The sequence below is a fragment of the Halobacillus campisalis genome (genome assembly GCF_030345335.1).
GTDB classification, from domain to species: Bacteria; Bacillota; Bacilli; order Bacillales; family Halobacillaceae; genus Halobacillus_A; species Halobacillus_A campisalis.
Genome location: NZ_JAPVRC010000011.1, coordinates 1 through 57,671 on the forward strand (window position 1 = coordinate 1; position 57,671 = coordinate 57,671).

At 38.7% G+C, this 57,671-nt stretch carries 63 protein-coding genes and 2 pseudogenes (1 of these 65 running past the window's edge); 47 read left to right on the forward strand and 18 right to left on the reverse strand.

Annotation, left to right across the window (positions count from 1 at the left end):
* Window positions 1-264: 264 nt before the first annotated feature.
* From O2Q26_RS16875 to O2Q26_RS16900, 6 genes are all read left to right on the forward strand, one after another.
* Complete coding sequence (locus O2Q26_RS16875) at window positions 265-735, forward strand: VOC family protein (RefSeq protein ID WP_289217000.1); 471 nt, start codon at window positions 265-267, stop codon at window positions 733-735.
* 140 nt (window positions 736-875) lie between these two features.
* Complete coding sequence (locus O2Q26_RS16880; protein ID WP_289217001.1) at window positions 876-1,031, forward strand: hypothetical protein; 156 nt, start codon at window positions 876-878, stop codon at window positions 1,029-1,031.
* Window positions 1,032-1,115: 84 nt separating this feature from the next.
* On the forward strand, window positions 1,116-1,364 hold the full coding sequence (locus O2Q26_RS16885) for a hypothetical protein (RefSeq protein ID WP_289217002.1): 249 nt from the start codon (window positions 1,116-1,118) through the stop codon (window positions 1,362-1,364).
* Window positions 1,365-1,729: 365 nt separating this feature from the next.
* Complete coding sequence (locus O2Q26_RS16890) at window positions 1,730-1,885, forward strand: hypothetical protein (protein ID WP_289217001.1); 156 nt, start codon at window positions 1,730-1,732, stop codon at window positions 1,883-1,885.
* A 144-nt stretch (window positions 1,886-2,029) separates the two neighbouring features.
* Entirely contained in the window at window positions 2,030-2,383 is a 354-nt protein-coding gene (locus O2Q26_RS16895; protein WP_289217003.1) for a DUF4181 domain-containing protein, read from the forward strand.
* 506 nt (window positions 2,384-2,889) lie between these two features.
* Entirely contained in the window at window positions 2,890-3,309 is a 420-nt protein-coding gene (locus tag O2Q26_RS16900; RefSeq protein WP_289217004.1) for a cytidine deaminase, read from the forward strand.
* Between the two features lie 234 nt (window positions 3,310-3,543).
* Here the strand turns inward: O2Q26_RS16900 and O2Q26_RS16905 are convergent, their stop codons facing one another.
* Window positions 3,544-3,714, reverse strand: coding sequence for a hypothetical protein (locus O2Q26_RS16905; RefSeq protein WP_289217005.1), 171 nt, complete (start codon window positions 3,712-3,714; stop codon window positions 3,544-3,546).
* Between the two features lie 225 nt (window positions 3,715-3,939).
* Between O2Q26_RS16905 and O2Q26_RS16910 the strand changes: the two genes are divergently transcribed.
* Together O2Q26_RS16910 and O2Q26_RS16915 are read left to right on the forward strand one after the other, a co-directional pair.
* Entirely contained in the window at window positions 3,940-4,137 is a 198-nt protein-coding gene (locus O2Q26_RS16910; protein ID WP_289217006.1) for a hypothetical protein, read from the forward strand.
* Window positions 4,138-4,643: 506 nt separating this feature from the next.
* On the forward strand, window positions 4,644-5,177 hold the full coding sequence (locus O2Q26_RS16915) for a hypothetical protein (RefSeq protein ID WP_289217007.1): 534 nt from the start codon (window positions 4,644-4,646) through the stop codon (window positions 5,175-5,177).
* Between the two features lie 344 nt (window positions 5,178-5,521).
* Here the strand turns inward: O2Q26_RS16915 and O2Q26_RS16920 are convergent, their stop codons facing one another.
* From O2Q26_RS16920 to O2Q26_RS16930, 3 genes are all read right to left on the reverse strand, one after another.
* Window positions 5,522-6,049, reverse strand: coding sequence for a tubby C-terminal domain-like protein (locus O2Q26_RS16920; protein WP_289217008.1), 528 nt, complete (start codon window positions 6,047-6,049; stop codon window positions 5,522-5,524).
* A gap of 381 nt (window positions 6,050-6,430) precedes the next feature.
* A complete protein-coding gene (locus O2Q26_RS16925) occupies window positions 6,431-6,973 on the reverse strand; it encodes a tubby C-terminal domain-like protein (RefSeq protein ID WP_289217009.1) in 543 nt (180 codons plus the stop codon).
* A 43-nt stretch (window positions 6,974-7,016) separates the two neighbouring features.
* Window positions 7,017-7,271: a hypothetical protein gene (locus tag O2Q26_RS16930; RefSeq protein WP_289217010.1), complete on the reverse strand. Its 255-nt coding sequence runs from the start codon at window positions 7,269-7,271 to the stop codon at window positions 7,017-7,019.
* A 1,150-nt stretch (window positions 7,272-8,421) separates the two neighbouring features.
* Here O2Q26_RS16930 and O2Q26_RS16935 point away from each other — a divergent pair.
* From O2Q26_RS16935 to O2Q26_RS16980, 10 genes and pseudogenes are all read left to right on the forward strand, one after another.
* Window positions 8,422-8,865, forward strand: coding sequence for an NUDIX hydrolase (locus O2Q26_RS16935; RefSeq protein WP_289217087.1), 444 nt, complete (start codon window positions 8,422-8,424; stop codon window positions 8,863-8,865).
* Window positions 8,862-9,083, forward strand: a complete 222-nt coding sequence (locus O2Q26_RS16940; RefSeq protein ID WP_289217011.1) for a DUF3953 domain-containing protein — start codon at window positions 8,862-8,864, stop codon at window positions 9,081-9,083. Before O2Q26_RS16935 ends, O2Q26_RS16940 begins: the two co-directional genes overlap by 4 nt.
* A 67-nt stretch (window positions 9,084-9,150) precedes the next feature.
* Complete coding sequence (locus tag O2Q26_RS16945) at window positions 9,151-9,657, forward strand: DNA topology modulation protein (RefSeq protein ID WP_289217012.1); 507 nt, start codon at window positions 9,151-9,153, stop codon at window positions 9,655-9,657.
* Between the two features lie 254 nt (window positions 9,658-9,911).
* Window positions 9,912-10,112, forward strand: coding sequence for a hypothetical protein (locus O2Q26_RS16950; RefSeq protein ID WP_289217013.1), 201 nt, complete (start codon window positions 9,912-9,914; stop codon window positions 10,110-10,112).
* 461 nt (window positions 10,113-10,573) lie between these two features.
* A complete protein-coding gene (locus tag O2Q26_RS16955; protein ID WP_289217014.1) occupies window positions 10,574-10,813 on the forward strand; it encodes a hypothetical protein in 240 nt (79 codons plus the stop codon).
* Between the two features lie 944 nt (window positions 10,814-11,757).
* Complete coding sequence (locus tag O2Q26_RS16960) at window positions 11,758-12,093, forward strand: nucleoside triphosphate pyrophosphohydrolase (protein WP_289217015.1); 336 nt, start codon at window positions 11,758-11,760, stop codon at window positions 12,091-12,093.
* A 100-nt stretch (window positions 12,094-12,193) separates the two neighbouring features.
* Window positions 12,194-12,750, forward strand: a pseudogene (locus O2Q26_RS16965) (YdcF family protein).
* A 485-nt stretch (window positions 12,751-13,235) separates the two neighbouring features.
* Window positions 13,236-13,814 carry a rhomboid family intramembrane serine protease gene (locus O2Q26_RS16970; RefSeq protein ID WP_289217016.1) on the forward strand — a complete coding sequence of 193 codons (579 nt, stop codon included), beginning with the start codon at window positions 13,236-13,238 and terminating at the stop codon, window positions 13,812-13,814.
* A gap of 245 nt (window positions 13,815-14,059) precedes the next feature.
* The gene (locus O2Q26_RS16975; RefSeq protein ID WP_289217017.1) at window positions 14,060-14,776 is read left to right on the forward strand and encodes an alpha/beta fold hydrolase; all 717 of its coding nucleotides are present in this window, start codon (window positions 14,060-14,062) and stop codon (window positions 14,774-14,776) included.
* Between the two features lie 77 nt (window positions 14,777-14,853).
* Window positions 14,854-15,201 carry a hypothetical protein gene (locus O2Q26_RS16980; protein WP_289217018.1) on the forward strand — a complete coding sequence of 116 codons (348 nt, stop codon included), beginning with the start codon at window positions 14,854-14,856 and terminating at the stop codon, window positions 15,199-15,201.
* A 179-nt stretch (window positions 15,202-15,380) separates the two neighbouring features.
* On the opposite strand, the pseudogene O2Q26_RS16985 reads toward O2Q26_RS16980, so the two are convergent.
* Window positions 15,381-15,584 (reverse strand): annotated as a pseudogene (locus O2Q26_RS16985) (ATP-binding protein); the annotation flags it as partial.
* A 488-nt stretch (window positions 15,585-16,072) separates the two neighbouring features.
* Between O2Q26_RS16985 and O2Q26_RS16990 the strand changes: the two are divergent.
* From O2Q26_RS16990 to O2Q26_RS17015, 6 genes are all read left to right on the forward strand, one after another.
* Window positions 16,073-16,237 (forward strand): hypothetical protein, encoded by a 165-nt coding sequence (locus O2Q26_RS16990; RefSeq protein WP_008591718.1) that lies wholly within the window; start codon window positions 16,073-16,075, stop codon window positions 16,235-16,237.
* Between the two features lie 222 nt (window positions 16,238-16,459).
* The gene (locus O2Q26_RS16995; RefSeq protein WP_289217019.1) at window positions 16,460-16,759 is read left to right on the forward strand and encodes a TIGR04104 family putative zinc finger protein; all 300 of its coding nucleotides are present in this window, start codon (window positions 16,460-16,462) and stop codon (window positions 16,757-16,759) included.
* A 506-nt stretch (window positions 16,760-17,265) separates the two neighbouring features.
* Entirely contained in the window at window positions 17,266-17,550 is a 285-nt protein-coding gene (locus O2Q26_RS17000; protein WP_289217020.1) for a DNA-binding protein, read from the forward strand.
* Between the two features lie 70 nt (window positions 17,551-17,620).
* Complete coding sequence (locus O2Q26_RS17005) at window positions 17,621-18,148, forward strand: hypothetical protein (RefSeq protein WP_289217021.1); 528 nt, start codon at window positions 17,621-17,623, stop codon at window positions 18,146-18,148.
* 730 nt (window positions 18,149-18,878) lie between these two features.
* On the forward strand, window positions 18,879-19,130 hold the full coding sequence (locus O2Q26_RS17010) for a hypothetical protein (RefSeq protein WP_289217022.1): 252 nt from the start codon (window positions 18,879-18,881) through the stop codon (window positions 19,128-19,130).
* 664 nt (window positions 19,131-19,794) lie between these two features.
* Window positions 19,795-20,373, forward strand: coding sequence for a hypothetical protein (locus tag O2Q26_RS17015; protein ID WP_289217023.1), 579 nt, complete (start codon window positions 19,795-19,797; stop codon window positions 20,371-20,373).
* Window positions 20,374-20,405: 32 nt separating this feature from the next.
* Here the strand turns inward: O2Q26_RS17015 and O2Q26_RS17020 are convergent, their stop codons facing one another.
* A complete protein-coding gene (locus O2Q26_RS17020) occupies window positions 20,406-20,780 on the reverse strand; it encodes a hypothetical protein (protein WP_289217024.1) in 375 nt (124 codons plus the stop codon).
* Window positions 20,780-20,986, reverse strand: a complete 207-nt coding sequence (locus O2Q26_RS17025; protein WP_390216208.1) for a helix-turn-helix transcriptional regulator — start codon at window positions 20,984-20,986, stop codon at window positions 20,780-20,782. Before O2Q26_RS17025 ends, O2Q26_RS17020 begins: the two co-directional genes overlap by 1 nt.
* Window positions 20,987-21,279: 293 nt before the next feature.
* On the opposite strand from O2Q26_RS17025, the gene O2Q26_RS17030 reads away from it, so the two are divergent.
* From O2Q26_RS17030 to O2Q26_RS17050, 5 genes are all read left to right on the forward strand, one after another.
* Window positions 21,280-22,536, forward strand: a complete 1,257-nt coding sequence (locus O2Q26_RS17030) for a helix-turn-helix domain-containing protein (protein ID WP_289217025.1) — start codon at window positions 21,280-21,282, stop codon at window positions 22,534-22,536.
* Window positions 22,533-22,712: a hypothetical protein gene (locus O2Q26_RS17035; protein WP_289217026.1), complete on the forward strand. Its 180-nt coding sequence runs from the start codon at window positions 22,533-22,535 to the stop codon at window positions 22,710-22,712. The genes O2Q26_RS17030 and O2Q26_RS17035 overlap by 4 nt, the downstream gene beginning before the upstream one ends.
* Before the next feature lie 960 nt (window positions 22,713-23,672).
* Window positions 23,673-24,956, forward strand: a complete 1,284-nt coding sequence (locus O2Q26_RS17040) for a lipopolysaccharide biosynthesis protein (RefSeq protein WP_289217027.1) — start codon at window positions 23,673-23,675, stop codon at window positions 24,954-24,956.
* A gap of 16 nt (window positions 24,957-24,972) precedes the next feature.
* On the forward strand, window positions 24,973-26,115 hold the full coding sequence (locus tag O2Q26_RS17045) for a CapA family protein (protein ID WP_289217028.1): 1,143 nt from the start codon (window positions 24,973-24,975) through the stop codon (window positions 26,113-26,115).
* Between the two features lie 162 nt (window positions 26,116-26,277).
* Window positions 26,278-27,186 carry an alpha/beta fold hydrolase gene (locus O2Q26_RS17050; protein ID WP_289217029.1) on the forward strand — a complete coding sequence of 303 codons (909 nt, stop codon included), beginning with the start codon at window positions 26,278-26,280 and terminating at the stop codon, window positions 27,184-27,186.
* A 162-nt stretch (window positions 27,187-27,348) separates the two neighbouring features.
* Here O2Q26_RS17050 and O2Q26_RS17055 read toward each other — a convergent pair whose 3' ends face one another.
* Genes O2Q26_RS17055 through O2Q26_RS17070 form a run of 4 tightly spaced genes read right to left on the reverse strand, consistent with a single transcriptional unit; the run spans window position 27,349 to window position 31,501 of the window.
* The gene (locus O2Q26_RS17055) at window positions 27,349-28,104 is read right to left on the reverse strand and encodes a PHP domain-containing protein (protein WP_289217030.1); all 756 of its coding nucleotides are present in this window, start codon (window positions 28,102-28,104) and stop codon (window positions 27,349-27,351) included.
* A 16-nt stretch (window positions 28,105-28,120) separates the two neighbouring features.
* Window positions 28,121-28,945, reverse strand: a complete 825-nt coding sequence (locus O2Q26_RS17060; RefSeq protein ID WP_289217031.1) for an energy-coupling factor transporter transmembrane component T family protein — start codon at window positions 28,943-28,945, stop codon at window positions 28,121-28,123.
* Window positions 28,932-30,632 (reverse strand): ABC transporter ATP-binding protein, encoded by a 1,701-nt coding sequence (locus O2Q26_RS17065; protein ID WP_289217032.1) that lies wholly within the window; start codon window positions 30,630-30,632, stop codon window positions 28,932-28,934. Before O2Q26_RS17065 ends, O2Q26_RS17060 begins: the two co-directional genes overlap by 14 nt.
* The gene (locus O2Q26_RS17070; protein ID WP_289217033.1) at window positions 30,629-31,501 is read right to left on the reverse strand and encodes a DUF8171 family membrane protein; all 873 of its coding nucleotides are present in this window, start codon (window positions 31,499-31,501) and stop codon (window positions 30,629-30,631) included. Before O2Q26_RS17070 ends, O2Q26_RS17065 begins: the two co-directional genes overlap by 4 nt.
* 172 nt (window positions 31,502-31,673) lie before the next feature.
* On the opposite strand from O2Q26_RS17070, the gene O2Q26_RS17075 reads away from it, so the two are divergent.
* From O2Q26_RS17075 to O2Q26_RS17095, 5 genes are all read left to right on the forward strand, one after another.
* The gene (locus O2Q26_RS17075; RefSeq protein WP_289217034.1) at window positions 31,674-32,510 is read left to right on the forward strand and encodes a MurR/RpiR family transcriptional regulator; all 837 of its coding nucleotides are present in this window, start codon (window positions 31,674-31,676) and stop codon (window positions 32,508-32,510) included.
* 484 nt (window positions 32,511-32,994) lie between these two features.
* Complete coding sequence (locus tag O2Q26_RS17080; protein ID WP_289217089.1) at window positions 32,995-33,582, forward strand: zinc ribbon domain-containing protein; 588 nt, start codon at window positions 32,995-32,997, stop codon at window positions 33,580-33,582.
* Window positions 33,583-33,663: 81 nt separating this feature from the next.
* Window positions 33,664-35,154 carry a TcaA NTF2-like domain-containing protein gene (locus O2Q26_RS17085; RefSeq protein WP_289217035.1) on the forward strand — a complete coding sequence of 497 codons (1,491 nt, stop codon included), beginning with the start codon at window positions 33,664-33,666 and terminating at the stop codon, window positions 35,152-35,154.
* Window positions 35,155-35,596: 442 nt separating this feature from the next.
* Window positions 35,597-36,388, forward strand: coding sequence for a zinc ribbon domain-containing protein (locus O2Q26_RS17090; protein WP_289217036.1), 792 nt, complete (start codon window positions 35,597-35,599; stop codon window positions 36,386-36,388).
* Window positions 36,389-36,437: 49 nt separating this feature from the next.
* The gene (locus O2Q26_RS17095; protein ID WP_289217037.1) at window positions 36,438-37,853 is read left to right on the forward strand and encodes a TcaA NTF2-like domain-containing protein; all 1,416 of its coding nucleotides are present in this window, start codon (window positions 36,438-36,440) and stop codon (window positions 37,851-37,853) included.
* A gap of 299 nt (window positions 37,854-38,152) precedes the next feature.
* Here O2Q26_RS17095 and O2Q26_RS17100 read toward each other — a convergent pair whose 3' ends face one another.
* The 3 genes from O2Q26_RS17100 to O2Q26_RS17110 form a co-directional block, all read right to left on the reverse strand.
* Window positions 38,153-39,595 (reverse strand): carbon starvation CstA family protein, encoded by a 1,443-nt coding sequence (locus O2Q26_RS17100; protein ID WP_289217090.1) that lies wholly within the window; start codon window positions 39,593-39,595, stop codon window positions 38,153-38,155.
* Between the two features lie 393 nt (window positions 39,596-39,988).
* Window positions 39,989-40,711 (reverse strand): LytR/AlgR family response regulator transcription factor, encoded by a 723-nt coding sequence (locus O2Q26_RS17105; RefSeq protein ID WP_289217038.1) that lies wholly within the window; start codon window positions 40,709-40,711, stop codon window positions 39,989-39,991.
* Window positions 40,711-42,456: a sensor histidine kinase gene (locus O2Q26_RS17110; protein WP_289217039.1), complete on the reverse strand. Its 1,746-nt coding sequence runs from the start codon at window positions 42,454-42,456 to the stop codon at window positions 40,711-40,713. Before O2Q26_RS17110 ends, O2Q26_RS17105 begins: the two co-directional genes overlap by 1 nt.
* Before the next feature lie 346 nt (window positions 42,457-42,802).
* Between O2Q26_RS17110 and O2Q26_RS17115 the strand changes: the two genes are divergently transcribed.
* Together O2Q26_RS17115 and O2Q26_RS17120 are read left to right on the forward strand one after the other, a co-directional pair.
* Window positions 42,803-43,555, forward strand: coding sequence for a hypothetical protein (locus O2Q26_RS17115; RefSeq protein WP_289217040.1), 753 nt, complete (start codon window positions 42,803-42,805; stop codon window positions 43,553-43,555).
* 230 nt (window positions 43,556-43,785) lie between these two features.
* Window positions 43,786-44,220 (forward strand): RDD family protein, encoded by a 435-nt coding sequence (locus tag O2Q26_RS17120; RefSeq protein WP_289217041.1) that lies wholly within the window; start codon window positions 43,786-43,788, stop codon window positions 44,218-44,220.
* Window positions 44,221-44,572: 352 nt separating this feature from the next.
* Here the strand turns inward: O2Q26_RS17120 and O2Q26_RS17125 are convergent, their stop codons facing one another.
* Window positions 44,573-44,839: a hypothetical protein gene (locus O2Q26_RS17125; RefSeq protein WP_253936822.1), complete on the reverse strand. Its 267-nt coding sequence runs from the start codon at window positions 44,837-44,839 to the stop codon at window positions 44,573-44,575.
* Between the two features lie 261 nt (window positions 44,840-45,100).
* Between O2Q26_RS17125 and O2Q26_RS17130 the strand changes: the two genes are divergently transcribed.
* Genes O2Q26_RS17130 through O2Q26_RS17145 form a run of 4 tightly spaced genes read left to right on the forward strand, consistent with a single transcriptional unit; the run spans window position 45,101 to window position 48,618 of the window.
* Entirely contained in the window at window positions 45,101-45,754 is a 654-nt protein-coding gene (locus tag O2Q26_RS17130; protein ID WP_289217042.1) for a GntR family transcriptional regulator, read from the forward strand.
* Between the two features lie 11 nt (window positions 45,755-45,765).
* Window positions 45,766-46,785: a DctP family TRAP transporter solute-binding subunit gene (locus O2Q26_RS17135; protein ID WP_289217043.1), complete on the forward strand. Its 1,020-nt coding sequence runs from the start codon at window positions 45,766-45,768 to the stop codon at window positions 46,783-46,785.
* Window positions 46,786-46,843: 58 nt separating this feature from the next.
* On the forward strand, window positions 46,844-47,338 hold the full coding sequence (locus O2Q26_RS17140; RefSeq protein WP_289217044.1) for a TRAP transporter small permease: 495 nt from the start codon (window positions 46,844-46,846) through the stop codon (window positions 47,336-47,338).
* Window positions 47,335-48,618 carry a TRAP transporter large permease gene (locus O2Q26_RS17145; protein ID WP_289217045.1) on the forward strand — a complete coding sequence of 428 codons (1,284 nt, stop codon included), beginning with the start codon at window positions 47,335-47,337 and terminating at the stop codon, window positions 48,616-48,618. The genes O2Q26_RS17140 and O2Q26_RS17145 overlap by 4 nt, the downstream gene beginning before the upstream one ends.
* 1,346 nt (window positions 48,619-49,964) lie before the next feature.
* Here the strand turns inward: O2Q26_RS17145 and O2Q26_RS17150 are convergent.
* Window positions 49,965-50,441 (reverse strand): DinB family protein, encoded by a 477-nt coding sequence (locus O2Q26_RS17150; RefSeq protein ID WP_289217046.1) that lies wholly within the window; start codon window positions 50,439-50,441, stop codon window positions 49,965-49,967.
* Between the two features lie 404 nt (window positions 50,442-50,845).
* On the opposite strand from O2Q26_RS17150, the gene O2Q26_RS17155 reads away from it, so the two are divergent.
* The 6 genes from O2Q26_RS17155 (at window position 50,846) to O2Q26_RS17180 (ending at window position 55,340) form a co-directional block, all read left to right on the forward strand.
* Entirely contained in the window at window positions 50,846-51,625 is a 780-nt protein-coding gene (locus tag O2Q26_RS17155) for an alpha/beta fold hydrolase (protein WP_289217047.1), read from the forward strand.
* Window positions 51,626-51,938: 313 nt separating this feature from the next.
* Window positions 51,939-52,682 (forward strand): L,D-transpeptidase family protein, encoded by a 744-nt coding sequence (locus O2Q26_RS17160; RefSeq protein ID WP_289217048.1) that lies wholly within the window; start codon window positions 51,939-51,941, stop codon window positions 52,680-52,682.
* Between the two features lie 447 nt (window positions 52,683-53,129).
* A complete protein-coding gene (locus O2Q26_RS17165) occupies window positions 53,130-53,567 on the forward strand; it encodes a VOC family protein (protein WP_289217049.1) in 438 nt (145 codons plus the stop codon).
* A gap of 258 nt (window positions 53,568-53,825) precedes the next feature.
* Complete coding sequence (locus O2Q26_RS17170; RefSeq protein WP_289217050.1) at window positions 53,826-54,134, forward strand: hypothetical protein; 309 nt, start codon at window positions 53,826-53,828, stop codon at window positions 54,132-54,134.
* A gap of 128 nt (window positions 54,135-54,262) precedes the next feature.
* On the forward strand, window positions 54,263-54,625 hold the full coding sequence (locus tag O2Q26_RS17175; protein ID WP_289217051.1) for a hypothetical protein: 363 nt from the start codon (window positions 54,263-54,265) through the stop codon (window positions 54,623-54,625).
* Between the two features lie 220 nt (window positions 54,626-54,845).
* Window positions 54,846-55,340: a GNAT family N-acetyltransferase gene (locus O2Q26_RS17180; protein ID WP_289217052.1), complete on the forward strand. Its 495-nt coding sequence runs from the start codon at window positions 54,846-54,848 to the stop codon at window positions 55,338-55,340.
* A 231-nt stretch (window positions 55,341-55,571) separates the two neighbouring features.
* Here the strand turns inward: O2Q26_RS17180 and O2Q26_RS17185 are convergent, their stop codons facing one another.
* Together O2Q26_RS17185 and O2Q26_RS17190 are read right to left on the reverse strand one after the other, a co-directional pair.
* Window positions 55,572-56,624 carry an iron-containing alcohol dehydrogenase family protein gene (locus O2Q26_RS17185; protein ID WP_289217053.1) on the reverse strand — a complete coding sequence of 351 codons (1,053 nt, stop codon included), beginning with the start codon at window positions 56,622-56,624 and terminating at the stop codon, window positions 55,572-55,574.
* Complete coding sequence (locus O2Q26_RS17190) at window positions 56,617-57,273, reverse strand: MtnX-like HAD-IB family phosphatase (protein WP_289217054.1); 657 nt, start codon at window positions 57,271-57,273, stop codon at window positions 56,617-56,619. Before O2Q26_RS17190 ends, O2Q26_RS17185 begins: the two co-directional genes overlap by 8 nt.
* A gap of 196 nt (window positions 57,274-57,469) precedes the next feature.
* Here O2Q26_RS17190 and O2Q26_RS17195 point away from each other — a divergent pair, with 196 nt between their 5' ends.
* A protein-coding gene (locus O2Q26_RS17195) for a hypothetical protein (RefSeq protein WP_289217055.1) crosses the window boundary here: on the forward strand, window positions 57,470-57,671 show its 5' portion. 101 nt of this gene lie beyond the right edge of the window; only the first 202 of its 303 coding nucleotides appear in the window; it begins with the start codon at window positions 57,470-57,472; its stop codon lies off the right edge, out of view.

Here is a 57,671-nt window from a genome sequence, read left to right on the forward strand (position 1 = left end):
CTGAAAAGCGAGAAAGGTTTTTTGAAAAAAATTGCTTTAATTATTTCTTCAATTGCTATGGTGTTTTTTGTGTGCATAGTGATGTATATTATTTTAATGATTTTGTACGGTAATTTTGGGACATAAAGCATGTGTATAAGGAACATCTAACTAACGGCTGCTAAAGTAAAAGAAAAGTAAGAGGTATCTCGAAACCGAGTCTTACGCTAATTGGGGCTTTACTTAAATGAAGGTATTAAAAATAAAAAAATGGAGGTGTTTTCATTGATTAAAGGTCTATATGAAGCACATTTACCAGTAAGTGACTTGAATAAGTCGATTGAATTCTATGAAGGGCTTGGGTTGAAGTTTGACCATAAAGTGGAAGATAGATTAGCTTTCTTATGGATTGTAAAAGACCAAAGTTGGGTTGGATTATGGAAAACCGATAAAGTTGAGGTAGAGTATCATCCTTCAATTAGACATATAGCTTTTGAAGTATCTTTGGATGGCTTGAAAAACTCGGTTAACTGGCTAACAAATAAAGGATATAAACCGAGGAAAGCCTTTGGTTTTGAGCCTACTGAACCATTTGTGATGCCAAACCCTAATGAAGGGTTTGGCCATGCAAAGATACATTTTAATGACCCGGATGGAAATAGTTTAGAGTTCATTTGCAAAATTGGTAATCCTAACAATTTGACAGAAAAAATGTATTTAAGTGAATGGGAAAAATTGAATGGATTAACAAAGTAGTATGCAACATAGAGGAAGCAATTGTGGACTAGAGTAAAAGATAAGCTAAGAAATACCTCGATTTCGAGTCTTCACGTATATGGGGCTATTCAGCAATATATAACAATCGGTTTTAAGTTTTAAATATAGGAGGAATTTCAATGATTGTTGCTTTATTAATTACGGGATTTATTGTATTACTTTTGAGTGTTTTCATTGATCCTATTGGTACATCGAATGCCCTGATTATTTCTACAGTTTTATTTATTTTAGCGATAGTTTTTACATTATTTAAATCGAAAAAAACTACCGAGTAAATATGTTTCTAATTAAAGTAACTGGGGCGATTGCTTAATAGCGCAATACATATATAAATTAGCAACTTGCAGGAGGTAATAAATTTGAAGATAGAAATTGAAGTTAAAGCATATGGAGAAGTTGATGTGCAAGGCGCAGAGGGTGCTTTTAAGGGTGTTGAGCTAATGGGTGTACATAAACTCCCTAAAGATACAAAAATAAGAGAAGTTGAAGCTCTATTATCTGCGCTATTTGATGAAGTAGAAAATAGTTATAAGAACCCAGAGCAATGTGTAGGGAAAATCACAGTTCGTGCAAAAAAGGAAAACGGTGAAATTGTATATTTAGGTTAAATATTGTTGCACTAACGGGAGCAATAGCTTAAGGGCGTATTTATGATCTTTAGCTACATTACTAATTTTAAATAAATATTGAAAATGAAGAATTATAACAACTTATGAAAGGAGGAGCTATTATGGAAGCTTTCGCTTTTTTTGGTACTCTTATAGCTCTACCAGTTATTCTTATGTTAATTGGTGCTGTTTGTTGGACATATGCTATCAAAAAATACAAAAAAACGAAGGTTTAATAAACTTTGTTTATTAAGCAATATGGGGCTATTCAGCAATATATAACAATCGGTTTTTCTTTTTAAACAGACCGGCACAATACTTTAGAAAATATATTGCGTTAAGTTTTAAATATAGGAGGAATTTCAATGATTGTTGCTTTATTAATTACGGGATTTATTGTATTACTTTTGAGCGTTTTCATTGATCCTATTGGTACATCGAATGCCCTGATTATTTCTACAGTTTTATTTATTTTAGCGATAGTTTTTACATTATTTAAATCGAAAAAAACTACCGAGTAAATATGTTTCTAATTAAAGTAACTGGGGCGATTGAGCAACCTTAATAGGGACTTCATTGCTACCCAGGCGTAAATTTTCTAGCCTTTACCAATAATTTGATAATCGTGCAATGTTAATGTAAGGGGGGATTAGGTGGAGTTCTTAGTGTTTTTAATTGTATTAATTACCTTGATGTTTATGACAGAAAAAATTACAAATAAGATTCTTAGGGTTGAGAAGGTAAGAATATCAGACACATCCGGGAAAAATCTTGACCGTTGGGGGAGAGGTATAATCCTGTCTGTCTTTTTAAGTGCACTATGGTTTGGCATTGATATCAACTCAGACGCATTAATAAAATATTTTTTTATGTCCTATTTAGCAATAACATTAGGATTTCAGGCAATTATGGAATTCATCTTTATTAAAGATTCAAAGCAATATATAAGCACAATGATGTTACTTATAATGAGTCTTATTATTGTGTATAACGTTGATAACTTTCCATTTTTAGAGTAGATGTTGTGACTAAGATAACAGTTGTGTTTGATATGTTTAAATCAAAGATATCTTGAATTCAAGCTTTCAACTAACGGGGGCAAGTGCTTAATAAAGTGATGCCCTTATTACATATAGATTCATTTATTTTTAACTAAGGAAGCAGTTTAAGTAAAAATCAGGGAGAGGATAGTGTGACTTTAGGATGGGTTAGTATGATTTCAATTTTACTATTAATTTTATGCTTTATCTTTACCTTGAATTTTATAGAAAATTTACAGGAGGGTGATAAACGAATCGCTAAACAATCAAAAATAGTGGCAATTATTTGTCTGGCTTTATCTCTTTTTATTCCGATTTTTTATTTTTTAATCGCATATAAAATATAAATTCTTAATTAAACTAAAGGGGGCGATTGTCCAAAAAAGACGATTGCTTTTTTATTTAAGGAGCAGCTTAGTTCAAGCACGATTTAATGCGTTACAATTATATTTGGAAAGAAAAGGAGTAACTAGGGGGAAACAAAATTGGATATTGTACGAAAATTATATCAAGCAGCAAAAGAACTGCTTGAAAGAAGATACCCAACTGGCTGGGGCGGTGCAGCAGCAATGTACACTATTGAGGATGAAGTATTGACAAGTGTTGCCCCAGAGGTCATAAATGCTTCAACAGAGTTATGTATAGAAACAGGGGCGATTTTAGAAGCACATAAATATAATACAAAAATTACTCATTCAATTTGTGTTGTAAGAGACAATGAAAATGAAGAGTTTAAGGTATTAACTCCTTGTGGGGTCTGTCAGGAAAGGTTGATTTACTGGGGGAGAGATGTAAAGGTAGCAGTATCTTCAAATGACGAGAAATCATTACTTTTCAAAACACTAGAAGAAGTTCAACCTCACCATTGGTCTAAAGCATACAAAGAAGAAGAGCTGTTTGATTAAGGGATATTTTAGTTAAAATCGCAAACGGAATATATCTCGATGTCAAGTCTTGCGCTAAGGGGGCTTATCTTGACTAAGGATAAGCATATATTTTTAATAGTTTCCAGCTAATTTTCGAAAAGGTGGTCATTATGAGGGGTAGAAGAGTGAAAAGGATATGGTTAATTAAATTGGGTGGGATGAAAGGACAAGGATTTAGGAAGGATGTTAGAAATCGATGTTTCTATGTAAACGTTATCCTTCCCTCCTCGGCCGAGCGTAAAGAAATTCATAATATGTCATTAAAGTAACTGGTATGGTAATACTTATCTGTCCTCCTAAATCTAAATCAAAAAATGGGGTTACTAATAACACCACTCCATAGACAAATATAGGTATTCCTATGATTTTTAGTATAATCATCACACTATCCCTCCTTCTATCTTTTTTTCCTATCAGAACTAAAAAAACGTTTTTAAAAAAGCCAATAGCTCTTTTTATGAACAATAGAATTCATTAAACAACGCAGTCATTCGAAATTTACACCTTAGAAAAGTAGATAACGAGCTTTTAAACACTGGTTTATAATAAAAAATCTTGAAATCTAATCTTAAGCAAACTGAGGCAAATCTGCAACAAGGAGTGAATAAATTGAGGGACCCAAATGGGTTATCTGAAAAAGGAAGATATCAGCAAGGATTTGCAGTTATTTATTTTGTTATCGCCGTATTTTTTGCAGTTGTAGTATTTGATGATTATAACTTATTTATAGTGGCAGGAGCCACTATGTTGTTGTATCTACTAGGGCGTTTTATCATAGGATTTTATGTGGATAAGAAACAGAAGTAATTATTCAAAAATAAATTTGTGAAATCTCGAATTCAAGTCTTACGTTAACTGGGGCAATTCTTAATCGCTATCTTTTCACTGTTTAGGGTAAATTTATTGAAGACTTGTAAAGATGGCAGGAGGAAGGGTGATAAGTTGACTATACTTAAAATAATAGGGCTGCCTATTTTTCTTACCGGGGTAATTTTAGTGTTGGGACCAATTTTTGAATATAGTTTAGCACAACAGATAAGTGCGGTTGTTATAGCTACCTTATTTTGTTACTTACAAATTTACTCTTCACGGAAGAAAAATAAAGAATAATTTCTACATAAAATTAGCCCATTTGTTTAATTAATCTCGGCTTCAAGTCTTAATGTATAGGGGGCTTATCTGAATTACCGGTTTCTAAAGTCAGGATCTTTAGCTGGCTTTTTTGCATTATTCGTATGATTATGTTGCCGAAGCCTTTTACCACCAAATTAATTATAAATTATTATTATATCTACCAAAGAAGGAGACTAAAAATGAAGCAATTAATTTTCATTATGCTAGTTACAATTGTTTTAGGGGCGTGTTCTCCACTAGGGAGTTCTAATAAAGAGGGGTCTCAAAACTCAAATAAAGCTAGTACGAATCAAATAGCAGACAAAATAGATGTAGACCAACTTGATAAAGTGCAATTTATTTATAACAATAAAGCTTATGAGGCGAAATATAAACTGAAGTGTAAGACTTCTGCTGAATGTTCTGAGGATAATGACTATTTGCCATTAAATAAGATAAAGAAAGAAATAAAACCAAAGAAAATTGATGCTAGCATAGGCGAACAAATAGAGATTAGTATTCCAAATACTTTCCCTAGGCCAAATCAAATTCTGTATCATCAGCAACAAGGCGCGACCGGAATTCAAGAAACAGCAGATAAGAATATTATTGAAGTCACTGGTGATAAGGGAGAGGAAATCACTTATATAGTTAATTTAAATTGGAGAAGCAAAGACAATGCAGAAATCAAATATTCAGTGGCTTACTATTTTGAAGTTCCCAATCCAACCTAAAAGCGATAATAACGATGCCAAAAATTGGAGGTTGGCCAAGTCAGTATATGTTTAAAATATCTTGGAATCGAGTCTTCCCGTAAATGGGGCTTTACTGGAATAAGATTACTAAGATCCATAAAGAAAAATAGGGAGCAGAAAGCTCCCTATTAATTAGATATGCAGATGCAAAACCTGTTGAAGACCTTTAGCATCATTATAAAGTTTTGTGTTCATCTACAAACCTGTCTTTAAGTACTGGTGTATTGCTGCATTATTTCTTTTGTTAAGCCCTGGTCTTGGGGACCATGCTCATTGATATTATTAAAGCTCTTTATTAGTTAAATTCTTTATAAAAAATTACCTTATTCTCTAGCTTTTACTAAAGCAAAAGTATAAAAAGTGCTGATAACAAGTCTTTCGTCTACCTGAGAAGCACTCTCTGGAATAATCTCATGATTAGATGGGTTCAAACTCCCTATAGTAAGAGTAGCGATTTTCATTTCTTCCTCGTTTTTATTAATTTTAAACATTTGAGCTTCATTACTTCCCCAATTATGTTTTATTAAAAGTTTGTGATCAAAAAAAGTTACTGATAACCGTTTATGAGTAGAAATAGAGGAAACATCCTTCATTGAAGCCAAATTTTCTAAATTATTCCCGAATTTGATACTCCATTTATCTCTTGCTCTCTCCGTTTGAAGGACATGAGCTTGCAAATTGTTTGATTCGTCGTAAAGCTTGACGTTTGCTACTTTTTTTAATAGAAGCCGTTCTTTTCTGGAGTGGTAGTACTTTTTACCTTGATATTTTACGTTTCCCTCTTTATTTTTCAATTTACTTCTTCGTGTAGAAAAAACGAAAAATGGCTTTTTGAATGATAAATATTCCAATAGATTGTAACCCCTTTTTAAAAGTGAAAGTGTCATGTTAAGTCGAACACCAAACAAATGTTCTTGTTCCCTCTGCTTGAAAAATAAGAGGCTCTTATAATGTAATTATTCATTTTTTCTCCGCCTAAATTTTGATCTTCTCGTAAAATACTTCCCTATTTCACCGATTAAAGAAGGACATATATTTTATTTTTAATATAGTGGAGAAATAATGGAGACTTACTAAGAAAACTGTTCATACTAGGAACGTCGTCCATCAAAAAGATCGAGCAACTCATATTCAACGCCAAAAATATATTGGCTGCTATATATAAGTCCTAATACCACTAGAACGGACACAAAAATAATTAAGTTCTTTCTAGATTTCACTTTTTTCACCTCTTACTTTGTAGTTTCCAGAAAAGTATAGAATGTTTGGTATATACCCAGAAGTAACGCGTGATCCCAATCCTGCGTTTGAATCTCTACACTATGTTGAGAGGCAGGGCTAAAACGTTGAGTTTTAATTTTCATGATCTCCTGATCGTTTACGTATGCGAATGTGGTTTCTGATAATTTAGTGGATTCAAATACGACCGTATCTTCACCATCTAATTCCAACCACATTTTATCTTTGGTAACATCAAGTTTTGTTTTTAACAGGCCAATTTGTTCATGGTCATGATATACATCCCATTTCGTGCCTATCAGATTCTGATATAGTGGTTTTTGGACAAAGTGGTACGAAGCGTCTCTACTTTCTATAGCAATATTAAAGATGTTCGTAGCCCCATTAGTTACTCGACCTAAGCCTTGAGTCAATACCTTTTGCGTTCCATTTGAGTAATAAAGACGAACATTAAAAGCGTCCTGCTCATGCTCATCATGGATAACAGAAGGATCTTGAGATAAGTTAAATAGGTTTTCCCGGTACGTATATTCCATTCGCTAAACACCCTTTTTTTATATAAATACTTCAGTTTTATAACTAAGAAGCAGCATGCGTATTTACAGCTTTCGCTTTTTTAGCGGCATGCACAATGTTCACAACCCATAAAATAAGTGCCCCTAGTAGAGCAAACAGACTAATGACAGCTCCAAACGTATCCTGCAACCCTCCAATAATAATGAGCGCAAGATAGCCAAGTAAAAGTGCTATACCAATTCCAATTTTCCCTACGTACAATTGTCCAAGACCACTAAAAATAAAAGAAAGAACACCGGCTAACCATGGTTTTTTCATGTATAACACCCCCTCAGTATATTCCATTTATTACCTCGTATGTAAAAACTTAAAACATAATTAACCCGGTGAATGTGCATCTTTAATTTTTGGGGTGAGTGTATTTCCGGGTGAGTTATTATGAAACGGGAGCAATTCTGAAATAAAGGAATCGCTCTTTTATTAGAGTTTAGGGCAGGTTAGTGGAAGACTCAGTTTCGAGATAGTTTGAATTGTGAAACGGATTTATTATTCGAACGTATTTAAAAGGGAAGGTAATAATTTACTAAATAAGAATTTTATCGAGAGGATGGATACTTATTATTGGCGATAAGTTTACTTGCAAAAATTGCGGAAGAGAAGTAGAAAAAGATGAGAAGATGGCAATTATTGTTACACCGAGAAAGACAAATGGGTATGCTCTTTTAAAAGCCTGGGGTCCTGACCAAATTATATATTGTTCAAGATGCTTTAGTGAGTTGGAATAAATATAGTTAACTGTTTCAAGCGAGAGTCTTGAAACCAAGAGTAAACGAAACGGGGGCAATTGCTTAATAGTTACGTAAGGGGGATTTGAATGAATCTATTTTTGAAAATAAACTTATTTAGCCTATTAAATGCTTTTGTATTGTTCTTAGCCGTATAACTTGGGCTAAATGTATATAGGATTAGTGACTTACTTAGTTTGAATCTAGATGTTGTAATGAAAATGGTAACATCCCTTTATATTATTGGCTTTATAATCTTCAGTTTCTTATTTTTCAAAGTAGCTAAAAAATGGATGGATAAAAGAAAGAGCTCATTTTGGTCCATCATTCTTTGGTTTCCATATTTTATTCTTTTTACATTTATATTTGCTAATGTATTTCCCATTAATAATCCTGGACACGATCCTGGACCAGGGTATGGGTTTGTAATTATATTTGCTATATTCTTTTATCCTTTATATTTACTAATAATTAACGTATTAGGAACAGGGGTAGGAATTAAAGATAATTAAAAACATCTTGAAACTGAGTCTTTCTGAATATGGGGCTTATCTTGAACAAGAGTTTCACCCTAACCGCGCTAATACTTTAGTGAAACTGGGAGAGGTCAAACACTGATATCTTAAATTCCTTAAGGTAATTTAAAACTGAAGAAAAAGGTGATTTATATTTCTGACTACACTATGGAAATCAGGAAGTTGATTGGCAGTAGGCCCTTGATATTGACAGGATCTACTGTACTTGTATTTAACGATTCTAATGAGCTTTTACTACAGCATCGTTCAGATACAGAAGAATGGGGATTACCTGGAGGGGCTATGGAGCCCGGAGAAAAATTGGAACAAACAGCTGCAAGGGAGCTTTATGAAGAAACAGGACTAAGAGCCGAGAGCTTTACGTTTATTGATATATTGTCTGGTGAGGAACTTTACTTTAAATACCCAAATGGTGATGAGGTTTACAACGTTATAAGCATATATGAAGCCCTGGATACATATGGGGAACTAACGATGAGCGACGGAGAGAGTATAAACTTAAGGTACTTCGTGAGAGACAAATTACCAACAAACATCGATGAAAGGGCGAAATTAATCATAGATAAATATTTGGAGGGGAGAGTACTGTGAAAATCCTTAGAATAATTTTGGCAACGGTTGTAGTTGCTATGTCCAGTTATGGTTTGATAACTGGAAAACCTGGGTTAATAATACCTTATGTTTTGCTATTACTGGGTGGATTGCTTCTTGTTATGGGACTTATTGAATTTCAAAAACGAAAACCAATCGCTTTCACATCATTCCTTGTAGCTGGATTTAGTATTTTCGTTGGTATTTATACTTTATAAAGCAATCAAGCGAAAAAACTGAGTAGGAGTTTCGATGTGAGCAGGGTTTCATAACAAGGGGGTACATATGAAAAAGGTTGTACTCATTGGCTCAGGTGGTTCAGGTAAATCCACACTAGCGAGGCAATTAGATAAAAAGTTAAAAATAAATGTTTATCATCTTGACGCCTTATTTTGGAAACCTAATTGGGTTGGTGTTCCAAAGGATGAACAAAGAAAAGTTCAAAATGATTTAGTGGAAAAAGAAGAATGGATTATTGATGGAAACTATGGCGGTACAATGGATATAAGACTTAATGCTGCAGATACAATAATTTTTCTTGATATTCACAGAACAATCTGTGTCTACCGTGCTTTCAAAAGAGTGTTACAGTATCGAAACAAAACAAGACCTGATATAGGTGAAGGTTGCGAAGAAAGATTTAATCTAGATTTTTTTAAATGGATATGGGATTATCCAAAAACTAAAAGACCTGAAATTCAAGGTAGGCTTGAACAATTTTCTGAAGATAAACAAGTTATCATATTGAAATCACCAAAAGAAGTTCAACTGTTTCTAGAAAAAATGCAATAATTTTTTCCTTATTAAAGTTCAGGATGCGTTAGTCGAATATCTGCTTCAATATCTCGAAATCAAGTCTTCCGTTAACTGGGGCGATTGTTCAATAAGGGCAGTCGCTTTTTTCCTAACGGTTAGAATAGTTGAAACTCAAATTCTGGACATTTTTTACTGGAACTAACTTTTTCAATAGAGGCAAAGTACCTTAGACTCTGGGTTTATTCATTGGTAAACAAGGATATCTAATACTAAAGAAAGGAGCTGCTAAAATGGAAGTTATAGTTGTAGTACTTATGTCTATAGGTTTAGTTTTAGCTCCTGTCATTGGATTTTTTTATCCCAGTTGGAGACAGATGCAAGGGAAAGATTTATCACAGAAACAGTTATACGGGATTCGCGCCTTGGGAATAGGTGTCTTACTCCTAATGTACATACTTAGTCAAATCATCAAAATATTATTTGATACGTAAGTAGTGATTTTATGAAGAAAATTAAGAGATTATCCTGGGTGCAAGCAAATATACTAGAAAGTATCTCAGTTCCAAGTCTTCAGCTATATGGGGCTATTGTTAAAGATCGTATATAGAATAAAGAGGGGGACATTATGAGCTGAATCAAAATACTGATTGGAGTAGGTCTGGTTTTCTTTATAATATTTACAATAGCTGTATACTCAACTTTCCGAAAATAATACGAGATGGATACAACGAATAGGAAGTACAATACATAGGTTCACAATAATGTTATCAAGCAGCGCAAGATGAGTCTTCCGCTAGAGGGGGTGATTTTTCAATCAGAATAGTCGGCTCTTTCCATTCCATAAGTGTTGGATAGGTTGTGGAAGGAGTATCTTTAGGTAATAAACTTGAAGTAATATTTTGGGGACATTTCAATTTTAGATACGAAGAAGGAAGCACGGGGTGTTACTGATATGAAAAGACTTATGAGCATTCTTGGCAATATTGCCATTGTAGTATCCACCATCCTATTCGTAATCGATTTATTCATAGATCAAGATCTATTGACTTACTGGGTCACGTTACTCCTTATCAATCAATTTACGGTTGGATACAGGTATTACTTTGAAGAGGATAGAAAGATATGGGGAATCATTTTTATGGGAACGATTGCGGTTGCGTTTGTTATCATTGCGATCATACTCGTCACTTAAGTTTTGCTAGAGCTGAAGGAATAGTATTGAGAGTTAATAAAGTACCTTGAATTCATTTTTTTCGGAATTGGTGGCGGTTGCTCAATAAGAACAATCGCTTTTTTTACTATCGAGGCAGGATAGTTGAAGACTTAGTTTCAAGAGTTAATATAAAATAACGTTGTCCAAGAACCTGTATAAAAAAGGGGGAGGAATGATGGAGTTTGAGCTTAGTTTTAGAAATAAAATAGTTGGAATGTTTTTTATTTGGGTTATTCCGGTATGGTTATTAACAATAATTTTATTTTTCACCTTACCTAACCACTATCAATGGATACCATCTTTTTTTCCAATAGTAACCGTGATTATCTTTTATCTATGGGCTAAATTTTATAGTAAGACGGAGAAAAGTTAATTATTTTTTATCTCGAATTCAATTCTTACAGAAACTGGGGCTATTGTCCAATAGGGTAACTTTCTCCATTTAAGTTTATGTACGAAGGGGTTATGATTCTTAGGTCAGTCCCCTGGTAAAAATCAAAGTCTTCCTCAGCCTTAGTATGTTAAACTGGATTGTAATAATTTTACTTTTAAAAATATTTCTTGAAGAGGGGGATAAGTATCTTATTGTATCTAGTGGCTTTCTTACTGATATGTAGTGGATGGATTTGGTTTAATTATAATCAAAAACATAAGAAGTCCCATATAATTTTAGCTTTTACAGCAATTGGAGCACCACTTATTTTTCATTTCTTAGGGCTTCAATATGCGTCATTTACAAGTAGTCAAGGAGCTGCTTTTGTATCAGCGTTCCTTTTGCTAGTATTGATTGCTAATAGTGTGCTACTCATTATTTTTATGGTTGTGAGCGATGCTAAGAAAAATAGGAGTACACAGTAGAAAGAAACAAAATTAAAAAATGTAATTATCTTGAATTCGAGTCTTACTGTAACGGGGGCGATTATTTGAAAAAAACATACAACAAAATGGTTAGGGATAAGATCCCCACGATTATTAAAGAAAATGGTCAGATAGGCGAATATCTTCAACTTGATTCAAATAGGTATGCGATTGAGCTAAGGAGAAAGTTGAATGAAGAGGTGGGAGAATATCTGGAGACAATGGATGAAATAGCGGCAACTGAAGAACTAGCAGACATATTGGAAGTTATTCATTCTCTAGCAAAGTTTCATAATAAATCATTTGATGAGGTGGAAAATGTGAGACAGCAGAAGTTTAAAGAACGTGGTGGTTTTGAAAAGGGTCTATTATTAGTAAGCACTACTAATAAAATGAATTAATCGGTAAAATATCTTGAAGTGAAGTATTAAAGAAACGGGGGCAAACTTTCAATAGGGTTGTTCATCCCATACAAGTCCATGTACGAAAGGATTTATAACAATGTCTAGTCCATATGATTGTATTACAAACTTTATTTTTGTTGAGACAGAAGTATCAACGGCTGATGTTGTATTGGTGCCAGGTGCGGATCATCCACAGCTAATGGAAAAAGCTTCATCCTTATATAAGAAGGGAATGGCCTCATATATACTTCATCTGGGGGATACAAACCTCACGTAGGTACCTCTGAGTGGGAATATCTAAGAAACATTGGTATTACTAATGGGGTACCTGAAGAGGTTATTCTTAGAGAAAACGCAGCACAGCATACTTTAGAAAATGCCCGATATTCCTTAGAAGTGTTAGAGAGTAAAGGTATTAAGCATGAGAAGGTTATTATTGTGTGTAAAGCAGGACATTCTCGCAGAGCATTACTGTGTTATCAGGAAGCATTTCCTAAGGACACGAAGTTTATGGTATCTCCAGTAGATGATCGGTTCGGAATTACTAAAGAGAATTGGTTTACCACGAAAGTTGGTATCAGCCGAATCATGACGGAAGTTGAGAAGATCGGTAAATACTTTGGTGATTTTATTCCGGGACGGGTTGAAAAATAATATCTTGATACTGAGTCTTCAACTAACGAGGGCAATTCTGGAATAAAGGAATCGTCCTCTTCTTAACGTTTAGGGCAGGTTAGTGGAAGACTCAGTTTCGAGATAAAATGGATTTTTGGGGAAGTATTGCGGAGATTGAAAAATTTTGAAATGATTAAACTAACAAATTCTTTTTCCAAAGGTAATGCGAATATAACAGTAATAGTTAGGAGTGAAAAGATGCTAGAAATAATTTTAATCGGAATATTAGTGGTTCTAATAGCTATTGCGCGCAATATTAAGTTGCTCGGTGAAAAACTACTTGAAAATTTGGAAAAACAAAATCAAACAAAGAGGAAGGAAAGGGACTAAGTTAGAAGCCCTAAAATTAACGGTTATCTTGATTTCAATTCTTCTTGTAACTGGGGAGATTGTCGGGTAAGAGTAGTCACCGTAATAGCGGTATATAGGGGGAGGAAGTAATAAAATAAAAAGGTAAATACATTTTGAGTATCACTTTTAGAAAGGAAGTTGAGAACATCGCCATATTAAATACACCTCCTGTGACACTTACTTTATTAATTATTTACATAGTTATTTTTTTTACAGATAGAATATGGAGCGATAAATTGTCTAAGTTGGGCACAGGGAAGAGTTTTGACAACATGAGAAAGGGAGAATGGTACCGGCTCATAACTGCACCATACTTTCATTTGAATATAATTCATCTTGTGGGAAACGTTTTTGGTATTTATTTCGTCGGATTAGTGTTAGAAAACAAAATTGGAAGTTTTATGTTTCTGCTCATTTACGCAATCGGAAATTTGATGGTTTCCTTATTATTTTCCATATTTTCTTCATTTAATAAGGGAACAGGAGCCTCTCCAGGAATATTTGCATTGGTAGGCTGTACCTTTTATCTGCTTTTACAAACTCCTGAATTATTCAATCTCCAATTAGGAACTTGGAAAACAAACTATATTATTTTCTATTCAATTTTAGGAAACTTAATTGGTTTGGGTGGATTTGTTTCCCATGTGGTTGGGTTTATGATTGGAATCTTGTTGAGTTTCTATTTATTTTAATTTGATTTACCAGCTGTGAAAGTTACCTATAACAAAGACTTTAGAAAGATAGATTTTTTAAAAGGAATGTAATGATATAATTGAAAAATCTAATAATTTGAATTGTACTAACTGTGAGTGTAGGTACATGTATTCTTGGAAGATATCGATTCCGAAACTTCAACTAACTGGGGCTACGCTTGAATAAGAGCCATTCATATAAATTTTAAAAAGTAGGGAAATATTTTTTTCGGGAGGATTTTAAAGTGATTCTACATCATGACGTATATGGAGAAGGAGAACCGATCGTTTTCCTACATACTGGATTACAAACTGGAAATACGGATTTTGTAATTCAAAGAGATGTTATCAAAAAAAATATGAAAGTAATAATTCCTGCTTTAAGAGGTCATGGGAAGTCTAAAAGTGAGAACTTAAGCAATTATTTTGAAAAGACAGCTGAGGACTTGAAAGATACCATGGAGCACTTGAAAATAAGGAAATTCCATTTGGTTGGCTGCTCTTTAGGCGGCTTAGTAGGGTTAGTATTTTCTAAAAAATACCCTAATAAAATTTCGAGCTTAACTTTGTCTGGGATTACTGCGGACAAACCAAGTAATTGGAAGGAAATGCATGAACAGGATGTAGCTGTACAGAAGGATCTTCTTCATAATTCAGAAATAACAAAACACCTAAATCATTTACATCATTCTGATTGGAAACAGTTTATTTATATGGCAAAAGATGAGGACTGGTATCCTTTTCACTATACTACTAATTTTGAAGATATTGATGTTCCTATTCTTTTTATGGTCGGAGAAGGGAATAAAGCTGAGGTGGTTTCCGCATCAAAATATCAAGAAATGCATGAAAATGTTCATGTATGCGTTATTCCATTTGCATCCCATTTAGTTCATGAACAAAAACCAAGAATATATACTGAAATCCTTCAAGAATTTCTGGGTATTCCGATGGTTGAATAGTACAACAAACTATTAGAATTGAAATTTACTTGGTGCATTATCTTGAATTCAAGTCTTACATAATCGGGGGCAATTCTGTGGTGAAAAGCAAGATGTTTTCTATAATCGTAGCTTTAGCCATTCTACTAATAGGCTGTGTTTCTAATAAAGGAATGGCTGTTGGAGGAGAAATAATCGAAGTCAATGAGGAAAGTGGGGATATGAAAATTGAAACGGTTTATTGGACAATAGTTAGCGAATCAGGATCCTCTACAGAGTCATCTGAATTTAAAGAGGAGTTAAAATCAGAAGCGATTACGATACGAGTGTCCAACCCAGAGAAATATGATGTAGGGGAAGAGATAGAGGTGAAAGTGATCAAAAATTATGAGGAAGATGTATGGGATTTGAATCGATTGGCGTTTGAAGTATCGGAGAAGAGTTGATTAATTATCTCGAAATCAAGTCTTACTGTATCTGGGGCTTAATGGCATAAGAAATATTCAAAGCCAGCGTTCGGTGCTGGTTTTTATTTATGTTGGTAAGAGGAGAGAGAAGGATTATTGTGCATCGTAACCATATGTAGACGTCAAGTCGAATTTTACACTTTTTGCTCGTTTCCCTTTTACACTTCTGCTTGAAAAATACTTTTTCGGTTTTTCATCCGATGACTTTCCTCAGTCTCTCCACCATGTATGACCTCCACACGATGAAGTAAACGATCTAAAATAGCTGTCGTGATCCCTTGATCGCCAATCAAATTTCCCCATTCATCTGGACTTTTATTGGAAGTCAGGATGATCGAACTTCGTTCGTATAAATGGTTGATCGATCCTGGGGTCAGTCCCCCGGTACGTTAGAGAACTAAAGGGTGGCATAGTACCCATGGAGATTTGTTGGTAGTGCACCTCTTTTCGTAATATCATACAGTAGAAACAGACTTTCTTGTTTTCCTCTTTAGAGTGATGGTGCCTTACCCCTGCTTTACTAAAGCATTAGCATAGTGGGGTAAAGCACGTTAATAAATAGTTTTTCAGAAAGGGTCGTGTAGAGAAGTGATTCTCTGCAATGCGGTTTCTTATTATATTGGAATTGTAATAGAATTTAAGTTATCTACTTTTACGATACAAATATTTTTTTAAATTATTGCGTATATCTCTCTAAAATGAGTCTTAAACAAACGGGCCGGTTAGTTGAAGACTGGAATTCGAGATAACTCTCTTTGTTTTTGTAAAAATTAGAAACTATTTCTAATAAAAATCGTAATTATATTACAGGAAGAACTATTATGTTGGATGATTATTTGGAGGGATGAAAATGAAGCAATTTGAGTACAGAGTGGAAGATATTCAATTTCAATTAAAAGCAAATAATGATTTTAGTGCAGTGATGGAAGAAAAATTGAATTTTCTTGGTAAGGATGGTTGGGAACTAGCTGGAGTTAATGGGACAGTTTTTTACTTTAAAAAAGAAGTGAAATAATTACTTAACAATCGGGGGCAATTCTGAAATAAGGGAATAGAGCTCTTATAACCGTTTAGCACAGGTTATTTGAAGGCTCAGTTTCCAGATTGGCGCATTTTAAAACTCAACTCGGAGATTAAACGTACATAATTATGCGTTGTTTTAGATCATTAATAATATTTAGCATAAACTGAAGGGCGTAATATTAGCCGTTAATAATCGCAACAGGAGGTGTTTTAAATGCCGGTATGCCAGAAATGTGGAAGTCAATGGGCGTGGTCCGAATCTATTAAAAAATCATTTCAATTTTATAATGGAGCTAAATGCCAATACTGTGGGGAGAAACAGTTCCAAACCCAGAAAACTATGAGAAAAGTATCTTTAATAACAATGATTCCATTACTAATGTTACCTTTTGTTGTAGGTTTTGAAGTTCCCATTGGTATTGCGTTGATTATTTTTGTAGCTGCTGAATTCCTTTGCTTACTTTTATTTCCGCTTGTATTACAATTGTCTAATGAAGAACATCCACTTTGGTAAAATGGAGCTATTTTCTTTATCAGGATACGACCTATAAATCTGATTTGGGTATCAAGTTTTTTGGATCGCTCATTTTCAAAAAGGGATGCATACCAAGGGCTTTATGAATTTGAAATTAAAGCAGTCGAAGAACATCGTAATAAAAGTTATTCAACCATAAAAGAATTCTATGATGCTTGGAAGTCTGAATTAAAGCTATTAACTATGTGAAAGGATAACTTGAAATTAAGTCATCCTTTCATTAATATCGTGAAAAAATGTACTTAAACTAACCGATGACAAAGTAAAAAAATAATAGATACCTCGAATTCGAGTCTTCATGAAACTGGGGCAACTCATCAATAGGGGTTGCTCCCTTTTAATTAAGGGGTGAAGTATTGAAGTAACGGAGAAGGACTATTCAATATTGAAACTTATATTTTTCTATTTCGTAAAATATATATAGGTTCCGTATTTGAAATGAGTAGATACGCTTTTTCACCATTAGCTAATAAGGAGGAATTTGGATGATGTGGTTAGGATTGGGTATTGCCATAGCGGGATATTTAATTGGGGATGGATTAAAAAACTTTAAAAACCCAAACTCAAAAAATATTTTAGAATCTTTAGATGATAATGATGACCACGAACTAATTAAAGAAAATGAGGTTCATCATTTTATCGGTATTTCCAAGGAAGACGCCAAACATTTGATAGCCGAACACACAAGCATTCCGCATATTGTCATTAATAATAAGGTGTATTATCAAAAAGCTAAATTACGTGAATGGTTAATGAAAATAGGAAGTTGACTATTGGATTGGTCGCTACAAAAGAAAGTAGCTATCATATACTTATCTTCTAAATAGTAAGGAGGAGATTATGAGGACTTTCAGATTTTTATTTTTGGCTTTAACTCTTATATGTCTTTTATCACTAATGGGTTGTTCTGGCATACATGATACGAAAGAAAAAACTGATAATGATAGTGAGGGTAAAGAAGGTAGTAACAATGAAGAGTTGGATGGTGCTTCAGAGGAGGCTGTTCCTGAGCCGCCAAATCTAACCGTTTCTGTTGAAGAAGAGAACATTAGACCATCGCTTGGTACATATAGTTGGAGTGTAGACAATGGAGAAGGAACAGAAAGTTTAATAGAGTCGGGTTCTTTTGCACCACCAGAATTGGTTAAAGGTAATAATCCAATGCAGGTATCAGCCAATACCGATGTTGAATTAGACTTCGAAGAACAGCCGGAAAGGTATTCCGTGAGAATATGGGGCGACGACAAAAATGTTGTAAACAATTCCGATGAGGTCGTTCTGTCTGACAAAGGAAAAAATGTTTACGAGGTGTTAGCACATTGGGAGCAAGGTACTGCAAGTTATGCTTTTTCGTTAGATGTTGAATAACTTCATTATTAAGCTGACGGGGGCAATTCTGAAATAAAAGAATTGCTCTCTTCTAAATGTTTTTACCCCTCTTGGAAACAAGAAAGCAATAACCCTTTATGAAAAATATGGTTTTAAGGGGGGTTTTATCGGAGATATCTTGATATTGAGTCTTCATGATCATGGAGAATTGTTTCACGCTGCTCTATAGCGAAATCATTACCTCTTCCTCTAAATCCAGCGAATATTAAAAGATAAAAAGGATGAGATGATAATGGATGCCTAAATCAAAGAGACCAGCGAACAAAAACATCATGGTTTGCCCAATACACATCCACATCATTAAAGCTGCGTGTTTTTCATTGTTTCTTTTAAATTCAAAAGCAAGAGAAAAACTCGTTGCGGCTAATGCTAGGAGAAAGTACCCTATTGGTATAATATCTATACCGAAAAATGATAAAATTTCAGGAATAACTAGTAAGATGCTTATACCAATTAAAACTTTCGTAGTTCTAGTTAGGTGTAAAATAAAATCGACCCCTTTCTGATTATTCTTTATGTTATCAAGAATAAGGGATAATTGGAAAAATATGATATGTATGTTAGCCGATATGGAATAGCTGATTTGGCAACCCTATTTCGGTGGCCAAGATGCTTAAAGTTACTACACACCCTTTCAGCAGATGACTATATAAATATTGAGTTTTATCCAATATTTTGGAATAATTCACATAATGAGGAGGGAGAACATGTGAGAAGGAAGTTTGGAATAATCTCTACTCTGTTATTTTTAGCAAGCCTGGCTGCCTACATAACGATGCTGTCGGGTAATGACGGTTTTCTTTTTGCGGGAGTGGTTATTTCTTTAGTAGGAGTGGTATTCGCCATATTCTCTGAAAAAGGACCTTACAGAAAGGTCGGATTCATTGGCAATGGATTGATCATCATAGTGACCATAATTATTCCATTAATAGTTACTACATTTTTCTGGAATACTCCGTAATTTTGAAGAGAAAGAGATTGCTGTTTCGATATCGAGTTTCAAGAGTTTAAAATTAAAGAAATGAGAGTATAGGTCTTATAATGAAAGTGCCTGACCCCCAGTCCGTTAAAGGGCTAATGTGGTGGGGTTCAGGCACTTTTTTGGTTAATTAAAAGTTAATAAATACAACCCAATAAAGTGCAAAAGGAAATGTTTAAATACGAGTGAAAAGTAGAAGGAATCTCCTATATTTAGGTACCTTCTATCTTTCCGGTTTATCTTTTAAGCTCTTTATTATTAGTTTTTTTAAAAAAGAGTTTAAAAGAAATAGTTCACAATAGAACACAGAAGATGTGAGCACGAATCTTCGCTTAAGGTGTGTGTAGTTAGAAGCAAAACTATGTTTACTGAGAGGGCAATAGAGGGTTTTCTTTGAATAGGTTAAAATGTTGAAAAAATAATAAAGTAAAGATGAGGTTAAGATGAAAATTATTAGATTTTTTTTCAATACATCTCTTTCCATATATTTGATACGATTTATATGTAGCATAAATTATTCCATTTAGGAGGCTAATACATCAATAAAAAGAGTTTAGTAGTAATTCCATTAGCAACCGGGCTGGTGTTTGGATCTTTACTTCCATCACAGACGACTGTATCTGCTGATACATCTAAGGTGAGTAAGGTGGAGGCACCATCACTCAGTAATGTAGATGGAGAATTGATTGAAGTGGCTGACCCTTATATCTCTTTAGAAGAAGGAAAGTTTGTGATAAGTAATGAAGCCGAATTGAAAGAAAAAGTATCTAGTGAAGATTATCAATCAATTACCTCTTCTTTGAATCTTATGAATGATAATATTGAAAAATCAGAGAATCTTGTTCATGAAGAAGAAAGCGTAACAGTAGTAGGGAGTTCATCCGCTAATCCAGCAAGCAATCAAGTGTCTACCAATACAGTAACAGCTGCAAGTCAAGGGAAAAGTGGAGTAGATTATTACTGGTGGGGTTACAAAGTATTTTTTGACAGTTACCAAACACGGCAAATCCGCAATACACTTCTTGGTGGTGCAACAGCTGCTGGGGTAGCCAATCAACTTTCTCCGTGGTTTTCCGCTCCGTCGGCTGCTATTAAAGCTATTTCAGGAGCGATTGCCGCTGGGGGGACAGGACTTGCCGGTATAATTGCTTCCAATGACAATGGAAATGGAATATGGATCCGAGTCACGGGTTATGCTGTTTATACTGGTATTGGACCTCAGTAAAGGTAAAAAGAACACCACCCTTGGTGTTCTTTTTATGTTTTTAAGGAATTGATTGAAAGCGAAATGATAAAAGATATTGAATTCACCAATAACAAAGAAAATAGCACCAGGGTGATACTTTCTATGTATTCAAAAGCACTAAGAAAAGCAAAAATTACGATACTTATATTCGTAACGTTATGTGAGAAGAAACCGCTTTTGTAGTTTACCATTCTCATTCGTTCATCTTTTGGCTCATTTGAATTGAAGAAGAATTCCGTTACAACACCTGTTAAACCAAATAAGATCATCACTAAAGAAAAAAGTAGAAAGTCAGTACCGTTAATTACGAAATTACCAATTCCTATTAATAGAAAGATAACAGAAGAACTGTAATTCCTTCCATTTTTTAACGTTTCTGAGTTCATTACACCTTGTCCTCCTCATAGTAAAAAAGTTCATCAATTCTTACGTTAAACACTCTTGCTAGTTTAAAGCTTAGTTCAAGGGAAGGATTAAACTTTCCTTTTTCAATCGAAATAATCGTTTGTCTGGAAACATTCACTTGAGCGGCTAAATAACTTTGAGAAAACTTGTAGTCTTTCCTATATTCTGTTAAAAAATTCTTAATCATTGAATCACTCCGTATTACCGAGTATAAAAGATAAGAGATGATATGTAAAGTTTTGTTTACACATTTTTTTATTTTAATAGAAACTAATAGAATCTTATAAAGTGAGTTATATCATTTAATTTATTGACCAAGTGATGTGATCTTGTGATCGAGAAAGAAGATTAGGGTAGCGTGAGGAAAAGCTTTAATTTGTAATTTTTCCCTTCTATACATTAATTTAGATGTTATTATAGTAATAAATAATGATGTTCGTAATAACTTAAATGTATAAAATAGGGGGGGTTCATAAAGAGATGGGGATCGGGTCTTTAATTCAAAACAGAAGGAAAGAATTAAAGTTAACTCAAGAGGAGTTAAGTAATGGGATTTGTTCCATTACTTATATAAGTAAAGTAGAAAACAATAATATTCAACCTCATAAAGAAATACTGGACTACTTACTAGAACGGTTAAGCATAGACCCAAAAGACTTAGCTTTATTCGATTCGGAAACAATGAATGAAAAAGCACGTAATGTATATAAGGCTATGGAAAGTCCAAAAACCTATTCACAAGCAAAAGAGCTGGTTCCTGATTTTATGGATTGCTATTATCAGAATACTAACCCTGCGACAAAAGCCACTTGCAGTATAGTGATAGCTTATTTTAATATAAAAGAAAAAAAATATAAGGAAGCCATTCCTTATATAGAGTTTGTGGATAATCATTTTGAACTTATACCAAAAGACCTGCAATATAATGCTCTTAAAACAAAAGGTTTCTACTTTCATCAAACAGGCAAATTAAAAGACGCTTTGAACATATACTTACAAGCTGAAGATTATGCGAAACAACAGGAAATAATAGATCAGGAGTTACTTTATCAACTAGGGATGCTCCATTCTAAGCTTAATCAATTTAAAGTATCTAATGATTATCTGAGTAAAGCATTAAAAGCATATAATTCACTTCTAAATGTAAAGAGAATTATAGAGTGTAATATGATTATTGGTATAAATTACAGCCGACAAGGGACATACAATAAAGCAAAAGAGGTCTTCCTTACTTTATTGAATAATGATGAAGGAACCATTAACCAAGCTTATTTAAGTAGTATCCATCATAATTTAGGGATTGTGTTTTTATACATGGATGAGATGGATACAGCTATTAACTATTTTAAAGAAGCTATGGCATTAAAAAATAAAGATGAAGATAAGATTTATACTCTATATTATTTAGCCTATATAAACAAGCATAGAGAAAATTATGATGAAATGATGGACTACTTAAACCGAGGTATCAATTATAGTCAAAATAATCTTGCCATGCATTATAAGTTTAGGATATTCAAACTAAACGTGCTGGGGAAGAAGCAGCAATTAATTACTCTTATGGAAAATGAGATTCTAGCATATTTCAAATTAACTCACCCAGTGGTTTACCAAGAGATTCTTTTGTTATTAGCTGAACTGCATAAGGGTCTAAGCCAGTACAAGAAAAGTACGTATTACTTGGAAAAGTATATTAATTTAAATCAAATTAAAAGCAGAAAGGAAGTATTATTATGAAAAAAAAGGTTTTGGCATCTATTCTAATCATGAGCACCATTCTCCCAGCAAATCTAGCTTTTGCACAACATACGCCAGTCACAGTGGATTCCAAGCAATTCCATAAGACCACAAATATCTCTGCTCAAATCGATGTAATTATAGAACCAGATAACGACGAATATCCAGATATTTAACTTTTAGTAAGGGCCTGATTACTTTTTTGAGTCCACTGAAAAACTGTAGTAAATTCTAATCTAGAAAAATAAATAGCGGTTTTCGGAATACATTTTTCCGAAAACCGCTATTTTAATTATGATTTATAAAGGGTTTCTCCATTATTGGTTCTTCAATATTACTATTCATTGAAGACTAACATAGCTGTATGTGATTTCAGGTTTCAAGACGCAGTGTTTCCAGCCCGCGTTTAATGGCTTTGATTTTTGTAATATAAGAAGACACATAAGAAATAAATAGGAGCAGCTAATACAGCAAAAACAACGCCAGAGAACATTTCGTCTTGTGTATATTTGCCGGAATAAAGTAAGAAATATAATAGCGTAGAAACGATATAGGCCCAACCAAAAACGAACAATAATTTCTTATCACTCAATCTAATCCCACCTTTACCATAGGTTAGTCAAATCTAAGAGGTTCTATCCATTATATCTTTTATAGAATTTGGTGACTAATGATGATGCTTATCAAAATTTTGTAAACAAAATCGCCGGACTCCTGTAGAAAACAGGGACCTGGCGATTTTTTTTTTAGGTGCAGGGTAGCGGTTAGCAGTCATTTTGTGGAAGATTACCATAGTTCATTTAAATATAAAAACATGGCACACATCAATGACGCTGTGTTCTCAAGCTCTCTATTTGTGTAAGGTTTCAGCTTTTTGATTGAAGGGATATCTGATATAATCAATCTGTTCTATTGTTGTCCAAAAAGTGTAAGTTACACCACACCATACTTAATTTGATAGTTTGATAACTTGATCACTGCTGAATACTGAGATCTAATAAGTGAGTCAAGACTACCCAACTATTGAACACGTAATAAAATCATACAAACAGAAGAGGAAGGACACAGTTCTTGAGTTAAAGTAACATAGTCAATGAAGTAAGAATAAGGTAACTAGGTTAAGGAGTTTAAAATAAATGGTTAACAAATTAAAAAAATTATTAAAGACCCCGTTTGTACGTAACGTAATGATCATGGCAACGGGGACAGCTGCTGCTCAGCTCGTTAATATTCTGCTGCAGCCCATCATTACCCGTTTATATGGGCCGGAAGCTTATGGTTTAATGGGCACATTTATGGCGATTGCTGCTATTATTGGTCCTGTCGCAGCTTTTGCGTATCCTATTGCTATTGTACTTCCTAAAAGGGATAAGGAAGCAAAAGGATTGATACGGCTATCTTTGTATATTACGACAGCTGTAGCTGTTATTGTAGGTCTTATTTTGCTTTTCCTGCATCAGCCGATTGTTAATATTTTCAATATGGAAAGCATAGCTCCGTACTTGTACTTAATTCCTATCGTTATTATATTTGCAGGTCTTCTGCAAGTTTCTGAGCAGTGGTTTATACGAACGAAACAATTCGGTGTTAACGCCAATGCCACCTTTTTTCAAGCTATTTTACTAAATGGAAGTAAAGCAGGGGTGGGTTTCTTTTATCCGGTTGCCCCTGTACTCATAGTTCTTTCATCTTTGAATAATGGTGTAAAAGCGTTGTTCATGATTTTGTTTGCCAGGAAGTCCAGTTATAAGAGTTCTAGTGAAGAGGATGATGACAAACCCGTATCTCTTAAAGAGCTTGCGAAACGTCACAATGACTTTCCGATATTTAGAGCGCCGCAAGTGTTTATCAATGCTATTTCACAGAACCTTCCTATTATATTGTTAACTAGTTTATTTGGCCCGGCTGCGGCAGGATTTTATTCTATATGTAAGACGGTTTTAAGTATGCCGTCCCAGCTGATCGGTAAATCGGTAGGCGATGTTTTTTACCCGCGTATCACGGAAGCTGCCCATAAAGGAGAAAGCATTACTCATTTGGTGAAAAAAGCAACTCTTGCTTTAGCTGCCGTTGGTTTTCTTCCCTATTTAGTTGTCATTTTATTTGGTCCCTGGCTGTTCAGTTTCGTATTCGGTACAGACTGGGTGACGGCAGGGGAATACGCCAGGTGGATAGCTCTATGGATGTTCTTTATGTTTATTAACCAGCCAAGTGTGAAATCACTGCCTGTCATGGGAGCGCAAGCCTTTCACTTGAGGTTTACTATTTTCAATTTAGTCATAAGAATGGGGCTGTTGGCTGTTGGATATTTTGTATTCTCAAGCGATGTAGTCGCTGTAGCATTATTCGGAATTTCCGGTGCTGTACTGAACATAATTTTAATTCTGCTTACTTTAAGAATGACGAAGAAATTCGACTAAAGGAGGGATGAACAATATGGTAAAGATGTTTGTAAGCGGAGATATTGTGAATTATGAACATAATGACGGTTTGATATGCTCAGAAGGGTTATCTAATGTGATCTCTGCTGCTGATTATTCGGTTTGTAATTTTGAAGCACCTATTGAGAAATACGGCAGTCCCATTCCTAAATCTGGACCGCACCATTTCCAGCGCAAGGGGACAATCGATGGCATAAAACAACAAGGGTTTAATATGATGTGCCTGGCTAATAACCATATTATGGACTATGGATCAGCAGCCTTAAAGGCAACCATAGATGAAGCTAGGTCTCTTAAATTAGACACCATTGGTGCTGGACTTACCTTTGATGAAGCTTATAAACCTGTCATAAAGACAGTTAACGACCTTAAAGTCGGGTTCATTAATGCTAGTGAAGCGCAGTTTGGGGTGAAAGATTATTATTCGGATGATGATCAGCCCGGCTATGCATGGATCAATCATAAAGAAATAGACAGGCAGATTACTATATTAAACCAGGAATGTGATTTCGTTATCGTTTTATCCCATGCCGGGTTAGAGAATTACAGTATCCCTCAAAAAGAATGGCGCAACCGTTATAAACATTTTTGTGATTTAGGAGCGGATGTAATTGTAGGATCTCATCCCCACGTCCCACAAGGGTACGAGCATTACAATGATTCCTTAATCTTTTATAGTTTAGGAAACTTTTATTTTGACTCAAAAAACTATCATTCTAAAGAAGATCGTTCTTATTCCGTCATGCTGAAATTCGATAAAAATGAGAAGGTAAGCTTTGAACCGGTCTTTCATCATAAGGAAGATGGCCACGTGCAGCTGTCTACTATAGAAAAACAAGTCAATTTAGAGGAACTGAACTCTAAATTAGGTGATGGTTATGAAAAGCTGCATGAAGAAATGTCATTACAGATTTACAATAAAACGATCAAAAAGAATCTGATTTATTCCCTGGTGCCATTTACTTATGATGGAAGTCTCAAATCATCCGTTAAAAGAGCATTAGGTTTCCTACTCAAAAGAAGAAAGAAACCAGATAAGACATTACTATCCGTCCATTTACTCCGTAATGAAGCTTATTATTATGCGACAAAGCATGCGATGGAAATCATCGCCAGAGAGAAATATGGAAGACGATAATGTTATGAGGTGCATCACGAGCAAGTAATTATTCTGCTCATGATGCACCTTTTTATATATCAGCTTATTCTAGATGTTCTCCTTTTATTAGGTTGTTTTTCCTAATTATCCAAAAAATGAGACTTCATAATTGTCCTTTCCTGTGAAGAGGAGTAAAGTGGCTTGATATTGATAGTATTCATAGGAAAGGTGGAAGGAAGTATGCAAGAGAGTTATGTGAAAGTCAACGACGTCAATCTTCATTACGTTACAGAAGGAGAAGGTGAACTGATGCTGTTCCTTCACGGGTTCCCTTACTTCTGGTACAACTGGCATCACCAAATGGAAGAATTCTCAAAGGATTATCAAGTCGTCGCTGTAGATATGAGAGGGTATAATCTTTCCGATAAGCCGGAAGAGGTCTCTTCCTATGAGATGTCGATTCTGGTCGAGGATGTGAAGCAGCTGATTGAAGCTTTTGGGGAGAAGAACTGTATTTTAGTCGCTCACGACTGGGGCGGTGCCATTGCGTGGACGCTTGCTTACACGGAGCCTGATTATGTGAAGCAGTTGATCATGTTTGACGCGCCTCATCCGTACACATTCAGGCGTGAACTGAAGGAGAACCCCGGGCAGCGGGAAGCGAGCAGTTATATGGGATTTTTCCAGCGGCCGGACGCTCATGACAAGTTATTGGAAAACAATGCGGAGCGGTTGAGAAATATGATGACGGAACCTGGAAAGGAAAAAGGGTACTTGACCGAAGCGGAGGAGCAGAAGTACGTCGAAGCGTGGATGCAGCCTGATGCGATGAAATCGATGCTTCATTATTACCGGGCGGTTTCCTTCTATCCGTTCGAAGAGCATATAAAAAAGCCGCTGGATCTTCCCTATCAAATGTTCGATTCACCGACATTGATCATTTGGGGCGATGCGGATCCTGCTTTTGAAAACAGTAATCTGGACGGCGTGGAAGACTACGTCCGCGACCTTACCATTCATCGTATGGAAGGGGTAAGCCATGCCCCGCATCATGAACAACCGGAAACAGTCAATCGTTATATGCGGGAGTTTTTAGGAGAAAAGAAATAAATGTTGGGTTTGCGTTAGAGAACTAAAGAATGGCTTGGCACGAATAGTTTTCTGATCTCCGGCACGAAAGGCTGGTAGAGTACTTGAAATCGCCTGACTTCTGTATTACACAGGGGCCAGGCGTGAAAAACACGCCGCCCATCCAGACGTCGTGTTTCCATCCTATATCGTTACAAAATCCTTCTCTTTAAGAATCTTTTTCACAAACTTAGCTGCCCTCACCTTTAAACGCAGGGCAGGAGATAGCTGAACCTCGTAATCTTTGTTTTTAATAACGTTACGAAGTTCTTCAATTGTATGACACTCAGGGAAGTGATTGACGACGGCACCGTATTGAAAGAACTGGTGGGTATCACTGCCTGCGACTGCTGAGATGTCATACTTAGCCGCGAGTTCGTCTACTTTACTTTTCATCTCTGTTCCGTATTTGTAAAGATCTTTTCCGTTAATATCGAAGGCATCAAAGCTGGCCAGTGTTTCTTCTGTGTGGTGGACCCATGGGGTTGATTCTCTATAAGGGTGTGCGCCGATTTTAATGACGTTCAATCCTTTTAGAAGTTCGTTCAGGTCGTTGACTTTGATGAAGTTATGTTCTTCGGTATGTTCCTTTAACTGATGACTGATGCCTTTAATCGTTTCGCGTTCGGCTACGACGAGAAAGTGACCGGTTTCAAGGACGTCGATCTCGATCCCTGGAAAGACTTTGACGCCGTCTACGTCATAGTAGTTATGTTGATAGGGGAAGTGGGTATCCAGCATGTGGTAAATGTCATCGAAATTCGGTGCGTTAAAATGTTCCGTGAGTGCCAGGGCGTCCAGTCCGCTTTCTTTCGCTTCTTTTATTTTGCTGCGGAACTCTTCTGGTGTTACGGCGAGTGCTTTCGATAGATTGGCGTGGGTGTGAAAATCGATTTTCATATAGTCATCTCCTGTTTTAAATATAATATAAATGTCCTGCGACATGGATAATCGTTAGGATTACAGCGCTGGCCGCTATAAATTGGTATTCTTTCCCCTTAATTTTCAAGTGGGATAATTTCTGCTTTTTCGCTTCTTCACTATAAAGGGAGTAAGAAAATCCTCTTACTTCCAGTGCTTCTACTGTGGTTCTCGTACGTTTGGCTGTATTCAACATCATCGGGTAGAACGCTTTAATGACGATGACGACGTAATAATAAACGAGCTTCCATTTTAAAAATCCGGCTTTCTCAGGTGCTTTTCCCCTTAGTCGGAAGGACTGGATAATCTGCTGGTACTCATCCATCAAAATCGGCAGCATGCGGTACCCATAGGAGACAGCGAAGCTGAACTGCGCGGGTACGCCAAAGCTTAACAAGGCATCACTGAGCTTCTCAGGATCCATACTGGCAAAAGCTGCAATACTCGCAATCGACATAATAATGATTTTCAAAGTGAGCGTGACTAAGGAAGCATAAGCTTCAAAATCTCCCCCCATGAAAAAGACGACGAGAAAGATATAGCCTAACTCCCCGATCACACCGATCGCTAGTAAAAAGATGATCAGCGGGCTTACTCTAGTAATTAAAGCCAGCGCCGACGTGTAAATGGCAAGACCGATTAAAATGACGAAGTTGAAGGTGAACCAGGGAAGCAGGCTGACGATCAAGTACCAGATCATGATGACTCTCGGATCTAACTGCCCCATGTACGTTTCTTTTTTTCCATAAGCGGTTTTCAAGAGCTCAAGTTTCACCCATTCAATGTTAAAAGACTTTTTAAAACGTTCAACAAACTCCATGAGGTATGCCCTCCTTGATGCGGCTCGTAAACTCGTCCACCGATAAAGCAGCCGGGCGCATGCCTAGTTCAATAGAAAGCTGAACGATCTGAGGCGGGACGAGCCCTGCTCTTTTCCATACGTGTCCATATTCGAACATCTCCCGCGGGGTCCCATCAAACGTCACTTCGCCTTGCTCCATGACGATGACGCGTGTCGCCCATTCGGCTACCAGCTGCATATCGTGGGTAGCTACCAAAACGGTGGCAACGGAATCCATCTCCTGCAAAATTTCTATTAATTCTTTACGGCTTTGCACATCGAGGCTGGCCGTAGGTTCATCAAGCATAAGCAACGTTGGATTCGTGGCTAAGCCGATCGCCATCGAAGCCCGTCGCTGCTGCCCTCCGCTTAACAGCCGGCCGTCTTTCTCAAGCACCTCTTCCAAGCGAAAAGAGCGGATGAGTTTATCTATAAATGAGGAATCATCCTGATCTCGTGAATGCGAAAAGAAGGTCAGATCATTTTTAATAGAATCCTGAATAAACATTTCTTCTGGATTTTGAAAAATGTAGGATACCCCTTTTGATAACTTCTCAAGCGATCCCTTTTGAAAAGAGTGCTCCCCGATAAAGCCGCCGCCTGATGTCGGTTTGCTCATTCCTGTCAAACACTTCATAAGAGAGGTTTTCCCTGCGCCATTCGTGCCGACGAGTGCGATTCGTTCGCCGGCGTGAAAGGACGTGGAAATTTTATTTAAAATGGTTTTTCTTTCATTGGACAGCGTTTTTGCAGAGAACGAGAGATCCTCAAGCGAAGCTATGGCTTCGTTTTCTTGAGTAAGACTCTCAGATTCACGCTCTCTTTTAATGAATTCAAGACCTCTAAAATACGTTTGTCCGTCTTCGATCGTGATCGGGAAGTTATAGGCATCGAGTGCCAGGTCACAATGTAAAGCAGCCTGCGTGACTTGTGGCGGGAAGATGTCTCTTTTTAATAAATCATCGATCTGTAAAAGTCCCTGGCGAACGGGATGCTTCCATAACACTTGTCCTTTATCGACTAACAACACGTCGGTACAGAAATCTGCGATGAATTCGGTATGGTGTTCAATGACAATGATCGTTTTTCCGTATTCCTCTTGAAGGACTTTCAATCGTTTATAAATTTCCTTGGCATGGTGCGGATCGAGCTGAGCGACGGGTTCATCAATAATCAAGATTTGAGGATCTAAAGCGAGTACGCCGGCGATCGCGGCTAAATGCTTCTGTCCGCCGCTTAACTGCCAAATGCTCTGATCCTTCAAGTGTTCAATGCCCAATGTCTCAAGAGCCCAAAGTGCTTTTTCCATAAAGTCCGGATCCCCGAAGTTTAATGGAGCGAAGGAGACATCATCGAGCACGGTCGGTCTCATCAGCTGGTTTTCATAATCCTGATACACGTACCCCACTCGAAAACTCATTTCTGATACCGTCATTTGCGAAACATCGGCCCCATCTACCTTAATCGTCCCGGAAAAATCTCCGGTATAGTAATTGGGAATCAGCCCGTTGAACGTTTTGCACAGGGTCGTTTTCCCGCTGCCGTTTCCGCCGATGACCGCTAAAAATTCACCCAGTTCAATTGAAAGTGTCGCGCCATTTAGCACATGCTCTTTCGTCCCTGGATATCTAAAGTGAACATCGTTCAGTTCGATAATCGGTTTCATGCCGATTTCCTACTCTTCGTACCGGTGCGGGACTTACTAAATTTCACAGCGGCAATAACGACGGAAACAAAAATCACAGCAGCAGCAGAGATCGGCAGCCAAATGTACCCTTCACCGAACTGTTCTAAAAATTCCGGCTCCCAAACAGCAAAGTTGATATCCATCGTAGCCATGAACTCGGAGATCATCGCAACGAACATGAGAAAAACGGCAATGATAACAAATCGAACGGATACCCACTCGGTCATGGAAGCTTTCACGCGTCCTTGTCTTGGTTCAATGCCCAGCAGCGGCTCGATTTTTCCATAAAGTTTAGGAATGAGATAGAGAGCAGGAATGAGCCCGAACAGCACGCCGGAAATGACCATCTCGGTGACAAAGCTGACCCCTTCAATCGCCAGGATCGAAGCCGGAAGACCCGGAACGGCTTCAAGCTCTTCAATACCAAACCATACTTTACCGACGTCCACGACGGTACTTAACATCTGGTCAATCATAACGCCGACAATCGCCGCAATCGCAATTTGCTTCCTGCTGTTTAAGTTAGTTACTAATAGCCCGGCTATGTACATCGCCAACGTGAACTCGATAAATCCTTCAAGCTCCCCAAGGCCTCCGAAATCACCTAACAGAAGATCACCGAAAATAATTTCACCGACAGAAGCACCAAAAGCTGCGTACCACGGGTTAAACAACATAACTAAAGTTAAAGGAATAAAAGCTAAGTAAGAAATAGATAACTCCACTGGCCCAATCGTGAATTCCGGCAGCAATTCAGTAAATAAATTCGCAAGACCGAACAGCGACATCGATAAAATAAATACCATCATTTTCTGTGACTGTGTATACTCGTTTCTCTGCATCCCCATTTTGTAATTCCTCCTTAATGTAAGTTCAATTTGATTGTAAAACTTCAAAGTTAAGGAGAATTGCAGGAAATGTATAGTTCACGTAAAGTAATTAATCTTTCTGTTAAAAATGAAAGTTTTTTTTCATAGGAGGGAGAAAAGCCTATATACTAAGCCCTGAGGAGGGATGACATTGAATAGTTTAATCACGATAGACGACAAGCAGTTAACTAGAAAACAACGGCAGATCGCCGACGTCATTAAAAAAAGAGGAACAGCCGTAGCTTATATGACCGAGCAGGAAGTAGCGGATCAGGCGCGAGTCAGCATCGCATCCGTCTCAAGATTCTGGATGATGATCGGCTTTAAGAACTTCAAAGATTATAAAAATGAGATCAAAAAGAAAATAGAAATCACCCCCGAGAATAAAATGAAAAATTTCGTAGACCAGATCGACGACGGTGACTTGTTCAGCCAGCTGATCGAACAGCATTTCAAGAACCTCGTCCTGACGAATAACCATTTTGACAACCGACAATTCAACGAAGCTCTAAACACAATCGCATCTTCCTCCACCGTGTTCATCCACGCACCCGCGTCATCCGAAGGACTCGGCGATTTACTAGACTTCCGGTTAAAAAGATTCGGCATCCATACCGAACGAATGGCCAAAAGCGGCCACGAAATCTATGAATCGCTTCTTCACCTGGACTCTAATTCCGTCATCATCATCTTCCAGTTCGTCGACATCCTGCCCGAAACAAAAGTGACCCTCGAATACGCACGGGAATGCAACGCCAAAACCATTCTCATAACCGACCGCTTAGTATCGGAAATGGGAGACGCCGCTGACTACGTCTTGTATGCCCACCGAGGAGAAATGTGGGAATTCCATACGATGGTCTCTCCCGTAGCTTTGCTTGAGGCGCTTGTCATGGGAGTGGGGATGGCGATGAAAGAGGAGTCGCTGGAGAAGTTGAGGGTGTTGAATGAGGTGCGGAAGAAGTACAGGCATATTGTGCCGAAGTGATGGGGGGAGGGGGGTTTTGGCAAATGTCAGAAAAGAGCCGCGAAATGTAAGAATAAGTGCGCCAAATGTAAGAAAAAAGTCTTTAAATGTAAGAATTATGGCTATGTTGGTCCAGTAACCTCAAGATCGAGCAAATAGGGGACGATTTCTTTTTAACAGGCATGGGAAGCAACTCGTTTTTGAGTTATTATTCAGTAAATGAATATGAAGTATAGTACCTTCGAGTGGGTTGTTTATAATAGTCTAATTAAAAGACTATTATGAACAGCCCCTTTTCATTTCGTTTAAGCTTCATGATCGTTCTCATCTCATGAAGTCATTCTCATGCTTTCTCCATCATAAATAATATTAGAAAAGATATGAAAAAGTAGAATTTTTTGTATTTTATAGAGGTATTTTAGAATTTATATAGTATTAAATACTTATATAATATTATTTTGCATAGTCTTTAAGCGGGGGAGGTGAGGTCATAAAGCCAAATTGTATCCATTGCGGCCAATTGATTGATTCAGGTGCAAACTTTTGTGGAGGTTGTGGAGGGCAGCAGGTATGTTCCTCGTGTGATGATCCTTTGACGAAAGGACAACGATATTGTGCGAAATGTGGAGATGAGGTACAAAAGTCTGAAGTAAGTACTGTAGAGAGTAAACAGGGGCGCCGGTCGTTTCCAATGTTTATGTGGGCAATCCTAGGTGGTTTAGTAGTTCTGTTTTTCTTTCAATATTTATTTTCTGATGACGCAGAGGTTTTTAGCTTTGGAGGTTTTAACCAATCACCTGAAGTGGTTGTGGAAGAAGTGTTTGAAGCTGTTGAAATGGGCGATATGCAGAAGGCTGGACGATTTATGGACACAAGCTTACTTTGGGATATGGATTTCGATAGTGATGGTGTTCCCCCTTACGTAACGATTGATGTTCTGGATATGGAAAGTGAGACTTCGGGAAATTACTCTTCTGTTTATGCGACGGTAGAAGTTTATCCTGAACCTTATTTTGGAAACCCTGTGTCATTGTTTATTGAACTTGAGCGTGTGAACGGGAAATGGATGATTTATGAGATAGACGAGTATTGATGGTTGGATCGATGCTATCTTTTCTTCATCACAATTGTAAGGCCACAACGTAAGAATTGATTTTATGAAGGGAGAGAATCTATGAAGTATTGTACACATTGCGGGGAGCCGCTATCAGAAGATCTTACGTTTTGTACGGCTTGTGGAACTAAACAGGAAGGGGATCAGGTTCCTTCTCCCCAGAGTGAAAGGAAACAGAGAGTTCCGAAGAAACCGATGTCCAGGAAAAGAAAATTTACTTTACTGTCTGTTTTTCTGGCAGTCGGCCTTTTGATCGGTGCACACTTTATGATTACGAATTGGATCGATCCATTAAAAACCGTTCAAGCGATGGACCGGGCGATGACGGAACAAGATGCGGATGGTTTTTTTGAACAAATGGAATTGAAGGATGACGCCGTCATTCATAAAGAAGAATACTTAGAATATATAGAAGGATCGGACTGGGAAAGCATTCGTTATCAACTATCACAGGAATTTGAGGATAACAGCAATGAACCGTTTGATTTTGCCGTCCGTGATTATGACGGGAATAAGATCTTTAATATAAAAAAGAACACCATTGTGCCGGGGCTGTATCATTCTTATACGATTGAAGGGATTCCCAACCAGGTGACAGCAGCGACAAATATGGAAAACACAACATTTACGTTTGAAGACCAAACGGTTGAGCTTAAAGAAGAAGAAAAATATGTAGATGTGGCTCTTGCTTATCCTGGTCAATATGAAGTGAATGGAGCCGCAGAGAACGCTTTCGGCGAGTTTGAATATACGGATACAATCGACGTTTATCCGAACAACGCTAATGAATCAGAAGTCAATGTTACTTTTGCAAGTGACACAGTTACGGTGGACACCAATCAGGAAGATGCTGTGTTATTCATTAATGGAGAAAGTACGGAGAAAACATTAGGTGAGTATGAAGAGCTTGGTCCTTTTCCTGATGAAGAAGTGATGCTTCATGCGGAGTGGAAGGATGAAGACGGTGAAGTTCATAAAAGTGAAGAGATGAATCAAGATACTTTGTACTGGGGAGCTCTCTCTTTTCATTTTGAAGAGGAGAATGAGGACTTCTATGCCTCTGATTCTGAACAGGAAGAGGAAAGTGTAGAGGCTTCCGCAGAAGAAGAAAAAGAAGAAGAAGTTGAAGAAGAAAGCGAAGAAGCTTCTGAAGAAGAGGAGTCTTTGGATGAAGACTTGACTGTGGGCGCAGAAGATCATGTGCTTGACTTCAGGGTTATGTATGAAGATGCGTTGAATTACCGTGACTATAGTATCGTATCTTTTTATTTGGAATCAGGCAGCGATGCTGATGAGGAACTGGAGGAATATGTAGGGGATTTAGAGGATAAAGGATTTGATTACGATTTCACGTTAAATGAAATACTTTCTTCAGAGATGGAAGACGAAGAGACGGTGACAGTAACAACGAATGAGCAATTTATCTTCACGAACCACGAAGGGGATCAAACCCATTACGACCGCGTGAAGGAGTATACGGTTATAAATTCAGAGGATGGTTTTAAGATTACGAAGATTGATATCGATGATACAGAAAGAAATGAAATGTAATCATTTGATGCGAGCTTCGATGCCTGCCTGACTGGATTGGAAGGAGCAGTACTGTGTGCCATTCACTCAGGTGCAGAGATTGATGTCTCCCAGTATAGCCGAGAAAGGTATGCATCCATATGGATCATAAAGGTGAAAAGGAAGCGTTATCCTTTTTGTGAATCATTAGAACTGTATCTTTATAATCATAAATTTGGGTTAAAATCCATTTAATTATGTAAAAAAGACTAGTTAAATGGATTTTTTTGCTATAATGGTAAGGCTAGTCATCCGATTCATTATAGATTACTTGAGGAGGATGACTTTTTATCTTAGGAAAGGAGTTTATAAGAGGAAAGGGATACGCTTCTGAACAGTACTTATTGCTTTCATTTGTCTCGTGTTTTTCCATACATACAAAGAGCGTATTCGCATAAAAAATTTCATAGTAAAGGATGGTTTGATGAAATGTCCGCAATGTAATCATGAACAAGGATCAGGAAAATTCTGCGGGGTCTGCGGCAGTCCGTTGAGTTCTGCGGGGGCGTCTGTTGAAACAGAACAAGCTGCTACCGCTGCGACCATGGAACACAAGCCGGTTACGACCAATTCGGAATCGGTCGAGAAAGTAAAGAAATTCTCTGGAGATTACGGGCAAGGAGCACTACGTTTCTTGAAACGGCCTTCATTAGCTTTTCGTGCAGGGGAAACGGCATTTGCGCAAGGGCTTGCAACACTAATAATTTATATGGTTGCCTATTCTCTCAGCATTTATTTCCTGGCGAATTCCTTGTTTAAACAAATGGGATTTGGTTTAGGGGTACAGTCTCTGCCATTCTTCGGGGTGACCTCAAGGTTATTTTTAATTTCATTAATAGGGATCGTCATTTGTTTAGCTGCTCTATTTGTTATGGCCAGGTTCATGAATCTGCAGATGAGTGTCAAACGTTTAATTGCTCAATACGGCGGATTGATCACACCTTTTGCCGCAATCAATGTAATTGCTATTATCTTCGGACTGAGTGGCGCCATGTCTATGACGATGCTTTTATTAGGAGGATCTGCATTTTTTGTTCTTATATTAGTGCCTGCCCTATTTATCTATCACCACGGATTGACGTCTAAAGCAGAGCCACATGTATTCTATTGGAGTACGGGAACTAGTTTACTCATTATGATCGTTTCTTATTTATTTTGGAATTGGGTCATTTCAGATATGTTGGATGAATTGGACTCTTTCCTTTCCTTCTTTTAGTATCAGTCGATTTTCTTAGATGAGTATTAGCTTCAAAGGAGAGGTTTTATTGAAATATTGTACGATATGTGGACAGACAATCACAGATAACCAAACGTTCTGTACTTCTTGTGGAGCTAAGCAGGGTGATGAAGAACAAGCTGCTAAACACGAACATACGCCTGAAGTCTCACCATCACGTCCTGTTCAAGAACGCAGACCAAAGAAACCGATGGCGAAAAACAAAAAAATTGCACTTATCTCTATCGCTGCAGCCTTAGTTATTTTAACGAGCGCTCATTTCATCATTTCTTCTATTATAGACCCATTAAAAAACGTGCAGGCCATGGACAGGGCAATCACCGAGCAGGACCCGGATGCTTTTTTTGAACAAGTGGATTTAAAGGAGAAAGCTTTAGTAGATAAAGAGGAATACTTATCATTCATCGATTCTTCTGGCTGGGAGAGTATGCGTTACCAACTAATAGAAGGATTTGAAGGGGAACAAGGGAAAACGTTCGATTTTTCTATTCGTGATGAGGCAGGAGATAAAGTATTCGCTGTAAAAAAAGATCCTCTCGTGCCTGGCTTGTATTCTACCTATGATATCGAAGCCATTCCTAATCAAGTGGTAGCGGCTTCGAATATGGAAAATACAAAGGTTACTATTGAAGGGAAGACGAAAGAGATCAAGGAAGCCTCTGACTTCACTGACCTTAATCTGGCTTATCCAGGAGAATATTCAGTAGAAGGAACTGCTCAATCGGAGTTCGGAACCTTCGAGTACAGTGATACACTGACTGTCTATCCGAATGAGGGCAATGAATCTGAAGTAATGATCGATTTTCCAAGTAATACGTATGCCATAGATACCAATCAGCAAGACGCCATTCTGTTCATCAATGGAGAAAGCACGGAACAGCCTCTATCTGAGTACACAGAATTAGGCCCATTTCCTACTGATGAACAAGTGACCGTCCACGCGGAGTGGAAAGACGAGGAAGGAAACACGCATACTACCGATGAGGTGGATCCGCAGTCCAGCATGTGGGGAGCATTGTCTTTTTATTTTGATGAGCCGACCGAGGAAGTGTATGCAGGGGAACAGACGAACAGCAGCAACGATGCCGGCTTTGACGAGGAAGAAGTAGAAGACTTCATGCTGCAATTCCTGGACCAAAGCGTGGAAGCCTTGAATGTCCAGGACTTTACTATTGTCGCGCCTCTTTTTAATGATGATGGATCCGGCAAAGCTGAGTCTCAAGAATTCATTGAATCAGGCAGGGTCGACACTGAGACGCTGCTGGATGGAGAATTGATAGATTTAGTAGAATTGGAAGAGGATGAATTTGAAGTGACGATGAGTGAGAGTTATGAAATCTATTACTCAGACGGAGATTTTAAAGAACCGACTTTGGAATCGACGTATCTGCTTACGGTGGAAGATGGGGAGTTGAAAGTCGACTCCTACGTCAGTATTGATTAAGCTCGTTATTTGGTGGCTGCCTCCGGCACGGTAATGGCCGGAAATAGGTCACTGCTCTGGAAAAGCCAGGGCAGTCGATAACGGAACATGGCAAATGTAAGAATTACCGGCTGAAATGTAAGTAAAAACGCGGTGAATGTCGGAGTAAAGCCGCGAAATGTAAGAATAAGTGCGCCAAATGTAAGAAAAACTTATTCAAATGTAAGAATTACAACTACGCTCATAAAAAGCATAGAACTAAAAAACGTCCACCAGAACATGTTCTGGTGGACGTTTTCCCTTATACATAAAGGATTTTTTTAAGCACTCGGTTTCAACTCTTCTTCAAGCGGAATATCCTTATTCAGCCCGCGGCGTGCCGCAATAAAGAAGGCGGACACAATCGCAACGGTAATGATGGCAGCTGCCACATACGAAACATTTAACGATAAACCGAAACCAATCGGCGCGTTTAGAATATAGGTGAACGTCGCCATTGTCATAAACGTTGCTGGAATCGCGGCGATCCAGTAATTTTTTCTCGATAGGAACAAGTACATGGCTCCGACCCATAAGGCGATAACTGCCGTGGACTGGTTGGCCCAGGAGAAATATCTCCACAGTAATGTGAAATCAATGCGTGTCAGTACGAATGAGATCACAAATAGCGGTACGGCGATCCAAATACGACTTGCGATTTTCTTTTGAGACACATTGATATAGTCAGCAATGATCATACGGGCACTTCTGAAGGCTGTGTCTCCTGAAGTGATCGGCAGTACGATGACACCAAGAACAGCAAGCGTTCCTCCGACAGCTCCAAGCATCGCAATGGAAACTTCGCTCACTACAGCAGCAGGACCTCCACTGGCAAGTACTTCGTTAAGACCGGCAGAACCGTTGAATACACTCATGGCAGCGGCTGCCCAGATCATCGCGATAATTCCTTCAGCGATCATCATGCCGTAGAAAATGCGGCGGCCTTGTTTTTCTTTTTGAGTCGTTCTAGAGATAATCGGCGTCTGTGTCGCATGGAAACCAGACAGCGCTCCACAGGAAATCGTTAAGAATAACAGTGGAAAAATCGGCGCGTTATCCGGGTGCATGTTCGTTAACGTAAGCTCTGGAATCGGTGCTCCTGTGATGACAAGAGAAGCTCCGACACCGATGGCACTGATTAAAAGCAGCGCTCCGAAAATCGGGTAGAAACGTCCGATGATTTTATCAATCGGAAGCATTGTAGCCAGCAGATAATAAACAAAAATCGCTCCAATAATGATCGGCAGGGCGAGCCAGCTGCTCGTCATATTGTGCAAGAGATCAGCGGGGGCTGAGACGAACACGGTTCCTACAAGGACAAGCAGTAAAATCGCAAACGCGTTCACGACGTGCTTCATCACTTTTCCTAAAAACTTACCGGCAAGTTCAGGCAGGTGCGCCCCGCGATTTCGGATCGAAATCATCCCTGTCAGGTAATCGTGAACCGCTCCGGCAAAGATACAGCCAAATACAATCCACAAAAAGGCGACAGGTCCATAAAGCGCTCCGAGAATCGGCCCGAAAATGGGACCTACCCCGGCTATATTTAACAGCTGAATTAATGAATTTCTTTTTTCACCCATTGGCAGGTAATCGACACCATCGCCGTTCGTATAAGCGGGTGTCTGGCGGTCTGTGTTGACTCCGAACGTTTTCTCGACATATTTTCCATAAGTAAAATAACCAACAATTAAAAGTGCAATACTTGCAAGAAACGTAATCATTGCGGCTTCCTCCCTCGAATCTCTGTAATCGCTTACAAATAATCGTAACAAAACAGCGCTTACATTTGACCCGTTCGTGTCTATCATGTCGAAATATCTGTCTGACATGCAAAAAAACCGCCCTCAAAAAAGGACGGTTAGATTGTTTATATCGTGCTATGGATTGTATGTACCTGGTCGCCGGCGGGGCAGGGGCTTCAATTCGGACGCCCTGCATCGCAATTTCCACTTTTATCGAAAAAGGGTTTTAGGAAACAGCAAGACTCCTGTGGGAGATGCGGATAAGGGGTGACCCCACAGGGCTGAATAGCCCGAGGAGGCACGCCATTCGCCCACGGAAAGCGAGTGGTTTCCTAAAAACCTTTCGCTTTTTCGAACATGTGAAGGACGGTCTTACAATTCAAGCTGTTTTCTTAACTCTTTAACGTAGTTGCGGCTAACAGAAAGCGTGTCCTTACTGCCTCTAAGCTCAAGCTGATAGGCGCCGTTAAACCATGGGATTAAGCGATCGACATAATCCAGGTTCACAAGATAACTTTTATGAATGCGGAAGAATGAAAATCCTTTCAGACGCTCTTCCATTTCCTTTAACGTCCCCTTCGTTTCGTACACCTGAGTTTTTGCGACGATTTTTGTCAGCCGGTCTTCCCTGTATACATACATAATATCAGAAGGGGTGAGGTAATGGATTTCATCATCACCTTCAATGGCCAAGCGCGTGGGACGCGACGTTGCTGCTTCCACCGGCTGCAGCTTCTTCTCTAACCGGGCAATCGCATCGCCGAGCTGCTCCTCATCAAACGGCTTTAATAAATAATCAACGGCCTCATGACGAAAAGCTTCCACGGCAAAATCAGGGTAGGCGGTCGCAAAGACGATGGCCGGTACTTTTTTCAATTCCTGAACAGATGCAGCGACCTCCATGCCGTCCATTTTGGGCATTTCTATATCTAAGAAAATCACATCGGGCTGCAGCTGGATCGCTTTCATAATAGCTTCATCTCCAGAATCTGCTTCTCCTACAATATCGATTGAATCATAGGACTTCAGCAAGTAGATTAACTCTTCCCGGCTGAAACGTTCATCATCGACGATCAGTGCCTTGATTGAACCCATTACGCGGATACCTCCTTTCCTTGATGAGGAATATCAAATGATATAGTTGTTCCTTCCCCAGGCGTACTTTCAATGTGAAGCTTCGATTGTTCACCGTGCATATGGACTAAGCGTTTATTAACGTTCATAAGCCCTAGACCTGTACCTTTTTCGGAATGGACTTCTTTTTCTCCAAGGGTGGCTAAACGCTCAGATGTCATTCCGCTTCCATTATCAATAAGCGTGATTCTGACCGATTCGCCAAAATTACTTATTTGAATCGTAATTTCGCAGTCGTCTTCCTTATCTTTGATGCCATGCTTAATGCAGTTTTCGACGAGAGGCTGCAGCGTAAGCGGCGCTATTTTTACAGAGAGAGCGGAATCATCCACCTTGTAGTTCACGCGTAACTTATCGACAAAACGCGTCTCTTCAATGAGCAGGTAAGCTTTGACATGCTTCAATTCTTCATCAAGTGACGTCCACGTCTTCGTCGTAGCGCCAAGATTTTGTCGGAAAAATTTCGATAAAGCAATCAGAAGAGAGCGGGCACGGTCCGGTTTTGTGCGGATCAGCGACACAATGACATTTAAAGAATTAAATAAAAAATGCGGATTGATTTGCGCCTGCAATGCTCTTACTTCGGCTTCCCTTGCCAGCTCCTGCGCTTTCTCAGCCTCGGCAATTTCAAGTTGCTGGCCAAGCAGGGCACTCAGCCCTTGAATCAGCTCCAGCAGGACATTGGAAATTTCTTTTTCCGAGCGCACATAGAATTTCAGCGTGCCGACCACTTCATGTCGTTTCTTCAACGGAGCGATCACAGCGGCTCCAAGCGGACAGTCCGAATGGCTGCACTGGATGTCATCATGCGTCGCCACAATCAACGTCCCCTTTTGAATGACTTCTCTTGTGGCGTCAGTTTGAATATTTTCTCCGGAGCGGTGGTGATCATCCGCCTCTCCGACATGAGCCAGAATCTTCTCCTGATCGGTCATCGAAATCGCACTCACGTCCACTTCGTCATAGATAATCTGGCAGGCTTTTTGAGAGGAATCCTTCGTTAATCCTTTTCTTAAGTAAGCGACCGTTGACTCCGCGAGCTTCAACGCTTTCTGAGCCTGGAGCGCTCCCGCTTTTTCTTCCTCATTTAAAACATTTCGAATGATAAGCAAAAAGAGGGCAGCCCCCACGCCATTTGCGATAATCATCGGAAGCCCTATATCCTGTACAAGCGCCCATGCACGGGGAAAAGGCTGGGCGACGGCTAAAATAATGCCCATCTGCAGGGTCTCAGCCAGCCCTCCGATCAGAAGAGCCGTCTTCAGCTTCAGCGGCTTATCTTTTTTATGAAAAAAACCAGCAAGCACACCGGCGACAACAGCCGAAATCCCGCAGGCAAAGCCTGTAAAGCCACCGAGCGAGAAGCGGTGGATGCCGGCAATCAGACCGGCCCCGATCCCAATGCGGTATCCGCCGAACAGACCAGCAGCCACAATTCCGATTACCCTCGAGTTGGCAATCGCTTCACTCTCTACTAAATCCATCGCCCATCTTCCAAACTCAAGAGAGCTCGTATCATACGTAATACCTGTATACGTACCAATAATCCCGAATAATCCGAAAAAACCAATCGCCATCATCTGCTGTCCCGGATTCAAAGACTTACGGTCGATCAGCTCCCGGAAAAAACGGAACCTCGTTATAATGAAAGCCACCGTCACGATGATGCCGAGCCGCTCCAGCATCGGGAGAAGTAATTCAAACATCTGACTCGTCCTTCCCAGTCTTTTTGCTTCTATTGTAGCATGCTTGAAAACGTTTCATACAAATGGGGAATTCTTCCGTTAGTTGTGAAAATCTTTGAGGAGGGAGGAGTGAAAGGATTTAGACTTCGTTACATAGCCGCCACAGTATTATTTTATAGGACTACAATAAACATGCTTAAGTCAGGCTCCCACAGGTTCACTTAGCATTCATTTAGAGAAATACTTTCCCAATACGAAATTGGAAACAGACATGTTACATTGATAGTACTATCGGTCGTAAATACTCCATGCAAACTATAAGTGGAGAAACGACAAATTAAAAATATAAGATTTAAGGATGACATGCATGAAACGACCAACGATATTACTCATGCTCGCTTCCCTTATTACTTTAATATCTGGATGTAACATATCTGATGGGGAAGAGGAGCAGGAAGTAACCAAAGAACAAGAAAAAACTAAAACCGAGCAAGAAGACAAACCACAGGTGGAAGATATCATTATTCACAGTGCTACAGAAGAAAAAGAAACGCCAGGCGAAGCCGTCCAGGAACAATACGAAGTTGTTTTCAGCGATGAAGAGAGTGAATTTCCTAAAGAGTCTTCCATCCTTCATGAAACCTCTTTGGAGGACCGAAGCATCGTTACTATCCGTTCACCTGAAGGGGAAAACAACTATAGTGTTTTTCTATACGAACGAGAAAATGTGTGGAAAATTAGAGGTTTCCTGCGCATCGATGCGAATCAAGGGGAAAGGTTTACGGATGCTGAAGGATTGACTTTACCTATGGATCACTTTAGAACGACTGATTTACATGTAGAGGATACAGAAAGTGATATGTGGACGTTTGTAAACGATGAAAAAGTAGTCAATATAACGATGTTCGAGGAATTTCCACTAAGACAAGAAGCAGGGGGAGTAGAGCTTGCGGATGGAAGAAAAGGAAATGTCCAGGAAGATTCCTATGGCAACAGTTCCATCTACTATTATGATAGAGGAAAAGTAGTCGTTGTATCTGGAACCCTTACGGAAAAAGAAGCGATTGACTTAGCGAAATCGTTACCTCCATCCAGTTCATCTGATTTCCCCAAACAATAGTTCAATGGTGCGTCAAAACAGCAGCAGCCAGCAAGGCTGCTGTTGTTTTTAGTTACTCATCTTAAGATCAGTTTTAACCAAATGTTAGAAAAACTCCTGCACATGTAAGAATTCCGAATCGCATCTTTCATTCACCTTCTAATTCATTAAATTTTCCAGACATTCCTTTTCTTGCATAGGACCATTGACCCGAGTAAAATGAGTCGTAGAATGATAGAAAGGATGTTTTTATGGGGATCTCTGTCGGATTTACTAAAAGGTTTGCCGCCTCACTATTGGACGGGCTGGTCGTTTTCTTACCGATTGCTCTCATTTCGTATCTTCTGTTTCAAGCAGCGCCCGATGATGCTTTACCGAGCCTTACGCAGTCGCTATATATGCTTATTGTGCCTGTCGTGTGGCACGGGTACGTTGTCGGCAAGAAAATGATGGGCATCCGCATAGTGAAAAAAGATGGAAGCGACGTCGGAATAGGGGCGATGCTGCTGCGCGTATTTGTAGCTGGTCTCGTTTACGCCCTGACGGTTGGCATCGGATATATCGTCAGTGCGTTTATGGTCTTCATTCGAAAGGACCATCGCGCAATCCACGACTTGATCGCCGGTACTTATGTAACGGATGCAGAACCAGGGCAAGTGATTCCTTTAGAAGAGGCTCTTGATTGAGAGAAAAGTAACGTATGACTATATGTATATTGGACTCGTTTTAGTGTGACTAAGTTTGGTTATCGTGAATGGTGCTTTTTTTCACAGTATGTCTGATAGTCTGTTCACCGTTGTCACCTTACTATCGTTAAGCCCTTTATTTCTCAAAACACTTGATCGTGCAAAGACGAGAGTGAATGAGAAATAGTAAAGATCCCTCCTTCCATTGAGGAAGGAGGGATCTCTTAATATACTAAGCAGGGACTGGAATATAAGAATGAATGATAGCATCTATTAATTACTACTAGTCTTTAGCTTGAAAAATAGCCACCAGGCAGTAGAAAAACATAATCGAACGATCCCCGCCGCTCGATTATATCTTCGACAGTTCCTTCAACTCAAAGTGATCAGCCACCATATCGAAATCCCTCACTACATTAAACAAATGCCATTCAGAGAAATTATTGACGCTTTCCCACACTTGAGGACCGATCTTGAATGTGTAATATTCTCCTTCTGTAAAAAAGCAGTGATGGGGCGCGTCCAACACTTTTTGGAAGGCTTCTTCATTTTTCGCTTCGTTCAAAAGCAAGGGCTTTTTGCTGATAATGCTTCGTTTACATTTCGCTTTAATTTTCATAGGAAGCAGCTCCTTTTTTAATAGATTCTTGTATGATTATTCTATCCAAGAAGTCTGAAAATTATAACAATAAAATCGGACAATCTTTATCTGCTGATTTAAAGCCCCGGGTGTTCTTTGGAGTAGCGGGGTTTATTTCCTTTTTATCTTATTCTTCAATTGTGTTTTTTTAATTTTGGAAAAATTCAGTTTACAAAACTATGAATCTCTTATACAATTTCCAGTATACTGTATACAGAAATTTTGTAGGTGGAGTGATTCATGAAAAGAGTCAATAAGAAGATGTCGATATCGGATCAAACGTATGATTTGCTGCGTCAATCTATTGTTTCTGGTGAGTTTTCTCCTGATCAGGAATTACGGGAAGAAAAAATCGCTAAGCAGATCGGTGTCAGTCGAACGCCGCTGCGTGATGCTTTGCGCCGCCTCTCTATGGATGGACTCGTTGTCCTTAGAAATGGTAAACCGGCCAAGGTGGCTACGTTTACTATTGAAGGTTCTTTGCACCTGATGGAAGTCCGCTCGCTGTTGGAAATGCACAACCTCCGAACAATCACCCCTATTTTATCTAAAGAAATCATCAAACAATTGCGGGATAATGTAACCCATCAGAGGAAAGCGATTGCAAAGGAAGATTACGAGACGTTTGTCGAGCTGGATCGGGATTTTCATTTACTGCTGACGGAAGCCAATGAGAACAAGAAGCTGCAAGACTTAATTTTGCAAATGAATTCAGGGGATTATCGCGCATTTATCATCTTATCGAACACGCTGCCTCAAAGTGCCGAAGCTGCATGCGATGAACATGAAGGCATATTGGAAGCGGTGGAGGAAGGAGCTGTGGAGCGAGCCGTCGAAGCGATGGATGTACATATGAACAATATTGTTAACCGAATTACACAATATCACACATAGGAGGAGTACATATGAAAAAGGTAATGGTTCTATTCGCGGCTCTCGTCATGTTAGCCGCTTGCGGACGTCCAGATTCTGGCGGTGATGGTGATTCAGAGGACGGCGGCGGAGAAAGTCACACGATCAGTATCGCTCACTTAGTTTCTGAAGATCAGTCGTCTCATATCGCAGCTGAATCTTTTAAAGAGAAAGTGGAAGAAGAATCGGATGGACAGATTACAGTTGAGCTTCACCCGAACGGTGAGCTGTATCCATCTGATCGAGAAGCGATCGAAGCCGTCCAGCAAGGAAATGTGGAAATGACGATTCCAGCGGTTGCCTCAATTTCTTCTTTTAATGAAGATTTCATGGTATTTGATCTACCTTTCTTATTTGAAGACTACGACGAGGCTTATTCAGTGTTGGATGGAGAGATCGGGCAGGGACTGCTTGATGATCTGACAGAACAAAATATTAAAGGACTCGTTTTTGCGGAAAATGGTTTCCGTCATCTATCGAATAACGAAGGTCCGGTTGAGTCCTTAGAGGATATTCAAGGATTGAAAATGCGTACGCTGGAAAGTCCGGTTCATACGGCTACTTTCAACGCTCTTGGAATGAACGCTTCTCCGTTCGCTTTTGGTGAGCTTTACACAGCCCTCCAGCAAGGAACGTATGATGCGATGGAAGCGCCTGTGTCCTTGTTTTATACGAATAAGTTCTTTGAAGTACAGGACTATTTGACCCAGACAGGTCACGTCTATGCGCCGACGGCTCTATTGATGAACAACGAATTTTACGAAGGTCTATCTTCAGACTTGCAGGATTTAGTCGTTGAAGCTTCTGAAGAATACCGCGAGGAACAAAGAGAACTGGCTCAACAGCAGGATAGTGAGTTCTTAGAAGAATTAAAAGCAGAAGGCATGGAAGTCAATGAGCCTTCCGAGGAATTGATGGAATCCTTCCGTGATGAAGTGGAATCTGTGTATGACGAATTTGAAGATGAGATCGGTGCCGATCTTGTCGAAGATGTTCAAAACGCCAGTGAATAACGACAGGAAAAAGGAAGGCGGCTGCCTTCCTTTTAATACATAATAGGGTGGGACAGTCATGGCGAAGATTTTCGCAAACTTTGAAAAAGGAATACTCGTGTCAACACTTGTCCTGATGGTCGTCCTTATTTTCGGCCAAGTGGTTGGACGGTACATATTTCAATCGGCTCCAAGCTGGACGGAAGAAATCGCCCGCTATTTACACATTTTCCAGGTGTGGGTCGGCGCAAGCTATGCTGTGAAATTGAGAGAACACATACGTGTCGATGCATTCATTACCCTGTTCCATGGGTTAGTGAGAAAAATACTAGAGTCGATCAGCGTCATTTTATGGTTTTCGCTCGTATTATTTTTAGCGATATTCGGAACCGCGCTCGTGATGGATACGATCAGCTACGGCCAGCGCTCACCGGCCATGCAGATTCCGATGTGGATTCCTATGGTCGCCGTACCGATCGGGTCTCTTGGGATGGCGATCCGATTAGTCTTCCAGCTCATCGAGATTTGGAAAGGAAATTATGAAAAACCAAAAAGTGAGGGGATTGCCACATGAGTGTTCTCCTCTTATTTGGAACGCTGTTCGTCTGTCTGCTTATTGGAGTACCCATTGCGATATCGCTGGGTGTATCGGCTTTAACAGCCATTTACTTCGGAACGACGCTCCCTCTTGATATCATCGTGCAAAAAGCTTTTACATCATTAGATTCTTTTCCGCTATTAGCGATCCCGTTCTTCATGCTGGCCGGTATATTGATGGGGAAAGGCGGCGTTTCTAAACGACTGCTTCACTTAGCAACCTCCATGGTCGGCTGGATGACCGGTGGCTTGTCGATGGTCACGATCGTCGCCTGTATGTTTTTCGCAGCCATTTCAGGGTCAGGCCCCGCAACCGTTGCAGCCATCGGCGGCTTCATGATACCAGCTATGATCGCCAAAAATTATAAACCCGGCTTTGCCGCCAGTGTCCCGGCAGCAGCTGGTTCCATCGGGGTCATCATCCCGCCGAGTATCCCTTTTGTTATCTACGGCGTCACCGCGAACGTATCGGTCGGCGACATGTTTATCGCCGGAATCATCCCGGGGATGCTCATTGCCGTACTATTAATGGTAACCGCGTATATTATTTCTGTGAAAAATAACTACCGGCCGGAAGACGGCGTAAAGACGACCGGAAAAGAAGTGTTCCGCGCATTAAACGATGCAAAGTGGGCGCTGTTCATTCCAGTTATCATCTTAGGCGGAATTTATGGCGGCGTCTTCTCCCCGACTGAAGCGGCCGTCGTGTCTGTCGTCTATGCTCTTATTATCGGAGCTTTCATCTACAAGGAACTGACATGGAAGACAGTCTATGACTCATTCATTCAGACGATCATCATCAATTCAACGACGATGATCATTATCTGCCTGTCCGTCTCCTTTGCCTATTTCATGACGCTCGTCCACATACCCGACCAAATATCAAGCTACCTGACAGGCTTGACGACGAACCCGATTTTCATATTGATCGTCATTAACCTGCTGCTTCTCTTTGTCGGAATGTTCATCGATACGATATCTGCTGTGGTCATTTTGACACCTGTACTGCTGCCGATCGTCACAGAGTTCGGCATCGATCCCGTTCACTTTGGTGTCATCTTAGTCGCTAACCTGGCCATCGGATTTGTCACCCCGCCTGTAGGCGTCAACTTATTCGTCGCCTCCACCGTCGGAAAAGTGAAATTCGAAAAAATCGTCGTAGGCGTCATTCCGTTTTTAGTGGCAATGATTTTCGCTTTGCTTATCATTACGTATGTTCCTGCGTTGTCGATGTGGCTGACGGAAATGTATCGATAGTTTTTTAGAAAGGTCTTGAAGAGGAGGGTTTCTCTGCAGGGCTTTTTCTTTTGGGGATTGGAATTTTTATAGAGCTTAGGTTATTTATCTTCATGATATAAGCATTGTATCTTTATTAATTAAGGGGGATATATCTTGAGACTGAGTCTTAAAGTAACGGGCAGGTTAGTTGAAGACTCAGTTTCGAGATAATAGTAAGTTTTGAAACGATATCTGTACTTATTCGTATATAAAATATAGTGCTTTTACGAGAGATCGTTATCTAAGACCTTTTGATATTTTAGTTTAGCTGCTCTAATAGTATTTTGGTCAGAACCCAAAAAGGAATTGCAGTTAGAGACTTGGAGTAAACTGTGATTCCATTTGAATATTACATAACTCTAAACTTGTTTCTCTGTCATAACTTTGGCATGTTAAAAGATAATCATCTTTAAAATAGAATTGTAGGGAGGTTAGCACTTGCACATTATATTCAAAACTTTTAAAAATATGTTTCTTGATTTGTTCTCTATGTTTAGGGGCTTTACATACGGTTTCTTAATGGTTGGAATATTTATTTTAGTTGTTGGTGCTTTGTTATATGGTATTTTGTATCTAATGAACGTGGTTCTTTAGTCAGGATTAAAAAATAATTATCTTAATAAAGTCTAAGCTTCTGATTCTGCAAAGAAAATCTCTTAAACATACTATACGAGGTGGAAAAATGGCGCGATTGCGTTAGAAAACATGTCAAAAGAAAAATTCTCATTATATTTCGAAGAAAAAGTTGAGAGGTATAGTTTGATGAAAAAGATGAGGGTGCTATCAAAAAGGTGTTCCGTGAATGATTGCCTATGGCTTTGAAGCGATTGTTTTCGATTAATAATTCGCTGGATTCAGGGGCTCCATAGATTGAAGCATTGATAAATTTTTTTATATCTACATAATCATTGAATATAAACGTCGACAGTTCGCTAGGCGCAAAAAAATAAGGCGTTCTCATCGCCGTTATCTATAAGCGGTTCTATTATAATACTATGTTTTTAAATGTTTAATCGCAAACTCTTTGGCCTCTTACTTAGCGGATCTCATTCTAATATGTAATCGAGACATTGGCGCATTAAGAGGAATATTTATAACAAGACGCGTCCTGTCTAAAGTGGGGTGCATGATTAATTCTAGTTTCTAGGCAGGTCTGACTGCCGAGCAGCGTAAAGTATATTCCGCTATTTAAAAGGCGAGAAAACATGGGGACATATCACTGTATGCTCAAAATAACTTGCCAATTGTGAAGTGTAAGATTATAAGCAAACAGCGAATGCGTACACCCTTTTTCTCACTCAGGATTCAGGTAAGTGAACAATGATTTAATTAATAGCCTCCAAAATCTCTTCAATCTGCTCAATGTGGCGTCGTTCATGCTCGGCTATGAGAGTGAAAATGCTGTTGGCAGGAATATCTCCAAATCGAGGATGGAACACGACATATCGTTCGATGTATTTGTTCTCATTTAAAAAAGCTTCGGTTGCGTTTCTTGAGTTTTGCAGCATTTTGATGCAGTCTTCTGCATTTCTGTGGACAGTGGAGGGCTCCTGCTGTGCCTTCATTTTCACAGAACGGTCCCGCAAGATGGAGAAATCTTTTTCCTCAGCATGACCTATGTGTTTTTGCTGCATGGCGTTCTCCACCAGTCCGAGAAAATTCACCTCAGCCACTGCCAGATGCTCGACCACCTGTGCAACCGTCCAACCTCCAAGTACCGTAGCAGTATTTAACTCGTAATCATTTAAATTCCTTAGCAAACTGATCAATTTTTCTCTCGTTTGAATGAATGACTGATCCATGATTGCTCCTCCTTTAGGTGTGTATGAAATCCCGCTTTCTATTTCGATTTTATCACATGAGATGGACGCGAATGTAAATTGCTGGGTGGGGATGTTTTGAGGAAAGAGACGTTTTAAAAATCATAGGTATTCCTGTTCTTGTTTGTGTGGTCATATCGTTATATGAATTAATAGTTTGGAATGATATGTCTCTGACTAGCAAGGTGGTTTTTATTGTATCAAGTACAATTTTGCTATATATCATGTACTTTGCAAATTTAGTTTATTGAAGAATAGAAGGAAATTCTTTGGTGATGTAGAAATGATTGATTATGTAATTTAGTGTATTGGCTGTATATTGATTGCAATGTTGGCAGATGTAGATGGGTAGTATTCTTCCATTTTTGAGGGAAAAGGTGATATTTATGAAAACAACCCAGTCAAAAGACGGCACAACCTTGGCGTACGATGTCTACGGTAATGGTCCACCTCTAATTTACATAACGGGAGCAAGCTGCCATCGCTCATTTAAGCCTATAGTGCGAGATGCAAAAATATTTGCCTCTGAATTCACTGTTTACAATTACGACCGTCGTGGACGAGGGGATAGTGGTGACACACTGCCTTATTCTATAGAACGTGAAATCGAAGATATCGAAGCTATGATTGATGCGGCAGGCGGCAAGGCGCATTTGTATGGTCATTCTTCTGGTGCTGTGATCGCTCTTGAGGCAGCACTTCGACTTGGCAATAAGGTGCAAAAAGTAACTATGTATGATGCGCCATATGTACGTGGCGAGAAAGAAAAAGCCGAATACAAACAATTAAGCCAAAAAATACACAAACTTCTCGAAAACGAGAAAAATTCAGAAGCAATGCTTACCTTTTTAAAGGGGATTGGGATGCCCAAGATATTTGTTTTATTGTTGCCGTTATTTCCTGGCTGGAGAACTACGAAGGCTCTAGCTCCGACCCTTGCTTATGATATTACTCTAACTCAGGATATGCCACCAGTTGAACGAGCTACTCAAATTTCCATACCTATGCAAATAATCGTTGGCGAAAAAAGCCCGGCTTCAATAAATGATGTTGGTCGTCAACTAACAAAGGCAATTCCAAACGCAAGGTTTGTACAACTTGCAAAGCAAGACCATATGGTTAACGGAAAAAAACTGCTGCCAATACTTTCGACATTTCTCAAGTAATAATGTTTTATTCTGGGGTCAGTCCCCTGGCGCGTTAAAGAACTAAAAGATGGCGTGGTACCAAAGAGGATCTTCATGCCATCATACAGTGGAACCAGATTTTTTATTTTCTATCTATCTGAAGAATTGGGGTTTTTTGAACCTCTTTACCATTGTAAAACCTCATTTTTACATCAAGGAAGCCACTCCTTCATGATTGTTACATTCAACTCGAAAATTTCTTTATTTCGACAGCCGCTTTCGACAATTTAACCCCCATTAACCGAAGTATAATGTTGGCAAGTGAACTAAGGGATTAATGGAGGGGTAGGACATGCAGCTAAGAAAAATTGTGTTGGCCATGGGGATTTTGTTATTGGGTTTTTGTTTCATGGTAAAACCGGCGGAGGCAGCAGAGAAAGAAGCAATTATTATTAATAAAAGTAATAATCAATTGGCGTTTTATGAAAATGGCACACTTCAGAAGGTGTTTCCTGTAGCAACGGGGAGAAAGAGCAGTTTGACGCCGGAAGGGAAATTTACCCTCGTTAATAAGGTTAAAAACAGGCCGTGGTATAAAGAAAATATCCCAGGCGGTGACCCACGGAATCCTCTAGGCGCCAGATGGCTCGGGATAAAAGTTCCGGGTGACTGGGGACATACCTCAGGGAATGTTTACGGAGTACATGGCACAAATAATCCATCTTCCATTGGGACTTACGCATCCAGCGGCTGTATTCGTATGAATAATAAAGATGTCATCTGGCTGTATGAACGAGCTGATAAAAATATTCCGGTCTATATTACAAGTTCTTCATCATCTTTTACAGCGTTAGCACAAAAATATGAAGTTGGATCCAAAAGTGTAGTCGCAGGGTATGAAACTTTTAATGAAACTTTAAGGTATGGCAGTAAAGGAGATTCAGTTAAAGTTCTACAGAAAAAACTCAGCATAACTGCTGATGGCTCTTTTGGTCCGAAGACCTTAAGAGCTGTAAAAAAGTTTCAATCATCGAAAGGGTTAGTGGCTGACGGTATTGTCGGGCCAAAAACAAGAAACGCATTATTCAGTAAATAGCAGGATTTTGGGGTCGATTTTGGGGTCAGTCCCCGGGTGCGTTAGAGAACTGAAGGATGGCGCATTACCAAGAGGGATCTGTTGGTAGTGCGCTTCTTTTCGTGCCATCATACAGTGGAACCAGACTTTTTTTATTTTCCATCTATCAAGTGATGGTACCTGCCCCCACTTTAGATAGTTTTCGGAAAGGTCCTGTAGAGGGGGTATTCTCTGCAGGGCTTTTTCTTATTTAGGTTATCTATCTTCACGAAATAAACCATCTTTTTTAATTAATGGGTATATATATCGATACTGAGTCTTAAAGATAAGAGGCAGGTTAGTTGAAGACTTGAATTCGGAGATATTTTACAGAAAGGATATGTCCTTTTTGTGGAATAAAGAGGAGAAGCTTGAAGCAATCAAGAATAAATTCTTTAGGAGACATATGTGATATAGGAGGGGTAAGATATGAAGATCCATAGAATAGATCATGTGGGTGTTATCGTAAATGATCTTCCTGCAGCTAAAGCCTTTTTTCTAGACCTTGGACTTGAAGTGCTAGGGGAAGCAGAGGTGAAAGGAGAGTGGGTGGAACGGATAATTGGGCTAAATGACGTTAGAGAGACGGTTGTAATGTTAGGGGTGCCAGACGGCGAGGCAACTTTGGAACTGGTTAAATTCCATACGCCGTCAGATAAAAAAGGTATACAGCAATCGTCTGCAAATACTTTGGGTATGCGACATATTGCATTTGCTGTTGAAGATATCGAAGCCGTTGTTGCCAAATTGAAAAAGAAAGGCGCGGAACTTTTTGGTGAGATACAAAACTACAAAAACGCATATAAATTATGCTACGTTCGTGGGCCAGAAGGGATTATTTTAGAGTTGGCGGAGCAAATCAAATAAATATTGAGGGGACTTTGTTAAGCAAACGGGGGTAATAACTAAATATGTTTTTGTCCTGAGTTCTTCATCTTTTCCTATTGTTGGAAGGGGTGTTGAAGCCTCAATTCTGAGTTAATAAGACCATATGACAGTTTGGGTTTTGTTGTTGGTTGAGAAATTAAACAAATTATCAAGAAGTAAGTTTTGTTGGGAACTGATGGGTATTGACAAGAATGTATATGGGACGGTGTCTAATACCCTTTTTATAGGAGGAATAAAATGAAAGGTTATATAACTAAAGCAACGTACTTAGGAACCTTTTTGTCTTTTTTGTCTTTTATAGCTTTAATGCTGGATCCTTTTAGAGGCTGGATATTTAATTTTCTTTCAAGAGCAAATGTAAATTACTACGTAACATATGCAAACCCATTCACATACTTATTAGTTGCATATATTCTATTCTTTGTATTAAGCATATTAAGCATTTCACAGAAAGCTCAACTTAATTTGAAATATCTCTGTGTGTCTTTAAATGGTATAGGCATAGTAGTGGCAGGGTTCATTGTTTTTATAGGTAATGCTCTTTAAAATATTTTCAAATATCTTATTACACTAACGGGGGCGATTGGCCAATATGGACGATCGCTTTTTCACTAACGAAGCAGGTTTATTAAAGATAAACATAAAGAAATTCGAATAAAAAAAGGAGAGATTACTTGTTAAACAAAACAATACTTTCTATATTTGTTGGAGTTATTACTACGCTTTTTGTTAGTTTTGCTTTAATTACGCAAAATGACGATTTATTATTAAAACCGTTCATTCAACTTATTTTGGGTTTAATAACAGCGAATGTGTTGGTGTCTGGAATATCTGCTTTTCATAGAAAAAGTAAAGGATTAGGCTTGTTCTTTACTTTCATCACATTATTTATGCTTAGTGTTATCATTTTAAATAACACTATGACAATCGAAGGAATCATTCCAGTTATGATCATATATATTGTATTCGGAGTTCCAATTGGTATTATTGCAATGTTTGTCCACCGAATAAATACTAGAAATGAATTGGAGCTGTGAGGAAATTATCAATAAGTAGTAGCTAATCGGCTTATTCAAGTAAAAGATGCTTTAGTTTAATATCAACTCGAGAATATCTCGGATTCGAGTCTTCACGAAAAGGGGGCGATTTTCCGATCGCTTTTTCACTAATGGAAGAGCGTAATGGATTGAGGGAGTACCTGAAGAGGTATTTTGTTTTGAAATTAAACAGTAGTTTATATGAAGGCGGTGTGAAATTATGAGTAACAGTCCTATTGTGAAACAGTATACTAATGAGTATCAAGCAGAAGTCGTAAATTTAATTCTTCATATTCAGCAAAAAGAATACAACATACCTATAACTAAAAGAGACCAACCCGACTTGTACACCATAGAAGATTTTTATCAGACGGGTAAGGGCAACTTTTGGATAGCTGTTTATAACAATAAAGTTGTTGGTACAATCAGTCTTTTAGATATAGGAAACAACCAAGTTGCATTAAGAAAGATGTTTGTAGATCAAGAATTCAGAGGGGCAATGTTTAAAACTGCAAGTCTATTATTAAACAAAGCAATTAAATGGGTTGAAGAAAAATCAATAAAAACAGTGTATCTTGGAACCACACCGCAATTTTTAGCAGCACATAGATTTTATGAAAAGAATGGTTTTACAAGTATAGGTGTAAATGAATTACCTGAAAATTTCCCCTTATTACAAGTCGATAGAAAGTTCTATCAGTACTCGCTTTCTTAGAAAAACACGGTTTAGTTTTATTCTTCCGTGAGCTAAAGAAGAGAACACCTCAAGATATATCTCGAAATCTAGTCTTCATGAATTGAGTGCAATTGCTTAAGAGTAGAGTGACTTTTTTCTTAAGAATAGTTAATATGAGTTATCTTGGGAGTAGCCCTTTTAATATGGATAATATCAACACTGAAAATCACCAGTACCATTTTAAAAAAGGAAAGAGCAGCCGCCCTCTCCTTATAATAGAATTTCCTGTAAAATTGGATCAGTCTCTAAAAAATTCAATGCCTTCTCTCGATAGTCCTCGTCATGCAAATAAGTATAGCGGTGCGGTTTCATTTGAGGACTTCTTTCAATCGCTTGTTTAAAATCAGCTGTGGTCATGTGTAAAGAGGGTACATAGTCGAAAAAGCCAGTTCGGCTGAATACTTTGTGCATCCGCTCCGCACGATGGCCTTGAACATTTGCCATAATATAAGTGGCGATGCCTACTTGAATCCCATGCATGTGATGATTTTCTGCATATTTATCAAGTGCATGTGAAATCAGGTGTTCTGATCCGCTAATGGGTGCGCTGTTTCCGCTAATGACTGTGGCAACCCCTCCCATCGTTAAGGAGCTGACGAGCTCTTTTAAAAACATAGGGGTTTTAATATCTTCCATAGGGGTTCGAATGAAACTATTTACCGCTTTTTTGCTCAGCATCGATGCAAATGCGTTTACACGGTCTACTTCATGATGTTCTTCAAACTCCCAGTCATAAAGAGCTGTCAGGTTGGACATCAAATCGCCGACCCCCGCTAATATAAATTTATGTGGAGCATTTTTTATAATATCGAGATCCGCGATAATGCCGTATGGAATTTTTGCTGGAACGGTCGTTTTCTTGCCTTCAATCGATAAGGAGCAATTACTGCTGGCAAACCCATCGTTAGAAGCCGAGGTAGGTACGCTAATAAAAGGTGTGTTTCTTGAAAATCCGATATATTTGCCATAATCTATGACAGCCCCTCCGCCAATAGCGATGATCACATCGAATGTTTCAAGCGTAAAGGCTTTGGAGATTAAATCTTTGATATCCAGATTCTCTTTTATGAGCAGCGTATCCGCTTTTATACTGGAGAATGAATGTTTCACTTTCTTTTCATAATGTTCAAACGTAAAGTCGTCAAAGATGATGAGTACTTTTTTAAATCCGTGTTTTTTTAGAACATCCTCAAGCTGAAAAATGATGCCATTGTCAATTTCCAATATCGCCGGGATAGGGATATTCGTAATGGGATTAGACATGAGGAAGAAATCCTTTTCTTTTTAGTTCGGCTTCGATCTCTTTAAACGTTGTTACAGGGATAAAAGGGATATGCTTTTCTTTCAGAATATCCTGTAGAGCATCTTTTGCAAAAGTGAGGTCAGCATAAACCGCAGGATGGGAATCCGGCTCACTGTCACCTGCAAAATGGACCGTCTCATACTCTTTCTTAAGGTCCTGGATCACTTTTGACTTGTCGATCCCATACCGCTCAGAAAAATGACGATGCTCGGGATCTAAATTCATATGTACATTTTTATCCTGATAGTATCCCTCGTTGGACAAGACAGTCACCTGTTTAATATCATATTTTTCTAAAATGTGATGAATGTAATAATCAGTACCTGCACTTAATATATAAAAGTCGCCGCCATGGTTTTGAACCGTTTTTATAAACTCAGGGATGTAAGAATCAATAGGAATCTGCCGGATATCTTCAATAATCTGCTGTTCATCCTGGTCGATTGAAGAAAAGACAGTCGTTAAAAACTCGATATCTTTCATCTCGCCTGCTTTCCACTTCTTAAACAGCTCTTCCCCTTCAGGAAAGTATTTCTCAATCACGATCCAATAAAAGTCTTTCAATGAAATTGTCCCATCAAAGTCGGAAACAAACGCCCAATTCTTCACGATCTCAGCTCCTATAAACCTTATTTTTATATGTATAGTGTAACAGATATTTTGTATGGAGTGACGAGGCCTTGCGTGGAAAAGACGAATCTAGTAACTGGATTTTGGGTTTTTAAGGATAATAGTGCAGGGAGTTTATTTATTTTATGATAAGATGAGTTCAAAAGTTAGCCGAAATGCATGGGGAGGTGGCGTGATGAACTGGATGAAGCGATCAAGTATAGTGCTGTTGCTCAGTTTCTTCGTTAGCTTCGGCCTATTAGGCGTATATACGATGTCTATTGATGTCGCAGAGGGCGAGAGTGTAGGAGAAGGATGGCATTTGCTGAAGAAAAACGAAGTAACTTATGAAGAAATGAACGGACAAAAAGAAATGGTCAGCAGCAGTATGGAAGTAG

Excerpts from the sequence above, each read along its gene's own strand:
- O2Q26_RS17140 (WP_289217044.1), top strand. The coding sequence starts at position 46,844 with ATGGCGAAGATTTTCGCAAACTTTGAAAAAGGAATACTCGTGTCAACA.
- O2Q26_RS17145 (WP_289217045.1), top strand. The coding sequence starts at position 47,335 with ATGAGTGTTCTCCTCTTATTTGGAACGCTGTTCGTCTGTCTGCTTATT.
- O2Q26_RS17070 (WP_289217033.1), bottom strand. The coding sequence starts at position 31,501 with ATGGGGATGCAGAGAAACGAGTATACACAGTCACAGAAAATGATGGTA.
- O2Q26_RS17065 (WP_289217032.1), bottom strand. The coding sequence starts at position 30,632 with ATGAAACCGATTATCGAACTGAACGATGTTCACTTTAGATATCCAGGG.
- O2Q26_RS17025 (WP_390216208.1), bottom strand. The coding sequence starts at position 20,986 with ATGATTAAGAATTTTTTAACAGAATATAGGAAAGACTACAAGTTTTCT.
- O2Q26_RS17085 (WP_289217035.1), top strand. The coding sequence starts at position 33,664 with ATGAAGTATTGTACACATTGCGGGGAGCCGCTATCAGAAGATCTTACG.
- O2Q26_RS17120 (WP_289217041.1), top strand. The coding sequence starts at position 43,786 with ATGGGGATCTCTGTCGGATTTACTAAAAGGTTTGCCGCCTCACTATTG.
- O2Q26_RS17110 (WP_289217039.1), bottom strand. The coding sequence starts at position 42,456 with ATGTTTGAATTACTTCTCCCGATGCTGGAGCGGCTCGGCATCATCGTG.
- O2Q26_RS16995 (WP_289217019.1), top strand. The coding sequence starts at position 16,460 with ATGCCGGTATGCCAGAAATGTGGAAGTCAATGGGCGTGGTCCGAATCT.
- O2Q26_RS16950 (WP_289217013.1), top strand. The coding sequence starts at position 9,912 with ATGGAAGTTATAGTTGTAGTACTTATGTCTATAGGTTTAGTTTTAGCT.
- O2Q26_RS17090 (WP_289217036.1), top strand. The coding sequence starts at position 35,597 with ATGAAATGTCCGCAATGTAATCATGAACAAGGATCAGGAAAATTCTGC.
- O2Q26_RS17030 (WP_289217025.1), top strand. The coding sequence starts at position 21,280 with ATGGGGATCGGGTCTTTAATTCAAAACAGAAGGAAAGAATTAAAGTTA.
- O2Q26_RS17135 (WP_289217043.1), top strand. The coding sequence starts at position 45,766 with ATGAAAAAGGTAATGGTTCTATTCGCGGCTCTCGTCATGTTAGCCGCT.
- O2Q26_RS17155 (WP_289217047.1), top strand. The coding sequence starts at position 50,846 with ATGAAAACAACCCAGTCAAAAGACGGCACAACCTTGGCGTACGATGTC.
- O2Q26_RS17185 (WP_289217053.1), bottom strand. The coding sequence starts at position 56,624 with ATGTCTAATCCCATTACGAATATCCCTATCCCGGCGATATTGGAAATT.
- O2Q26_RS17055 (WP_289217030.1), bottom strand. The coding sequence starts at position 28,104 with ATGAAAATCGATTTTCACACCCACGCCAATCTATCGAAAGCACTCGCC.
- O2Q26_RS17020 (WP_289217024.1), bottom strand. The coding sequence starts at position 20,780 with ATGAACTCAGAAACGTTAAAAAATGGAAGGAATTACAGTTCTTCTGTT.
- O2Q26_RS17170 (WP_289217050.1), top strand. The coding sequence starts at position 53,826 with ATGAAAGGTTATATAACTAAAGCAACGTACTTAGGAACCTTTTTGTCT.
- O2Q26_RS16955 (WP_289217014.1), top strand. The coding sequence starts at position 10,574 with ATGAAAAGACTTATGAGCATTCTTGGCAATATTGCCATTGTAGTATCC.
- O2Q26_RS17000 (WP_289217020.1), top strand. The coding sequence starts at position 17,266 with ATGATGTGGTTAGGATTGGGTATTGCCATAGCGGGATATTTAATTGGG.
- O2Q26_RS16935 (WP_289217087.1), top strand. The coding sequence starts at position 8,422 with ATGGAAATCAGGAAGTTGATTGGCAGTAGGCCCTTGATATTGACAGGA.
- O2Q26_RS17060 (WP_289217031.1), bottom strand. The coding sequence starts at position 28,945 with ATGGAGTTTGTTGAACGTTTTAAAAAGTCTTTTAACATTGAATGGGTG.
- O2Q26_RS17100 (WP_289217090.1), bottom strand. The coding sequence starts at position 39,595 with ATGATTACGTTTCTTGCAAGTATTGCACTTTTAATTGTTGGTTATTTT.
- O2Q26_RS17040 (WP_289217027.1), top strand. The coding sequence starts at position 23,673 with ATGGTTAACAAATTAAAAAAATTATTAAAGACCCCGTTTGTACGTAAC.
- O2Q26_RS17115 (WP_289217040.1), top strand. The coding sequence starts at position 42,803 with ATGAAACGACCAACGATATTACTCATGCTCGCTTCCCTTATTACTTTA.
- O2Q26_RS17150 (WP_289217046.1), bottom strand. The coding sequence starts at position 50,441 with ATGGATCAGTCATTCATTCAAACGAGAGAAAAATTGATCAGTTTGCTA.
- O2Q26_RS16945 (WP_289217012.1), top strand. The coding sequence starts at position 9,151 with ATGAAAAAGGTTGTACTCATTGGCTCAGGTGGTTCAGGTAAATCCACA.
- O2Q26_RS17125 (WP_253936822.1), bottom strand. The coding sequence starts at position 44,839 with ATGAAAATTAAAGCGAAATGTAAACGAAGCATTATCAGCAAAAAGCCC.
- O2Q26_RS16915 (WP_289217007.1), top strand. The coding sequence starts at position 4,644 with ATGAAGCAATTAATTTTCATTATGCTAGTTACAATTGTTTTAGGGGCG.
- O2Q26_RS17005 (WP_289217021.1), top strand. The coding sequence starts at position 17,621 with ATGAGGACTTTCAGATTTTTATTTTTGGCTTTAACTCTTATATGTCTT.
- O2Q26_RS17035 (WP_289217026.1), top strand. The coding sequence starts at position 22,533 with ATGAAAAAAAAGGTTTTGGCATCTATTCTAATCATGAGCACCATTCTC.
- O2Q26_RS16925 (WP_289217009.1), bottom strand. The coding sequence starts at position 6,973 with ATGGAATATACGTACCGGGAAAACCTATTTAACTTATCTCAAGATCCT.
- O2Q26_RS16890 (WP_289217001.1), top strand. The coding sequence starts at position 1,730 with ATGATTGTTGCTTTATTAATTACGGGATTTATTGTATTACTTTTGAGC.
- O2Q26_RS17105 (WP_289217038.1), bottom strand. The coding sequence starts at position 40,711 with ATGGGTTCAATCAAGGCACTGATCGTCGATGATGAACGTTTCAGCCGG.
- O2Q26_RS16880 (WP_289217001.1), top strand. The coding sequence starts at position 876 with ATGATTGTTGCTTTATTAATTACGGGATTTATTGTATTACTTTTGAGT.
- O2Q26_RS17160 (WP_289217048.1), top strand. The coding sequence starts at position 51,939 with ATGCAGCTAAGAAAAATTGTGTTGGCCATGGGGATTTTGTTATTGGGT.
- O2Q26_RS17165 (WP_289217049.1), top strand. The coding sequence starts at position 53,130 with ATGAAGATCCATAGAATAGATCATGTGGGTGTTATCGTAAATGATCTT.
- O2Q26_RS17180 (WP_289217052.1), top strand. The coding sequence starts at position 54,846 with ATGAGTAACAGTCCTATTGTGAAACAGTATACTAATGAGTATCAAGCA.
- O2Q26_RS17130 (WP_289217042.1), top strand. The coding sequence starts at position 45,101 with ATGAAAAGAGTCAATAAGAAGATGTCGATATCGGATCAAACGTATGAT.
- O2Q26_RS17045 (WP_289217028.1), top strand. The coding sequence starts at position 24,973 with ATGGTAAAGATGTTTGTAAGCGGAGATATTGTGAATTATGAACATAAT.
- O2Q26_RS16930 (WP_289217010.1), bottom strand. The coding sequence starts at position 7,271 with ATGAAAAAACCATGGTTAGCCGGTGTTCTTTCTTTTATTTTTAGTGGT.
- O2Q26_RS16990 (WP_008591718.1), top strand. The coding sequence starts at position 16,073 with ATGAAGCAATTTGAGTACAGAGTGGAAGATATTCAATTTCAATTAAAA.